General features: G+C 67.2%; 55 protein-coding genes (2 of these 55 cut by a window edge). 25 read left to right on the plus strand and 30 right to left on the minus strand.

Annotated elements, in window-relative coordinates; all coding sequences use genetic code 11:
* Window positions 1-13 carry the 3' portion of a GNAT family N-acetyltransferase gene (locus CFB43_RS30685; RefSeq protein WP_089497843.1) on the plus strand. It extends 578 nt beyond the left edge of the window, so the window shows 13 of its 591 coding nt (coding positions 579-591); the start codon falls outside the window, past its left edge; it ends in the stop codon at window positions 11-13.
* 40 nt (window positions 14-53) lie between these two features.
* Here the strand turns inward: CFB43_RS30685 and tam are convergent, their stop codons facing one another.
* On the minus strand, window positions 54-839 hold the full coding sequence (gene tam, locus CFB43_RS30690) for a trans-aconitate 2-methyltransferase (protein ID WP_089497844.1): 786 nt from the start codon (window positions 837-839) through the stop codon (window positions 54-56).
* Between tam and CFB43_RS39010 the strand changes: the two genes are divergently transcribed.
* The 3 genes from CFB43_RS39010 (at window position 838) to CFB43_RS30700 (ending at window position 3297) form a co-directional block, all read left to right on the plus strand.
* Entirely contained in the window at window positions 838-960 is a 123-nt protein-coding gene (locus CFB43_RS39010; protein WP_256990138.1) for a hypothetical protein, read from the plus strand. The two genes, tam and CFB43_RS39010, sit on opposite strands and share 2 nt — an antisense overlap.
* A 16-nt stretch (window positions 961-976) precedes the next feature.
* A complete protein-coding gene (locus CFB43_RS30695) occupies window positions 977-1867 on the plus strand; it encodes a LysR family transcriptional regulator (protein WP_089428458.1) in 891 nt (296 codons plus the stop codon).
* A 146-nt stretch (window positions 1868-2013) separates the two neighbouring features.
* Complete coding sequence (locus CFB43_RS30700) at window positions 2014-3297, plus strand: cystathionine gamma-synthase family protein (protein ID WP_089497845.1); 1284 nt, start codon at window positions 2014-2016, stop codon at window positions 3295-3297.
* A 224-nt stretch (window positions 3298-3521) separates the two neighbouring features.
* Here CFB43_RS30700 and CFB43_RS30705 read toward each other — a convergent pair whose 3' ends face one another.
* From CFB43_RS30705 to CFB43_RS30735, 7 genes are all read right to left on the minus strand, one after another.
* Window positions 3522-3956, minus strand: a complete 435-nt coding sequence (locus CFB43_RS30705; protein WP_089497846.1) for a GNAT family N-acetyltransferase — start codon at window positions 3954-3956, stop codon at window positions 3522-3524.
* Between the two features lie 172 nt (window positions 3957-4128).
* Window positions 4129-4968 (minus strand): ABC transporter permease subunit, encoded by an 840-nt coding sequence (locus tag CFB43_RS30710; RefSeq protein ID WP_089473679.1) that lies wholly within the window; start codon window positions 4966-4968, stop codon window positions 4129-4131.
* Window positions 4965-5951: an ABC transporter permease subunit gene (locus CFB43_RS30715; protein WP_089495778.1), complete on the minus strand. Its 987-nt coding sequence runs from the start codon at window positions 5949-5951 to the stop codon at window positions 4965-4967. The genes CFB43_RS30710 and CFB43_RS30715 overlap by 4 nt, the downstream gene beginning before the upstream one ends.
* A gap of 10 nt (window positions 5952-5961) precedes the next feature.
* A complete protein-coding gene (locus tag CFB43_RS30720; RefSeq protein WP_226273003.1) occupies window positions 5962-7062 on the minus strand; it encodes an ABC transporter ATP-binding protein in 1101 nt (366 codons plus the stop codon).
* Between the two features lie 524 nt (window positions 7063-7586).
* The gene (locus tag CFB43_RS30725) at window positions 7587-8054 is read right to left on the minus strand and encodes a nucleoside deaminase (RefSeq protein ID WP_089443473.1); all 468 of its coding nucleotides are present in this window, start codon (window positions 8052-8054) and stop codon (window positions 7587-7589) included.
* A 107-nt stretch (window positions 8055-8161) separates the two neighbouring features.
* Window positions 8162-8632 (minus strand): cyanase, encoded by a 471-nt coding sequence (gene cynS, locus CFB43_RS30730; RefSeq protein ID WP_089497848.1) that lies wholly within the window; start codon window positions 8630-8632, stop codon window positions 8162-8164.
* A 36-nt stretch (window positions 8633-8668) separates the two neighbouring features.
* Window positions 8669-9328 carry a carbonic anhydrase gene (locus CFB43_RS30735; RefSeq protein ID WP_089497849.1) on the minus strand — a complete coding sequence of 220 codons (660 nt, stop codon included), beginning with the start codon at window positions 9326-9328 and terminating at the stop codon, window positions 8669-8671.
* Window positions 9329-9441: 113 nt separating this feature from the next.
* Between CFB43_RS30735 and cynR the strand changes: the two genes are divergently transcribed.
* A complete protein-coding gene (cynR, locus tag CFB43_RS30740; RefSeq protein WP_089497850.1) occupies window positions 9442-10371 on the plus strand; it encodes a transcriptional regulator CynR in 930 nt (309 codons plus the stop codon).
* 105 nt (window positions 10372-10476) lie between these two features.
* Here cynR and CFB43_RS30745 read toward each other — a convergent pair whose 3' ends face one another.
* Together CFB43_RS30745 and CFB43_RS30750 are read right to left on the minus strand one after the other, a co-directional pair.
* Window positions 10477-10680: a hypothetical protein gene (locus CFB43_RS30745; RefSeq protein ID WP_089498199.1), complete on the minus strand. Its 204-nt coding sequence runs from the start codon at window positions 10678-10680 to the stop codon at window positions 10477-10479.
* A 34-nt stretch (window positions 10681-10714) separates the two neighbouring features.
* Entirely contained in the window at window positions 10715-12034 is a 1320-nt protein-coding gene (locus CFB43_RS30750; protein ID WP_089497851.1) for a DUF3422 family protein, read from the minus strand.
* 161 nt (window positions 12035-12195) lie between these two features.
* Between CFB43_RS30750 and CFB43_RS30755 the strand changes: the two genes are divergently transcribed.
* Window positions 12196-13071 carry a LysR family transcriptional regulator gene (locus CFB43_RS30755; RefSeq protein ID WP_089428468.1) on the plus strand — a complete coding sequence of 292 codons (876 nt, stop codon included), beginning with the start codon at window positions 12196-12198 and terminating at the stop codon, window positions 13069-13071.
* On the opposite strand, the gene CFB43_RS30760 is transcribed toward CFB43_RS30755, so the two are convergent.
* The 3 genes from CFB43_RS30760 to CFB43_RS30770 form a co-directional block, all read right to left on the minus strand.
* Window positions 13072-13632 carry a hypothetical protein gene (locus CFB43_RS30760; RefSeq protein ID WP_089497852.1) on the minus strand — a complete coding sequence of 187 codons (561 nt, stop codon included), beginning with the start codon at window positions 13630-13632 and terminating at the stop codon, window positions 13072-13074. It abuts the gene before it with no gap.
* Between the two features lie 141 nt (window positions 13633-13773).
* A complete protein-coding gene (locus CFB43_RS30765; RefSeq protein ID WP_089497853.1) occupies window positions 13774-14124 on the minus strand; it encodes a hypothetical protein in 351 nt (116 codons plus the stop codon).
* A gap of 238 nt (window positions 14125-14362) precedes the next feature.
* Window positions 14363-15283: a LysR family transcriptional regulator gene (locus CFB43_RS30770; RefSeq protein WP_089443484.1), complete on the minus strand. Its 921-nt coding sequence runs from the start codon at window positions 15281-15283 to the stop codon at window positions 14363-14365.
* Between the two features lie 325 nt (window positions 15284-15608).
* Here CFB43_RS30770 and fae point away from each other — a divergent pair, with 325 nt between their 5' ends.
* The 4 genes from fae to CFB43_RS30790 all read left to right on the plus strand — a co-directional run bounded on the left by fae (window position 15609) and on the right by CFB43_RS30790 (window position 20211).
* The gene (gene fae, locus CFB43_RS30775) at window positions 15609-16133 is read left to right on the plus strand and encodes a formaldehyde-activating enzyme (RefSeq protein ID WP_011356415.1); all 525 of its coding nucleotides are present in this window, start codon (window positions 15609-15611) and stop codon (window positions 16131-16133) included.
* A gap of 48 nt (window positions 16134-16181) precedes the next feature.
* Window positions 16182-17204, plus strand: a complete 1023-nt coding sequence (locus CFB43_RS30780; protein ID WP_089497854.1) for an aldo/keto reductase — start codon at window positions 16182-16184, stop codon at window positions 17202-17204.
* Between the two features lie 53 nt (window positions 17205-17257).
* Window positions 17258-18709, plus strand: a complete 1452-nt coding sequence (locus CFB43_RS30785) for an NAD-dependent succinate-semialdehyde dehydrogenase (RefSeq protein ID WP_089497855.1) — start codon at window positions 17258-17260, stop codon at window positions 18707-18709.
* 167 nt (window positions 18710-18876) lie between these two features.
* Window positions 18877-20211 carry an MFS transporter gene (locus tag CFB43_RS30790; RefSeq protein WP_256990161.1) on the plus strand — a complete coding sequence of 445 codons (1335 nt, stop codon included), beginning with the start codon at window positions 18877-18879 and terminating at the stop codon, window positions 20209-20211.
* A gap of 156 nt (window positions 20212-20367) precedes the next feature.
* On the opposite strand, the gene CFB43_RS30795 is transcribed toward CFB43_RS30790, so the two are convergent.
* Window positions 20368-20661, minus strand: coding sequence for a type II toxin-antitoxin system RelE/ParE family toxin (locus tag CFB43_RS30795; RefSeq protein WP_089497857.1), 294 nt, complete (start codon window positions 20659-20661; stop codon window positions 20368-20370).
* 2 nt (window positions 20662-20663) lie between these two features.
* Window positions 20664-20921, minus strand: a complete 258-nt coding sequence (locus tag CFB43_RS30800) for a type II toxin-antitoxin system ParD family antitoxin (RefSeq protein WP_089457468.1) — start codon at window positions 20919-20921, stop codon at window positions 20664-20666.
* Window positions 20922-21150: 229 nt separating this feature from the next.
* On the opposite strand from CFB43_RS30800, the gene CFB43_RS30805 reads away from it, so the two are divergent.
* The 3 genes from CFB43_RS30805 (at window position 21151) to CFB43_RS38095 (ending at window position 23042) form a co-directional block, all read left to right on the plus strand.
* A complete protein-coding gene (locus CFB43_RS30805) occupies window positions 21151-21870 on the plus strand; it encodes a hypothetical protein (RefSeq protein WP_089497858.1) in 720 nt (239 codons plus the stop codon).
* A 63-nt stretch (window positions 21871-21933) separates the two neighbouring features.
* Complete coding sequence (locus CFB43_RS30810) at window positions 21934-22704, plus strand: hypothetical protein (RefSeq protein WP_256990139.1); 771 nt, start codon at window positions 21934-21936, stop codon at window positions 22702-22704.
* The gene (locus tag CFB43_RS38095) at window positions 22701-23042 is read left to right on the plus strand and encodes a hypothetical protein (protein ID WP_144023133.1); all 342 of its coding nucleotides are present in this window, start codon (window positions 22701-22703) and stop codon (window positions 23040-23042) included. Before CFB43_RS30810 ends, CFB43_RS38095 begins: the two co-directional genes overlap by 4 nt.
* Before the next feature lie 164 nt (window positions 23043-23206).
* Here the strand turns inward: CFB43_RS38095 and CFB43_RS30815 are convergent, their stop codons facing one another.
* Window positions 23207-24082: a LysR substrate-binding domain-containing protein gene (locus CFB43_RS30815; protein WP_089497860.1), complete on the minus strand. Its 876-nt coding sequence runs from the start codon at window positions 24080-24082 to the stop codon at window positions 23207-23209.
* 212 nt (window positions 24083-24294) lie between these two features.
* Here CFB43_RS30815 and CFB43_RS30820 point away from each other — a divergent pair, with 212 nt between their 5' ends.
* The 6 genes from CFB43_RS30820 (at window position 24295) to CFB43_RS30845 (ending at window position 32987) form a co-directional block, all read left to right on the plus strand.
* Window positions 24295-25233 (plus strand): LysR substrate-binding domain-containing protein, encoded by a 939-nt coding sequence (locus CFB43_RS30820; RefSeq protein WP_011356424.1) that lies wholly within the window; start codon window positions 24295-24297, stop codon window positions 25231-25233.
* A 323-nt stretch (window positions 25234-25556) separates the two neighbouring features.
* Window positions 25557-26981, plus strand: a complete 1425-nt coding sequence (aldA, locus tag CFB43_RS30825) for an aldehyde dehydrogenase (RefSeq protein WP_089497861.1) — start codon at window positions 25557-25559, stop codon at window positions 26979-26981.
* Between the two features lie 133 nt (window positions 26982-27114).
* On the plus strand, window positions 27115-28446 hold the full coding sequence (locus tag CFB43_RS30830) for an MFS transporter (protein WP_179254926.1): 1332 nt from the start codon (window positions 27115-27117) through the stop codon (window positions 28444-28446).
* A complete protein-coding gene (locus tag CFB43_RS30835; RefSeq protein ID WP_089497863.1) occupies window positions 28443-29660 on the plus strand; it encodes a mandelate racemase/muconate lactonizing enzyme family protein in 1218 nt (405 codons plus the stop codon). Before CFB43_RS30830 ends, CFB43_RS30835 begins: the two co-directional genes overlap by 4 nt.
* Window positions 29661-29675: 15 nt before the next feature.
* Entirely contained in the window at window positions 29676-31343 is a 1668-nt protein-coding gene (locus tag CFB43_RS30840; RefSeq protein WP_089497864.1) for a GMC family oxidoreductase, read from the plus strand.
* 279 nt (window positions 31344-31622) lie between these two features.
* Window positions 31623-32987 carry an acetate kinase gene (locus tag CFB43_RS30845; RefSeq protein ID WP_089497865.1) on the plus strand — a complete coding sequence of 455 codons (1365 nt, stop codon included), beginning with the start codon at window positions 31623-31625 and terminating at the stop codon, window positions 32985-32987.
* Between the two features lie 88 nt (window positions 32988-33075).
* Here the strand turns inward: CFB43_RS30845 and CFB43_RS30850 are convergent, their stop codons facing one another.
* From CFB43_RS30850 to CFB43_RS38100, 5 genes are all read right to left on the minus strand, one after another.
* Window positions 33076-33792 carry a hypothetical protein gene (locus CFB43_RS30850; protein WP_089497866.1) on the minus strand — a complete coding sequence of 239 codons (717 nt, stop codon included), beginning with the start codon at window positions 33790-33792 and terminating at the stop codon, window positions 33076-33078.
* 8 nt (window positions 33793-33800) lie between these two features.
* Window positions 33801-34493, minus strand: a complete 693-nt coding sequence (locus CFB43_RS30855) for a C39 family peptidase (protein ID WP_089497867.1) — start codon at window positions 34491-34493, stop codon at window positions 33801-33803.
* 3 nt (window positions 34494-34496) lie between these two features.
* Window positions 34497-35105, minus strand: coding sequence for a hypothetical protein (locus CFB43_RS39015; RefSeq protein WP_226208163.1), 609 nt, complete (start codon window positions 35103-35105; stop codon window positions 34497-34499).
* Window positions 35106-35216: 111 nt separating this feature from the next.
* A complete protein-coding gene (locus CFB43_RS38595) occupies window positions 35217-36461 on the minus strand; it encodes a hypothetical protein (protein WP_179254927.1) in 1245 nt (414 codons plus the stop codon).
* Between the two features lie 64 nt (window positions 36462-36525).
* Window positions 36526-36984 carry a hypothetical protein gene (locus CFB43_RS38100; RefSeq protein WP_144023136.1) on the minus strand — a complete coding sequence of 153 codons (459 nt, stop codon included), beginning with the start codon at window positions 36982-36984 and terminating at the stop codon, window positions 36526-36528.
* Window positions 36985-37635: 651 nt separating this feature from the next.
* Between CFB43_RS38100 and CFB43_RS30880 the strand changes: the two genes are divergently transcribed.
* Window positions 37636-38568 (plus strand): MBL fold metallo-hydrolase, encoded by a 933-nt coding sequence (locus tag CFB43_RS30880; protein WP_089428486.1) that lies wholly within the window; start codon window positions 37636-37638, stop codon window positions 38566-38568.
* A gap of 152 nt (window positions 38569-38720) precedes the next feature.
* Here the strand turns inward: CFB43_RS30880 and CFB43_RS30885 are convergent, their stop codons facing one another.
* The 3 genes from CFB43_RS30885 to CFB43_RS30895 form a co-directional block, all read right to left on the minus strand.
* The gene (locus CFB43_RS30885) at window positions 38721-39542 is read right to left on the minus strand and encodes a quaternary amine ABC transporter ATP-binding protein (RefSeq protein ID WP_089457455.1); all 822 of its coding nucleotides are present in this window, start codon (window positions 39540-39542) and stop codon (window positions 38721-38723) included.
* 14 nt (window positions 39543-39556) lie between these two features.
* Window positions 39557-40522 carry an ABC transporter permease gene (locus CFB43_RS30890; protein WP_089497871.1) on the minus strand — a complete coding sequence of 322 codons (966 nt, stop codon included), beginning with the start codon at window positions 40520-40522 and terminating at the stop codon, window positions 39557-39559.
* Between the two features lie 69 nt (window positions 40523-40591).
* The gene (locus CFB43_RS30895; RefSeq protein ID WP_089497872.1) at window positions 40592-41629 is read right to left on the minus strand and encodes an ABC transporter substrate-binding protein; all 1038 of its coding nucleotides are present in this window, start codon (window positions 41627-41629) and stop codon (window positions 40592-40594) included.
* Window positions 41630-42201: 572 nt separating this feature from the next.
* Between CFB43_RS30895 and CFB43_RS30900 the strand changes: the two genes are divergently transcribed.
* The 3 genes from CFB43_RS30900 to CFB43_RS30910 all read left to right on the plus strand — a co-directional run bounded on the left by CFB43_RS30900 (window position 42202) and on the right by CFB43_RS30910 (window position 45624).
* Window positions 42202-43353 carry a porin gene (locus CFB43_RS30900; RefSeq protein ID WP_089497873.1) on the plus strand — a complete coding sequence of 384 codons (1152 nt, stop codon included), beginning with the start codon at window positions 42202-42204 and terminating at the stop codon, window positions 43351-43353.
* A 325-nt stretch (window positions 43354-43678) separates the two neighbouring features.
* Entirely contained in the window at window positions 43679-44488 is an 810-nt protein-coding gene (gene blaOXA, locus CFB43_RS30905; protein WP_089497874.1) for an OXA-1043 family class D beta-lactamase, read from the plus strand.
* Window positions 44485-45624 carry an acyltransferase family protein gene (locus CFB43_RS30910; RefSeq protein ID WP_089497875.1) on the plus strand — a complete coding sequence of 380 codons (1140 nt, stop codon included), beginning with the start codon at window positions 44485-44487 and terminating at the stop codon, window positions 45622-45624. Before blaOXA ends, CFB43_RS30910 begins: the two co-directional genes overlap by 4 nt.
* Before the next feature lie 121 nt (window positions 45625-45745).
* Here the strand turns inward: CFB43_RS30910 and CFB43_RS30915 are convergent, their stop codons facing one another.
* The 6 genes from CFB43_RS30915 to CFB43_RS30945 form a co-directional block, all read right to left on the minus strand.
* Window positions 45746-46489, minus strand: a complete 744-nt coding sequence (locus CFB43_RS30915; protein WP_089497876.1) for a hypothetical protein — start codon at window positions 46487-46489, stop codon at window positions 45746-45748.
* A 33-nt stretch (window positions 46490-46522) separates the two neighbouring features.
* On the minus strand, window positions 46523-47914 hold the full coding sequence (locus CFB43_RS30920; protein ID WP_089497877.1) for an alkaline phosphatase: 1392 nt from the start codon (window positions 47912-47914) through the stop codon (window positions 46523-46525).
* Window positions 47915-47946: 32 nt separating this feature from the next.
* A complete protein-coding gene (locus tag CFB43_RS30925; RefSeq protein ID WP_089498200.1) occupies window positions 47947-49383 on the minus strand; it encodes an alkaline phosphatase in 1437 nt (478 codons plus the stop codon).
* Between the two features lie 154 nt (window positions 49384-49537).
* A complete protein-coding gene (locus tag CFB43_RS30930; RefSeq protein ID WP_089497878.1) occupies window positions 49538-50128 on the minus strand; it encodes a class I SAM-dependent methyltransferase in 591 nt (196 codons plus the stop codon).
* 508 nt (window positions 50129-50636) lie between these two features.
* The gene (poxB, locus tag CFB43_RS30940; protein WP_089497879.1) at window positions 50637-52358 is read right to left on the minus strand and encodes a ubiquinone-dependent pyruvate dehydrogenase; all 1722 of its coding nucleotides are present in this window, start codon (window positions 52356-52358) and stop codon (window positions 50637-50639) included.
* Between the two features lie 244 nt (window positions 52359-52602).
* Window positions 52603-53103, minus strand: a complete 501-nt coding sequence (locus CFB43_RS30945; protein WP_089497880.1) for an Lrp/AsnC family transcriptional regulator — start codon at window positions 53101-53103, stop codon at window positions 52603-52605.
* A gap of 197 nt (window positions 53104-53300) precedes the next feature.
* Between CFB43_RS30945 and CFB43_RS30950 the strand changes: the two genes are divergently transcribed.
* Together CFB43_RS30950 and CFB43_RS30955 are read left to right on the plus strand one after the other, a co-directional pair.
* Entirely contained in the window at window positions 53301-54317 is a 1017-nt protein-coding gene (locus CFB43_RS30950) for a 1-aminocyclopropane-1-carboxylate deaminase (RefSeq protein ID WP_089497881.1), read from the plus strand.
* A gap of 477 nt (window positions 54318-54794) precedes the next feature.
* Window positions 54795-56306, plus strand: the 5' portion of a protein-coding gene (locus CFB43_RS30955) for a ShlB/FhaC/HecB family hemolysin secretion/activation protein (RefSeq protein ID WP_256990140.1). It continues 132 nt past the right edge of the window; only the first 1512 of its 1644 coding nucleotides appear in the window; its start codon is at window positions 54795-54797; its stop codon lies beyond the right edge, outside the window.

A 56306-nucleotide genomic window follows, 5' to 3' on the forward strand; every position in this document is an offset into this window, starting at 1 on the left:
GCCGGTGCGCTGACGCACGGCCGCCCGCGCGTCATGGCCGAATCATTGCCGCCTTACTTCCGCGTCGCGACGATGAACAGGCGCGGGAACGGCAGCAGCACGGTGCCGTCGGCGAGCGCCGGATAGCCGCCCGGGCCGGCGAGCGCATCGCGATACTGCGCGAGAAACGCCGCGCGCTCGCCGTCGTCGAGCGCCGCGAGGAACGGCCGCAGCGCGCTGCCCTTGAACCACTCCACGACCGCGTCGGCACCGCCGCGCAGCGGGTGGTAGTAAGTCGTGCGCCACACGTCCACCCGCGAGCACAGCGGCGACAGCAGCGCGTGGTAGTGGCGCGCATCGAACCGCTCGGTGCGCGCCGCGCCCTTCAGCTTGTCCGCCCACGGCCCGGCCGTGGCGACCTCGCGCATCAGCCGGTGCGCGGGTTCGTCGAGGTTGTCGGGCATCTGCACCGCAAGATGGCCGCCCGATGCGAGCCGGCCGACGAGTGCCGGAAACAGCGTGTCGTGCGCGGGCACCCATTGCAGCACCGCATTCGCGAGAATCAGGTCGTAGCCGCCCGGATCGTCCCAGGTGGAGATATCCACGACATCGAAACGCAGGCCCGGCAGGCGCGTGCGCGCCGCGTCGATCATGTCCGCCGATGCATCGATCCCATGGACCGTTGCGTCCGGCGCACGGGCGATCAGCGCCTCGGTCGAATTGCCGGGCCCGCAGCCGATGTCGATCGCGGTATGGATCGGCGTGTTCGGCACGGCGGCCAGCAGGTCGCGGATCGGCCGCGTGCGTTCGTCCTCGAATTGCACGTACTGGGCCGCGTATCGATCGAGTGGGGTCGTCATGTCGTTTCTCCTGGTCGGCGTGGTCGGCGTGGCATTCGATGCGAACGGGATGCCGGTGGCCGTCGATGCACCGCATTCTGCGATCGTCACCGAGTTCAGTAAAATGAATTTAATTTCGTGATTGATTCAAATCTCTGATGAAAATCGATACGCTCGGTGTCCAGGCCTTCGTCGCCATCGCCGACGGCGGCAGCTTCCGGCAGGCGGCCGACACGCTGCACGTCACGCAGACAGCCATCACGCAGCGGCTGCGCAAGCTCGAAACCTTCCTCGGCGTCGCGCTCGTCGAGCGCACCACGCGCCGCACCACGCTCACCGAAATCGGCCGGCGCTTCCTGCCGCAAGCGCGCCGGCTACTGAACGAACTGTCCGATGCGCTCACCGAAATTCGCGAAACCGGCCTGAGCCAGCGCGGCGACGTCACGATCGCGTGCGTGCCGACGGTCGGCGTGCAATACCTGCCACGCATCCTGCGCGCGTTCTCCGCGCACCGGCCGCACGATCGCGTGAAGATCCTCGATCATGCGTCGGCGTCGGTGCTGCAGGCCGTGCTGCATCGCGAGGCCGAGTTCGGCATCGGCATCGCGGGCGATCAGCATCCCGAACTGGTCAACGTGCCGCTGACGAGCGATCCGTATGTGCTGGTGTGCCGCGACGATCATCCGCTCGCGAAGCGGCGGCGCATTCGCTGGGCGGCATTGCAGCCGCATCCGCTGATCTTCGCCGGTGAAGTGAGCGGCAATCGCGGGCTGCTCGACGGCGCGCTGAAGACGAGCGGCGTGTCGCTGCATTCGTTCTACGAAGTGCAGCGCAGCTCGACGGCGCTCGGGCTCGTCGCGGAGGGGCTCGGCGCGGCCGTGGTGCCGAAGCTCGCGATCCAGAAGAACGCGTATCCGATGATCCGCACGATCGAGCTCGTCGAGCCGGCGGTGTCGCGCACGCTCGTGCTCGTCACGCGCAAGCGTGCGCAACTGTCGCCGGCCGCCCGTGCGCTGTACGACATGATCGTCGAACAGGCGACACCCTGACGACTGTGTCAGGGGTGCGTCACGAAGCAGCGCCTTCAGGGTAGTATCGCCACACGCGGTCGCAACGGCCGGTGCCTACCCGGCGCCGCGTGCGTCATGCAACCGCTGCAACGGCCGTTCCTCACCACCCCTGCAAGGAGCACTGCATGGCCTATCGCAATTACCACAAGCGCAAGATTGCAGACCGGGAACTTCATCCCGAAACCCAGATGATGTCGTACGGCTACGATCCGTTCCTGTCGGAAGGATCGGTGAAGCCGCCCGTGTTCCTCACGTCGACATTCGCGTTCCGCACGGCCGAGGACGGCGCCGAATTCTTCGACGTCGTGGCCGGGCGCAAGCCTTCACCCGAAGGTGAAGGCGCGGGCCTCGTCTACAGCCGTTTCAATCACCCGAACCTGGAGATCGTCGAGGATCGCCTCGCCCTGCTCGACGATTCCGAAGCGGCCGTCGTGACGTCGAGCGGCATGTCGGCCATCGCCGCGATCCTGCTGACCTTCCTGCGGCCGGGCGACTGCGTCGTCCAGTCCGTGCCGCTGTACGGCGGCACCGAAACGCTGATCTCGAAGTTCCTGCCCGAGTGGGGCATCCGCTCCGAAGTGATCGCCGACGGGCTGTCCACCGACGCGATTCGCGCCGCGCTCGAAGCGGCCGCGCAAAAGGGCACCGTGCGGATGTGCTACATCGAGACGCCCGCGAACCCGACCAACGCGCTGTTCGACCTCGAAGGGCTGCGCAGCGAGATCGACGCGTTCGAGGCACGCCACGGCTATCGCCCGCTGTCGGTCTGCGACAACACGCTGCTCGGCCCGCTTTACCAGAAGCCGTCGCGACAGGGCATCGACCTGAGCGTGTACTCGCTGACGAAATACATCGGCGGGCATAGCGACCTCGTCGCCGGCGGCGTCACGGGCGCTCGCGCGCTGATCACGAAGATCCGCTCGGTCCGCAGCACGCTCGGCTCGCAGCTCGACCCGCATTCGTCGTGGATGATCACGCGCTCGATGGAAACGCTCGTGCTGCGCATGCAGCAGGCCGCCCGCAGCGGCAGCGCCGTCGCCCGCTGGCTCGCCGACAATCCGCATCGGCCGGTGCGCGTGCTGCACCCGGAACTCATCGACGATCCGGCTTACCAGGCCGTCTATCAGCGCCAGTGCAGCGGGCCGGGTTCCACGTTCGCGTTCGTCCTCGACGGCGGCCGTGAGCAGGCGTTCCGGTTCATCAACCACCTGACGCTCTTCAAGTCGGCGGTCAGTCTCGGCGGCACGGAGTCGCTGATCTGCCATCCGGCGTCGACCACGCATTCGGGCGTGCCGGCCGACGCACGTGCGGCGGCGGGGGTGTCGGAAGGGTTGATTCGCGTGTCGGTCGGGCTCGAACATCCGGACGACCTGATCGCCGACCTGTCGTACGCGCTGGAGCATTGCTGAAGTGCGTGGCATGCGCCCCGTGTCGGTTTGCACGGGGCGGCGCCGACTCGCGTGGCCGGCAATCGGTAACGCCTGCTGAGCAGGGATGCTGACGTTCAGATCCGACGAGATGGGCGAAGGGTCCTTCAGAGGCCTGTTCGTCGATCCGGTCGCTCACCACTGCTACGTGCCGAAGGTGATCGCCACGAAGATCCGACCGCGCGACGAGAGGCGGCCGAGCCGGTTCAAAGCACCTTCATCATGAACACGCGCGACGCGCCTTCCGGCTCGCACGGCACTTCGCCGAACGCTTCGTAGCCCTGCTTCCGGTAGAAATCCGGTGCCTGGAACGAGATCGTGTAGAGCACCGCACGCGCGCATCCCCGTCGTTTCGCTTCCGCTTCGGCCTCGCGCAGCAGCCGGCTGCCGAAGCCGCCGCCGCGCAGCGATTCGGGCAGGTAGAACAGGTCGATGAAGAAGAGGCCGAGCGACGTGCGCCCGGTCAGGCCGCCGATGATCTCGCCGGTCGCGGGATCGGTGACGTACACGTCGAGCGTGGCCGCGTCGGCGCGCCCCGTCATCGCGTGATTGAATTCGCCGAGCTTGCGGCTGATGAAGTCGTGTGCGGCCGGCTGTTCGGTGTCGGTGAGCCGGATGGAAACGTCGGGTTGCGTTGTCATGGGGCGGGTTCGGTCGAAGAGAGAGTCCGCCGGGCATGCAACATCCCGGGCGGGAATCGTACGACTATAGCGCGGCGGCGGGCATGCCGTGCCGGCTCACCCGCCGCCTTCGTCACCCGTCGTGACGCATCACGTGGCCGGCCGCGTTCATGCCCGTGCCCCACGCCTGCCCTCACGCCACCGCGAACGCCGCCTTCATGTCGGCGATACGGCGCCGCTCACGCGCGATCATCATCCGGTTCACGACGATCACACCGATCGTCACCGCCGTGATGAACAGCGTCGCCAGCGCGTTCATCTCCGGGTTCAGCCCCAGCCGCACGCGCGAGAACACCACCAGCGGCAGCGTCGTCGAGCCCGGCCCGGACAGGAACGCCGACAGCACCAGGTCGTCGATCGACAGCGTGAACGACAGCAGCCAACCCGACAGCAGCGCCTGCGAGATCAGCGGCAGCGTCACCACGAAGAACACCTTCAGCGGCGTCGCGCCGAGATCCAGCGCGGCCTCTTCCAGCGACTTGTTCATCTCCTTCACGCGCGACTGCACGATGATCGCCACGTACGACACGCACAGCATCACGTGACCGATCCAGATCGTCACCATCCCGCGCCCCTTCGGCCAGCCGAACATCTGCTCCAGCGCAACGAACAGCAACAGCAGCGAGATGCCCTGGATCACTTCCGGGATCACCAGCGGCGCGTTGATCATCCCCGTATAGAGCGTGAAGCCCTTGAAGCGGCCGAAGCGCGCGAGCACGAAGCCCGCCCACGTGCCGATCACGACCGATGCGGTGGCCGTCAGCAAGCCGATCTTCAGCGACAGCCACGCGGCGCTCAGCAGCTCGTCGTCGTCCAGCAGCGCCGAGTACCACTTCAGCGAGAAGCCCGACCACACCGTCACCAGCTTCGACTCGTTGAACGAGTACACGACCAGGCTGATGATCGGGATGTACAGGAACAGGAAGCCGAAGGCGAGGACGCCCGTCGACAGCGGTTTGCTCGGCTTGATCATTTCGCGTCCTCCAGTTCCTTGACCTGGTAGTACTGGAACAGCGCCATCGGCACCAGCAGCAGCAACACCATCGCGACCGTCACCGCGGACGCCATCGGCCAGTCCATGTTGTTGAAGAATTCATCCCACATCACGCGGCCGATCATCAGCGTGTCGGCGCCGCCGAGCAGCTCCGGAATCACGTACTCGCCCACCGCCGGGATGAACACCAGCAGGCTGCCGGCGATGATCCCGTTCTTCGACAGCGGCAGCGTGATGCGCGTGAACGCGACCCACGGCTTGGCGCCGAGGTCGTACGCGGCTTCGAGCAACGTGAGGTCCATCTTCACGAGGTGCGCGTACAGCGGCATCACCATGAACGGCAGGTACGAATAGACCATCCCGATGTAGACGCCCGCGTCGCTGTGATAGAGCCGCAGCGGCGTGTGGATGATGCCGAGCGCGATCAGCGTGTGGTTCAGGAGGCCGTCGTCCTTCAGGATGCCGATCCATGCGTACACGCGGATCAGGAACGACGTCCAGAACGGCAGCATCACGGCCATCATCAGCACGTTGCGGCGGTTCGGTTCCGAGCGCGCGATGTAGTACGCCATCGGGTAACCGATCAGCAGGCACAGCACCGTCGAGACAGCGGCCATCTTCAGCGAGCTGAGGTAGGTCGCGATATACAGGTCGTCCTGCAGCAGGAACGCGTAGTGCGACAGCTGCAGCGCGAAGTGCACGATGCCGTCCTTGATCTCGACGAGCGACGTGTACGGCGGAATGCCCATCACCTGGTCGGCGAAGCTGATCTTCAGCACCAGCACGAACGGCAGCGCGAAGAACACGGCCAGCCACACGAACGGCACGCCGATCGCGACGCTGCGGCCCGACGGCAGGAAGCGCGACAGCGCGGCAAGGCGGCCCGGGCGGGCGCGGGCGGCACCAGTGCTCGCGGCGCCGGTCGGCACCGGCGCGGACGGATTGGAGGCGGAGGTTCTCATCGTGGCGTCCTCACTGCGTCAGCACGACGCCGCTGGCCGGCGACCACGACACGAACACGTCGTCGTTCCACGCCGGTGCGTTGTCGTTCATCAGGTGCGAGCTCGACAGGTTCGACACCACCGTCTTGCCGCTCGGCAGGCGCACGTGGTACAGCGAGTAGCTGCCCATGTACGCGATGTCGGTCACGACGCCGCGCGCCCAGTTGTGTTTCGAGCCCGGCTTCTCGCGCGACACGTGAATGCGTTCCGGGCGCACCGAGATGCCGACCGGCATCCCGAGCGGGCCGGTGATGCCGTGGCTCACGTACATGCGGGCTTCGAGGTCGTCGCTTTCAACGAAGATGTGATCGGGCTCGTCCTCGACCACGCGCCCTTCGAACAGGTTGGTCGAGCCGATGAATTCGGCCGAGAAGCGGCTGTTCGGAAACTCGTACACTTCGCCCGGCGCGCCGATCTGCACGATCTTGCCTTCGCTCATCACCGCGAGGCGGCTGGCCATCGTCATCGCCTCTTCCTGGTCGTGCGTGACCATCACGCAGGTCACGTCGACCTTCTCGATGATGTTCACGAGTTCGAGCTGGGTCTTCTGGCGGATCTTCTTGTCGAGCGCGGACATCGGCTCGTCGAGCAGCAACAGCTTCGGGCGCTTGACCAGCGAGCGGGCCAGCGCGACGCGTTGCTGCTGGCCGCCGGAGAGCTGGTGCGGCTTGCGCTGCGCGTACTTGCTCATCTGCACGAGCGCGAGCGCATCGGCCACGCGCTCCTTGATCTCGTGCTTCGGCGTGCCTTCCTGCTTCAGGCCGAACGCGACGTTCGATTCGACCGTCATGTGCGGGAACAGCGCGTACGACTGGAACATCATGTTCACCGGGCGACGGTACGGCGGCAGCGACGCGAGGTCCTCGCCGTCGACGAAGATCTTGCCGGAGGTGGCCGTCTCGAGCCCGGCGAGCATGCGCAGCAACGTCGACTTGCCGCAGCCCGAGCTGCCGAGCAGCGCGAACAGCTCGTTCTTCGCGATCGTCAGGTTCACGTTGTCGACGGCGGTGCTGTCGCCGAATTTCTTCACGACGTTTTCGATGCGGACGAAGGCGTCGTTCGGCTTGAGCATGTCCGTCGCCGGGCGATGCAGCGCATCAGGTGTACTGAATGAATCCCGTTTCATGATGGTCCATGTTAGGCAGGTAAGCGAATCTCAGGCGTCAGGCGCAACCGGCCGGCCGGTCGCGCGGTGCTGGCGGGGAGGGATCGAGCGATTCCTCGTCCGCAACGAATGGCGCAATGAAACAGGGGGAGGCGGAGCGCACGACGATCGGCGGCTGTCAGTCGCGACCGACCGGACGCGTCGCGTTGGCTGTCATGAAGATTTCATCGGTTTTCATCGGGCTTTCCGCACGTTTCTGTCGTCTCCAGTGCGAATTTTTAAACCCGTCAAAAAGCTTTTGGATCGCGGATTACGGTTCCGGACATTGAACGGGATCGATGTTTGGCGAGGCGGGAAAACGGGGGCACGAGCCGGCCCCGTGCGGCAGCGCGGGTGCCCGGCGGCACGGGCGCCGCCGGGTGAAACGGAGGGTGGGGAAAACGAGCAGCCGGGCGGCCGCCACGCGCGGCCGGTGCGCCGCGCGGGTTACATCACTTCGCGTTCAGTTCCTTCCAGCGCCGGTAGACGTTGATCGCGTCGCCGTGCTTCTGCTGCACCATCGGCAACCGGCGCTCGTCGATCGGCTTCGCATATTCGGCGTAGAACGTGTCGAGCTCGAAATACTTGCGGTCGTCGCGGTAGAACGGCGCGTAGTCCTCGCGCGTCGTGATGTAGATCACGCGTTTGGGGCTGCAGTAGTACAACGAGCCGAGACACATCGGGCACGGGCTCGCGAGAATGTAGATCTCGCAGTCGCTCAGGTGCTCGGTGCCGAGCTTGCGGCACGCATCGCGCACCGCGAGGATCTCGGCGTGCGCGGTCGGGTCGCTGGTTTGCGCGACGAGGTTCGGGCTTTCCGCGACGATCTCGCCGTCGCGGACGATCACCGTCGCGAACGGGCGGCCGCCCTCTTCCACGTTCTTCATCGCAAGGTCGATCGTGCGCTTCACAAAATCCATGGCTGCGTCCTCGTTGAAACGGAGTGGCGGGAACGTGCGCCGGCCGGCGGCCCACGCACGTCGGGCAGGAACCTGCGCGGCACCGCGGCCGCGGCGCCGCGCCGGCATCAGAACGGCTTGGTCGGCAGGTACTTGCCGTCGAGCGTGATCACCGCGCGCGACCCGCCTTCGGGATCGTCGACCTTCTTCACGTCGAGCCGGAAATTGATCGCGCTGATGATGCCGTCGCCGAACTTCTCGTGGACCAGCGCCTTCAGCGTCGTGCCGTACACCTGCAGCATTTCGTAGAACCGGTAAATGGTCGGGTCGGTCGGCACGCGATCGTCGATGCTGCCGCGCAGCGGGATCATCTGCAGCAGCAACACCGCGTCGTCGTCGAGGCCGAGCTTGTCGGCCACGCTGCGTGCGGCGTGCGCCGGCAGCGCGTGCTGGCCGAGCAGCGCGGCCGTCACGAACGCTTCGCTCAGGCCCGTGCCTTCGGTGAGCTGCGCGAACGACAGGTTCTTGCGCGCCTTCGCGAGCACGATGGTTTCGGCAAGCGCGTGGCGGGCGGTCTGGCTGTGCTGGGACTGGATCATGGCAATTCCTCGTGGTGGGGTGGGAGCAATCCGGATTCAGGCCGCGACGGCAAGCGTCGCGGGCGTGGCGCGGACCTCGGGGTGGTCCGCCAGGGAGACGAACCGGCCGGTCGCGCCGTCGTAGGCGTCGATGCAGCCCGATTCGATGTCGTAGACCCAGCCGTGCAGCGCGAGACGCCCTTCTTCGAGCGCGAGCCGCACGGCAGGGTGCGTCTTCAGGTTCGCGAGCTGCGCGACGACGTTCTCGCGCACCATCGAGTCGATCCGCTCGCGTTCGCTGCGATGCGCGCGCGCCTCGTTCACGACGCGCGCCGAATCGGCGTAGCGCAGCCAGTGGCCGACGGCCGGCATGTGATCCATGCACTGGCAGGTGGCGATCGCGGTCATCGCGCCGCAATCGGAATGGCCGCAGATCACGACGTCGGTCACGCGCAGCGCGGCCACCGCGTATTCGACCGACGCCGATACGCCGCCCGGCTCGGGGCCGTATGACGGCACGATGTTGCCGGCATTGCGGATCACGAACAGGTCGCCCGGTTCGCGCTGAGTGACGAGTTCGGGCACGAGCCGGCTGTCCGAGCACGAGATGAACAGCGCCCGCGGGTTCTGGCTGCGCGCGAGATCGCGGAACAGCGCGGCGCGTTCCGGATAGGCGTCGCGCTGGAACTTCAGGAAGCCTTCGATGATGTCCTTCATCGTGTGTTCTCCGGTGCAAGTGGAATCGATGAAGGGCAGGTTACGCCGGACTTCCAATAACGTAAAAGACTGATTTATGATCTTCCCGATAAGCAGGACTTATAGGAACCACCATGCTGCTGCGCCATATCCACTACTTCCTCGCCGTCGCCGAGCACCGCAGCTTCACGCGCGCGGCCGCCGCGCTGCATGTGTCGCAGCCCGCGCTGTCCCAGCAGATCCGCCAGCTCGAGGAGACGCTCGGCGCGCAGCTGTTCGACCGCACCGGGCGCGTGACGCGGCTGACCGACGCCGGCGACGTGTATTTCCGCTATGCGCGTCAGGCGCTGCACGATCTCGCGGAAGGTCGGCGCGCGATTCACGACGTGCAGGACCTGAGCCGCGGCTCGCTGCGGATCGCGGTCACGCCAACTTTCACGAGCTATCTCGTCGGGCCGCTCGTCGAGGCGTTTCACGGCCGCTACCCGGATGTGTCGCTGTCGGTGCGCGAGATGTCGCAGGAACGCATCGAGGCGCTGCTCGCCGACGACGAGCTCGATGTCGGCATCGCGTTCGAGGACGTGCAGACGGCGGATATCGACGCGCAAACGCTGCTGGTCGAAACGCTCGCGCTCGTCGTGAACCGCGCGCATGCGTTCGCCGGGAAACGCAAGGCCGGCCTGCGCGCGCTGCACGATGCGCCGCTCGTGCTGCTCACGGCCGAGTTCGCGACACGCGTGCAGATCGACCGCTATTTCCGCGAGCACGACGTGCGGCCGCGCGTGTTGATGGAGGCAAATTCACTGGGGGCGGTGATCGAGATCGTGCGCCGCACGAATCTCGCGACGTTGCTGCCGGCGACGATCGCGACCGGGCACGACGATCTCGCTGCCGTCGCGCTCGATCCGGCCGTCCTGCGGCGCACGGCCGTGCTGCTGCAGCGCAAGGGGGCGTACCGGAGCGCGGCCGCGCGCGCGTTCGTCGAACTGGCGCTGGCGCAGGGGACAGGGAAATCGAATGGGGAAAGCATCGCGCGTGCGGCGCGCAAACGGATGTCCGGCTGAATGCCCGTCATGCTGAACGGCGGGAAAAGCCGGCGCGCGGGCATTCGACGCTTCACTCGAACGAAACGCCCGCGTTACGTTGAACCGACGCGAAGCGACCGCGCGTCAGTTGTACCCGAGAATCGCCACCGCCGCGACGTCCGGCCGATCGATCGTATTCCCGACGAGCGACGTCATCGGCTCCTGCAGCACGGCTTGATACGACGTCACGCGCGGCTCGTCCGGCGCGCCCGGCTCATCCAATGCCGGTTCGTCGAACGCGGCATCGAAACCACTGTAAAAGCCCGCTTGTGTCTGCGAAAAAGTCATCTCCATTCCTTTCATTGATTGTGTTTTAGATGGTCTAACCAGCCTGCTTCAACGCCGCCGCATGCACCGGCGCGCCGTCATGCGCGGCCTCCGATCGCGCCAGCTGCGCGCGCGTGCGCCGCGTGATGTGAATCACCGCGAACACGACCGGCGCGATCAGCAGGCCTTCCGCCAGCTCGGGATCGACCGGCAGGTTCATCACGTGCAGCGCCTTGAACGCCGCCGTCGCGAGCGACAGCACGTAGTACGAAATGGCCGCCACTGACAGCCCTTCGACGGCGTGCTGCAAGTGAAGCTGATTGCGCGCGGTGCGCTCCATGCCCGCCAGCAGGCGCGTCACGTCCTTCTCCTGCGCAAGGTTCACGCGCGTGCGCAGCAGGTCGACCGCCCGCGCGATCCGCGCGGCGATCTGCTCGTGGCGCGCCCATACGCTGCGGCAGGTTTCCATCGCCGGCGCGAAGCGGCGCTCCATGAATTCGGCGATCGTCGGCATCCCTTCGATGCGCTCCTCGCGCAGCTCGTGGATGCGCGCCAGCACGAGCTTTTCGTACGCCCGCGAGGCGCTGAAACGTGCGCCCGATCCCGACAGCGATTCGACCCGCACCGCGAGATGCGTGAGCTTGACGAGCAGCGCCGTGTCGTCGCCGTCCGCGCCGCTCGCGTCCATCCGCTGCATCAATGCGTGCAGCGCCGCGTGGATCTCGTCGAGCTCGCGGCTCATCCGGCGCGCGACGGGCAGCGCGAGCAGCGCCATCATCCGGTAGGTTTCGATTTCATACAGGCGCTGCAGCAGCCGGCCGCCCTGCTCTTCGCGAAAATCCTCGTCGACCACGAGAAAGCGCATGAAGCCGTCGTCGCGCACGTGCCAGTCGCAGAACACCTTGCCGCCGCCGAGCACGTTGCTGCCGACGAGCGCGGGGCCGTCGATCCAGCGGCGCAGGTCGCCGCACACGCGCCGCGCGGCGTCGCCCGACAGCAGCTCCATGCGCACCGCGACGAAGCGGATGCCGGCCAGCCGCGCGAACCACGCGGCCGGAATGCCTTCGATCGCGAGATCGTCGAAATAGCCGGTGTCGCGACGCGGCGCGACGAACGTGAAGGTCGAGAATTCGGTGTGACGCTCCCACTTCAGGTGCCAGCCTCTCGGCGACTGCACCGCGTAGTGCGTCGCGCCTTCGTGCGGCGCGGCGATGCCGGTGTCGCGGCACAGCGCGTGCAGCAGCGTTTCGTGGATGTCGGGCTGGCCGTCCGCGTAGATCGCGTAATGCGTGAGCGACACGGCTTCGGCGAGCCGCAGGAACGGCCGGGCATGCAATTCCGCGGCCAGTGCGGCGCGCAACGGATGGTCCATCATCGAGACACCACGCTTTCCTGTTCAGTGCTGCACGCCGGCTCGGCCGGCCCGAACGCCGCGCCACCCTCGGGTGAAACGTCAGCGTGATCGCACTATGGCAGACACACAGCAACAATAAAAACGCATAATGCTGATCGTTACGTTCAGTTTTCCTTATACCTATGAAGATGCTCGATCACGACGTGCTGGCCACCGTCGTCGCCGTCGCGGAAACCGGCAACATGACCCGCGCCGCCGAGGCCGTGAACCGCTCGCAGTCGGCCGTGAGCATGCAGATCAAGAGCCTGGAAGACGCGATCGGGCGGCCGCTGTTCGTGCGCAAGCCGCGCAGCATCGTGCTGACGCGCGAAGGCGAGGTGCTGCTGGGATTCGCCAGACGAATGCTGGCGCTGCGCGACGAGGCCTGGGCGGCCGTGGTACGGCCGGAAGTGACCGGCAAGGTCGTGATCGGCGTGCCGGACGACTATGCGTCGTCGCTGCTGCCGTCGGTCCTGAAGAAATTCTCGGCGACCTACCCGAAGGTCGAGATCCAGGTGATGGGGCTGCCGAGCAGCGCGCTCGCGCCGCTGATCAAGGACGGCACCGTCGATCTCGTGTGCGGCACGCGCATCAAGGGGCTGTCCGGCGACTTCATCCGCCACGAGCCGATGGCGTGGGCCGCGATGACGAACGGGCCGCGCGTGTGGGAAGAGCGGCCGCTGCCGATTGCGGTGTTCATGCCGGGCAGCGTCGCGCGCGAGAACGCGATCCGAAGCCTGGAGCGCGCGAAGGTGCCGTACCGCACCTCCTATGAAAGCCCGAGCCTGCTCGGGCTGCTCAGCATGGTCGAGGCCGGCCTGGCCGTCGCGCCGCTCGCGCGCTGCGCGATTCCCGCGCAGCTGTCGATGCTCGGCCGCTCGCACGGGCTGCCCGACCTGCCGCCGCTCGAGCTGATCCTCGCGCGCAGCACGAAATCGAAGCGGCCGCCGTGCGACTTTCTCGCGGAACAGCTGATGGAAGACCTGCAGCGGCAGACCGGGCAGACCGGCGAAGCCTGATCAGCGCGTCGCGCCGAACCCGGCCGCGCCCAGCGCCGCGTTGACGTTCGCGGCGACCGTATCGACGAGCGCCTCGAGCGTCTCGCCGCGCACGTGCCGGTGTTCCGGCGCGACGTGCTCCTTGCGTTGCCAGCCCCACTGCGCGCCCGACGCGACCGACAGCGTCGCGCCGAACGCGTTGCCGTGGCGGAGACCGAAGGTGCTCACGCGCCGCCCGGCCACATAGTCCTGTTCGGGCAAATAGAGCCGGATCTCGACCGCGACCTGGTCGCGATCGTTGACGCGCGCGGCCGGGCTGACCGTCGACGCGAACACTTTGCCGATCCGCCAGGTCACGCAGGTTTCCCACGCCGCGAGCGGCCCGCCGGCCGCGTCGACCCGTTCGGTGTCGACCGACCACTGATGCCGGTCGGGCAGGACGATCGCCTGGTGCAGCAGCACTTCGGCCACGCGCACCGTCGTCACGAGCTGACGCGCGAGCTGCTGGCCCGACGGCAGCGACGCCGTCCTTACGCGACGGCTTTCCGGCCGCGCGACAGGTACTGCTTCCATGAGGCCCATGACCCCTCCGTATTCAGGATCGGCGCCGCGCATGCTGTGTCGCGCGCCTGTCCGCCGCCTGCGGGCGGACGGCACAGCGACCGGCACTCGGGCGGCGGATCGGACAAACCATTCAGGAACGAGCAACAACCGTTCCTCGACTTACCGCGCGTTCGGCCCGAGGCGCAAGCGGCGGGCGACCGGCCCGATCACCGCATCGGCCTGCTGCGAGATCAGCATGTGCAGCGTGAAATCCAGGTCTTCCGGCGCGATGTCGAAGTGCACGTGAACCACGTCGCGCACGGCGCGCGCGCTGACGACGTACACGCCGAGCGGGGAATGCAGCAGCGCCGCGAGGCGGGCGTGCGCGGCTTCGCCGGAGGCGGCCGTCAGCGTGACGGGCAACTGCAGGCGCGGGCGCGGCGGCGGGAACGGAATGACGTTGTCGGGTGCGCCGGCGCGTAACGGGCGGCCGGCGACGTGGAAGGCTGGAACGGGACGAATGAAGGTCATGGAGCGGACGGAAGCCGTCTCGGCTGTTCGACACGTCCCCAGCTTAGAAGAGACGACATAAACGTCGTGCAAAAAAACGTGCCGCCGATGCAAAAAACGGCATGGGGGGACACATCACATCACCGGGCGATGACCGGTGACCGGCGGCCGGCGGTGCGCCGTCGTCCGCGCCCCGTGGTCACGCGCCGCGGCGCGCGTCGACTTCACCTGCGCCGCGGTCGCCTTGGCGTTGCTCCCGTTACGCGGCAAACGCCTCGAGCGACGCGCGCCGCCGCTCGTCGACCATCGATTCGATCAGCGACACCAGATCGTCGGTCAGCGGATCGCAGATGCCCGGCGAGCGATGCAGTTCGAGGTCGGCCGCCGGCAGCGACGGAAAGCCGTCCGCCTCGTCGAGCACGCGCCAGTTCTCGGGCAGCGTGCAGCGGTCGATCATCGTCACGGCCGCGCCGTGGTTCACCGCGATCTTGATGCCGGTCGGGCTCTGGCTCGTGTAGACGACATGAAACGACCGGTCGGCCGTCGCGAGCGCCTGCAGCCCGCGCTGCCGGTAGCAGCACGTTTCCGGGAACAGCGCGAGCGGCACCGACGCATGGCGGTCGAGCGCGAAATCGCGGTGCGCGGCCCACACGACGTCGTGCCGGCCGAGCACGCGCCCGCCCGCGCCGGGCCCGTGCCGCACGACGAGCGCCACGTCGAGCTCGCCGGCCTGCAGCCGGTCGAGCAGTTCGAGCGACATCCGGCAATGCACGTGCAGGCGCGCGCCCGGCCGCATCGCATAGAACGACTTCAGCAGGTCGGGCAGCCACAGCTCCGCGTAGTCCTCGGGCAGCCCGAAGCGCACGACGCCGCGGTCGCTGCTCGCCTGCTTCAGCGCGAGGATCGCGTCGTTCTGCACCTGGATGATCCGGCGCGCATGGATCAGGAAATTCTCGCCGTCGCGCGACAGCTCGAGCCGCCGGCTGTTGCGCATGAACAGGTGCGTGTCGAGCCGTTCCTCGAGCGTGCGGATGCGCAGGCTGATCGTCGACTGCGTGCGATGCAGTTGCCGGGCCGCCGCGGTGAAACCACCGCTTTCGACGACCGCGACGAATGCCCGGATCAGTTCCGGATCGAGCGAACTGAGCTTCGACCAATCGGGCTTTTGAATGGCAGCCATCGAAATTACTCGCTTTCGAAAAAAGTAGGGAAGACGAAAGATACGGCTCGGAGTACGCCGATTGTTGTCCGGATGCGCTCGGCCCTCCAACCCCTGCCCGGGTATGACAAACCCGGAGCCGGTACGCGCATGCCCACCCGCCGATCCCGCCCCGCCCGCCGTCACGACCACGGCCGAGGGCCGCCCGGCGGGCATGCGCGGGCCGGCTTCAGGGCTTTCCCGGAGACGACGAAAACTCATGGCCCGATCAGAAAACATCGATTCACCGGCCGCCTCACGGCCCACCACAATCGCCTCACCCCCACCTCATCGACGAGACACCGCAATGACCGCATCCCAACCCAGGCAGCTTTACATCGGCGAAGGCTTCGAAGGCCCCGGCGTCAACCTCGCACACATCAACGTGCTGGTCGGCCCGCGCAACGGCCCGGCGGGCCAGGCGTTCGCCACCGCGCTCGCGACGCCGTCGGCCGGCCATGCGCCGTTCGTCGTGATCGCGCAGCCGGGCGTGCCGACCAAGCCGCTCACGCTGTACGTGAACAAGGCGCAGATCGCCAGCGATTTCCACGGCAATGCCACGTGGGGCGCGTCGCAGGCCGGCATCGCGAAGGCCGTGGCCGAAGCGCTCGAGAACGGCACGCTGCCGCCCGAAGCGGAGAACGACTGGGTCGTCGTGTCGGCGAACTGGGTGAACCCGCAGACCGACGATCTCGACGCCGTATTCGAGAACAACTACCGCGCGTGCCGCAACGCGATCGTCGCCGCGATGGAAGGGCTGCCGCATCGCGACGCGGTGTTCGCCGCCGCCCGCGACGTGTCGAACCCGTTCTACACCCCGAAGAAAAACTGACGACGACAAGCGGCCGACGCGCGACGGACGGCCGCATCTGGAGGAAACATGGAATACGTCCGCCTCGGCCAGTCCGGCCTGAAGGTGTCCCGCCTGTGTCTCGGCACGATGAACATGGGCACCCCCGAATGGAAACCCTGGATCTTCGACGAAGCGCAGAGCGAGCCGATCGTGCGCCGCGCGCTCGACGCCGGCGTGAACTTCATCGATCTCGCGGATTTCTATTCGACGGGCGTCGGCGAGGAAGTGGTCGGCCGCATCCTGAAGCGCAACGCGCGCCGCGAAGAGCTCGTCGTGACGACCAAGGTCGGCTACGACATGGGCAGCTATCCGAACGCGGGCGGCCATTCGCGCAAGCACGTGCTCGACGGTATCGACGGCTCGCTGAAGCGCCTCGGGATGGATTACGTCGACATCTTCATGCTGCACTTCTTCGACGTGAACACGCCCGTCGAGGAAACGATGAGCACGCTGCACGACATCGTGCGTGCAGGCAAGGCGCGCTATATCGGCGTGTCGACGATGTACACGTGGCAGTTCGCGAAGATCATGCAGGCCTGCGAACGAAACGGCTGGGACAAGCCGATCAACATGCAGCTGCAGCTGAACCTCGCGTATCGCGAGGAAGAGCGCGAGATGGTGCCGTACTGCATCGATCAGGGCGTCGGCGTATCGGTGTTCAGCCCGCTCGCGCGCGGCCTGCTCACCTGCGAGCCGCAATCGACGCGCAACCAGACCGACTTCTTCACCGCGCAGATGTACGGCGACGCGTCGTCGCTCGCGATCGCGGCATCGGTCGCGAAGGTCGCGAAGCACCGCGGCGTGCCGCCCGCGCAGATCGCGCAGGCATGGGTGCTGAGCCGCCCCGGCATCGCGAGCATGCTGGTCGGCGCGGATTCCGTCGCGCAGTTCGACAGCGCGCTCGGCGCGCTCGAAACGCAGCTCACCGACGAAGAGCTGCACGAGCTGGAACGCAACTACACGCCGTGCGACCTGATCAACGACTACACGGCCGGCAAGCGCATCGCGCGCGAATCGCGTCCGGCGCAGGGCAGCTTCGCGACGGACTGAAGCACTGATGCACTGATGCACGAAGCTCCGAGGCACTGAAGGAACGATACACAATGAACGAATTTCTGAGGACCGGCCATTTCATCGGCGGTGAATGGCACGAATCGCATGGCGCGAGCGATGCAACCTATCCGGTGCTGAACCCGGCGACCGGCGAGACGATCGCGAAGGTCGCGAAAGGCGGCGCCGACGACACGCAACGCGCAATCGATGCGGCAGCACACGCATTTCCCGCCTGGCGCGCATTGACCGCAAAGGAGCGCGGCGCCCGCGTGAAGCGCTGGGGCGAGCTGATGCTCGACAACCGCGACGCGCTCGCCGAGCTGCTGACGCGCGAACAAGGCAAGCCGCTCGCGGAAGCGCGTGGCGAAGTCGCGTATGCGGCGAGCTTTCTCGAATGGTTCGCGGAAGAAGCGAAGCGCATGTACGGCGACGTGATCCCGAGCCCGAAACCGAATGCGCAGATCGTCGTCACGCGCGAGCCGGTCGGTGTCGTCGCGGCGATCACGCCGTGGAATTTCCCGCTGGCGATGATCACGCGCAAGGCCGGCCCCGCGCTCGCGGCCGGCTGCACGATGGTGCTGAAGCCGTCCGAGGAAACACCGCTGTCGGCGTTCGCGCTCGCGGTGCTCGCCGAGCGCGCGGGCGTGCCGGCCGGCGTGTTCAACGTGGTGTCGGGCGATGCGGTCGCGATCGGCGAGACGCTGACGAGTTCGTCCGTCGTGCGCAAGCTGTCGTTCACGGGTTCGACACGGGTCGGCAAGCTGCTCGCGAAGCAGTCGGCCGACACGCTGAAGAAGCTGTCGCTCGAACTCGGCGGCAACGCGCCGTTCATCGTGTTCGACGATGCCGATCTCGATGCGGCGGTCGAAGGCGCGATCGCGTCGAAGTTCCGCAACACGGGCCAGACCTGCGTGTGCGTGAACCGCTTTCTCGTGCAGGACGGCGTGTACGACGCGTTCACGCACAAGCTCGCGGATGCCGTGCGCAAGCTGCGTGTCGGCAACGCGCTCGCGAGTGAAGTCGACCAGGGGCCGCTGATCAACGAGGCGGCGCTCGGCAAGGTCGAGCGGCACGTGGCCGACGCCACCGCGAAGGGCGCGCACGCGCTCACCGGCGGCAAGCGCCATGCGCTCGGCGGCACGTTCTACGAGCCGACCGTGCTGACCGGCATGACGGCCGACATGCTGATCGCCGAAGAGGAAACCTTCGGCCCCGTCGCCGGCTGCTTCCGCTTCGCGACCGAGGAAGACGCGGTGGCCGCGGCCAACGACACGCCGTTCGGGTTGTCCGCGTACTTCTACACGCGCGACCTCGGCCGTGCGTGGCGCGTGTCGGGGGCGCTGGAGAGCGGGATGGTCGGCGTCAACGACGGGATCATCTCGACCGAAGTCGCGCCGTTCGGCGGCGTCAAGCAATCGGGGCTCGGCCGCGAAGGCTCGAAGTACGGCCTCGACGAGTACGTGGAACTCAAGTACACGCTGATGGCCGGCCTCGGCCGCTGACCGCCGGCCGCTCCCCGCGGTCGACCCGCGCCGCGCGCCGTCCGGCCGCGCGGCGCCCTGCACGGCACGCGCGGCGGCGCTCCGCCTGCGCGCGCTGCTGCGCGCCCGATAACAATCCAGGAGGCAGCTTGACTCAAGCCAACGTTCAATCCGGTACCGCACGCGCGTTGCCGCTGTCGCGTGACGCCGATGCGCCGCACCGCCCCGTCGCGCTCGACGACGTGCCGCTCAACCGCTTCCACGTGAAGATCGCCGGCCTGACGTTCGGCGCGCATTTCACCGAGGGCTACACGCTCGGCACGATCGGCTATGCGCTCGCCGCGCTCGGCAGGCAGATGCCGATCGACGCGTTCTGGATGGGGATGATCGGCAGCTCCGCGCTGATCGGCATCTTCTTCGGCAGCCTCGTGTTCGGCTGGCTGTCCGACCGGATGGGCCGGCAGAAGATCTTCCTGACGAGCTTCGTGATCATCACGGCGGCCGCGTTCGCGCAATGCTTCGTCACGTCGCCCCTCGAACTGTGTGTGCTGCGCGTGCTGATCGGCTTCGGGATGGGCGGCGACTTCACGGTCGGTCACGCGATCCTCGCCGAATTCTCGCCGCGCAAGCATCGCGGCGCGCTGCTCGGTTCGTTCAGCGTGATCTGGACGATCGGCTATGTCGCCGCGAACGTGCTCGGCCTCGCGTACAGCGACGCCACGCCGGATGCATGGCGCTGGCTGCTCGCGTCGGCGGCGTTGCCCGCGCTGATCGTGCTGGTGCTGCGGATCGGCACGCCCGAATCGCCGCGCTGGCTGCTCGGCAAGGGCCGGGAGAAGGAAGCACGTGCGATCGTCGCGAAGCATTTCGGGCCGCACGTGATGCTCGACGGTTCGACCGAGCCGCATGCGCATGGCGGCTTCGCGCGGCTGTTCCAGCGTGACCTGATCCGCCGCACGATGTTCAACTGCGCGTTTTTCGTGTGCCTCGTGATTCCGTATTTCGCGATCTACACGTTCCTGCCGACGATCCTGAAGACGATCGGCCTCGCCGAAGGTTTCGGCGCGGACCTGCTGCTGAACGGCTTCCTGGTGCTCGGCGCGCTGATCGGCATCTGGCTGACGATCCGGCTGTCGCGGCGCGGCTTCCTGATCGGCTCGTTCGCGGTGACGTGCGCGTCGCTCGTCGCGCTGGCGGTGCTGCCGTCGTCGGCGGCCGTCGCGATGATCGTCGCGTTCGCGATCTTCACGCTGACGATGTCGGCGTTCAGCAACCTCGTCGGCGTGTTCCCGCCCGAGTGCTTCCCGACCGAAGTGCGCACGAGCGGCGTGGGGCTCGCGATCGCGTGCAGCCGGCTCGGTTCGGCGATCGGCACGTTCCTGCTGCCGGTCGGCATCGCGACGCTCGGCTTTCACGCGACGATGTTCGCGCTCGCGGGCGTGCTGCTGGTGGGGATGATCGTGTCGATCGCGTGGGCGCCGGAGACGAAGCACCTGACGCTGGAGGAGGCGTCGGGGCATTGATGAGGGCGGCAGGTTGTGTGGCCGCCTGCTTCATCGTGCTCGATCGAGGCTTTCGTGTCGACAAGCCGCTGATACGCCGCGGCGATGCTGCGCTCGATTCGAACGAACCCGGCCGCGGCCGGGTTCGCTCATTTCGGATGCGATGCGCACGTTCGCTCAGAACAGGATCGATGCGTAGTCCCGCGCACCGTGCAGGACGTGAAGAATGTCGATCCGCGCAGGCGGATCGCCGACGACCCGATAGAAGATCTGGTAGTTGCCGTACACGCGGTGCCGCACGCCGTGACGCTCGTAGCGCGGCACCAGCGGAAACGCCAGCGGCATCGCGGCCAGGCTCAGGCATTGATCGCGAATCTCCCGCACGAACGTCACGGCGCGTTGCGGGTTGTCGCGTGCAATGTAATCGGCGACAGCTTCGAGTTCGGCAATCGCAAAATCGGACAGGCGCACGGTCAGGCCTGCCGATCCGCCTGGGCCCGATACTTCGCCTCGAGACGATCGAAGACTTCCGCTGCGTCGGCGCTGTGTCCGGCTTCCGCATCGGACAGGCTGCGCGCGATCACCGCGTCCAGCGCGTTCAGCTGTGCCTCGCGATCCTGGATGAGGCGTACACCTTCCCGAAGCACTTCGCTCTTGGATCCGTAGCGCCCCGATTCGACCAGCTTCGCGACGTAAGCCTCCAGTTGCTGCCCGAGTTCTGCACTGATCATGTCGACCTCCCGACCGGATTGAATTCGATCCGTCGAGCGTATCCAGTTTATCAACAGTTATCAAGAAGAGGGTCTCCAAAAGATCGGCACGAATGCTTTAGTGGTGCCGATCGTGGCGGATGAACGGAACGGGACGCGCTTCAGGCAGGCTGCTCTGGCGCCGGACCTTCATCCGGTTTTCGTGCGCACTCGTGTAGCCTTACCGGACCTCACCGTGCGAGCAGCGATCATGATTGAAGACATCGTCACGCCACAACCTGGCCTGAAGGTCTACCCGCCAGACGCCGACGTCTTTGCCGAGTCCAACGCCGCACTCGCGCGCCACCTGCATCCGCTGATATCGATCGACCTGTCGACGGTCAATCCGTCGTGGGAGGGCTGGATCCACCTGCTCAGCCCCGTCGAGCCGTACGACGGGCTCGTCGGGCAGGACACGGCCGCGTATCACAATGACTATCTGCGCGCGAACTGGATCGGGTTCCGGCTCGACGAGAACAACCGCTACACGCTGCTCGGCGACCCGCGCTACTTCTATCTGGAAAACCCGCCCGGCGCGCACGACGCGGGCTATCGCGCGGAACTGGAGGCGCACTACGCCGAGCAGCAGGCCAGCATCGAAACCGCGCGCAAGCGGTTCGCCGAATACGGCGTGCTTTACTCGTCCAACCAGTACGCGCCGGACGAGCGCGATTTCAGCCAGGAAAAGCCGTGCAACCTGATCGACCAGCTCGGCGGATCGGTCGGCTGGGGCAACTGGTCGGGCGCGTCGGATTTTCCGGTCGACGACCGCAATCCCGACGACATCCGGCCGATTGGCCCCGACGGTGCGCGCTTTCGCTTCGTCGCCCGCGTCACCGGCTGGGAATACCGCGCGATGGGCGCGGACTCGATTCTCCTGTTTTACGAGCCGGCCAGCCGCGTGGCACTGCTGACGTTCGACTGGTCGTAGGGCGGGCGGGACGGGCGGTCGCGCCGCTTCGTGATTGGCCGTTTGGCGGACTCTGCCCGCCGGATGAGCGCCGATATGCTGGGGGCTTTCCATTCATTGCCGGAAGCCATGCCCGCTCAAACTGTCGATCTCGGTCACGTCCTGCCGTACGAGACGACGTACTTCGATGATCGGCTCTCGGTCGATCGAAACGACCTCGATATTTCCGCGTTGCTCGGGGTGAGCGGCAGCGTCCCCGACGAACTGCTCGTTGCGTTGTGCGGCGCGCCGGCCGGATCGGAAATCCAGGCCTATCTCGACAGCGCGGACAGGCTGACGTTCGCCGTCACGCACCCGACATTGATCCGATCGGAGAATCGCATCGCCGTCTTTCGAGAATCGGACACGTTCGCAATCGAACTCAAGACAATCGATCTGGCTGATAGCGCTATCGCCGGCCTCGGAGCAGCCATGCTGTGGCGGATCGTCAGAGCGTGCGATACGCTGGGAATCACCCGCATCAACGCATTGGCAGCGGGTGGCCGCAAGGCAGCGCCAAAACCCGGCGGACGTCGACTGTTTGGGTACTACGCCTGGCCTCGGCTCGGTTTCGATGCGCCCATTCCCGACCAGCAAAGCGACGAAGCAGCCCTGTTCCAGTATTTCCAGAGCGACCCGGTCGGTCTGGCCGACGGGTCGCTTCGATCGCTGCACGCACTCTACGCAACGCGATTCGGGCGAGATTTCTGGCGCATCGCAGGATCACATCGCTGGATGACTTTCGACGTTACGCCGCACGGAAGATCCGTGCAGACGTTGCAGAATTACTTGATCGAAAAGGGGATTTACGAATGAACGCAAAGCACACGCCGATCGCAGGGTTCCGGATCACGCGCCGTGGTCGCCCGACGAGTGAACATCGTCCCGTTCGCCTCTCGGAAGCCCGCCGCCTCCTTGATGCAGTCGTCACGCGCGAACTCAATCACAGCCTGGCTCGGGTCATGCGCAAATCTGCCATTGAACACGACGCACGGGCCGCCGTCACATCCGCGTCCCCGCCGAAACGAGCCGTCTTCAACGTGGGGCGCATCGATCCCTCGAAGTGCCAGTTGCCGATCATCTCGGATGCCGAAGCAGAAGCCATGGCACGCAGGGAAACACTCATGCATTTCGGACACGCACCCGATCTGTGATCGGCTGAACACAACCACACATCCCGCGCCCACAACGATCGTACCGATCTCCCCCTTGGTAACGATCTTTGACACAGACGGAAGGCAGAAACACGACACGACCGGCGCGGACTGATCCGATTGTTTCCACAGAAAGATCAGCCGCGTCTCAGCAACGAGGCCCCCTACCCCCTTCTCCCCGCCTGCTCCCGCAACCACGCGGCAAACGCGACCACCGGCTCGACCGCCACGCTCTCCGGCTCGACATCGAGCCAGTACCCGAACGGCCCGATCGGCTGCACCGGCGACAGCCGCACGAGGCTGCCCTCGCCGATCTCCTCCTCGATCATGTTGAGGTCGACCACCGCGAGCCCCGCGCCCTTGCGCGCCGCGCGGATCGCCTGTTCGAGCGTCGAAAACTCGATGCCGTCGCCGATTCGCGCCGGCGGCACGCCCGCCTGCGCGCACCAGTCGGCCCACAGCGTCAGGCGCTTGCCTTCGTGCAGCACATGCAGCGACGGCAACCGGCCGAGCAGCACGTCGAGCGCATCGCCGCGATAGCGCGGCGCGCCGACGAGCGCGTGCCGCTCCATCATCAGCAGCTCCGACTGCATCCCGGCGCGCGCCGCGCGCCCGAAGCGGATGTGGCAATGGCAATCGTCATCCGGCTCCGTGCGGATCGACAGCTCGACGTCGGGCAGCGCCTCCGCGAGCGTGCCGAGCCGCGGCGAAAACCACTGCGTCGCGAACGTCGGCGGCAGCGACACCGTCAGCCGCCGCTTCGCGCCCGGCCGCGTGGCGGCGATTTCGCCGACGCCCCGTTCGATCGTGTCGAACGCCTGCCCGATGAACGGCAGCAACCGCTGGCCGGCATCGGTCAGGCGCACACCCTTGTGATCGCGCTCGAACAGCCGCGCGCCGAGCGCTTCCTCGAGCAGCCGGATCTGCCGGCTCACCGCCCCCTGCGTCACGCACAGCGAAACCGCCGCGCGGTTGAAGCTCAGGTGACGCGCGGTCTCCTCGAAAAATCGCAGTGCGATCAACGATGGCAGGCGTCGCATGATGTGTGTCCCCTTCGTTCGTATCGTTCGTATCGTTGCCGGCCGGCACCGCCGGCCCGCCTGCGGGCAGCCTTGTCACGACAAGGCACGCGAGCCGCCATCCCATAAACCCCCGCGCCCGCGGTCGCCGCCATTCAGCGTCGCCGCGCCCGCGCCACCCGCCTACAATAAGCATCCCGCACCCAACACGACACCGCCCCGTGAGACGCAAGATGCCGGCGCTGAATGCGCTGAAAGCCTTCGAGATGGCCGGCCGCACCGGCAGCTTCACGCGCGCGGCCGAGCTGCTCAACGTGACGCAGAGCGCGGTGAGCCGCCAGGTTCGCCAGCTCGAGGGCCAGCTCGGCGAAACCCTGCTCGAGCGCCGCCATCACCAGCTCGAACTGACCGCGGCCGGCCGCGTGCTGCTGCGCGCGCTGCAGCAGTCGTTCGACAAGATCGAGCTGACCGTGCGCAGCCTGCAGGAAAAAACCCACCTGAACCGCCTGCGCGCGAACGTGCCGCCCACCTTCGCCGCGCGCTGGCTGATGCCGCGCCTCGGCCGGCTGCGCGACGCGCATCCCGAATTCGAGCTGAGCCTCACGACCCGCATCCACGACAGCCTCGGCGAATCGCGCGTGCTCGACTGCGCGATCCGGTTCGGCGACGGCGAATGGGACGGCTTCGACAACGCACTGCTGATGCAGGAGCAGCATATCGCCGTCTGCGCGCCCGCGCTGTATGCGCGGCTGCGACAGGACGGCGCGCCGATCGACCTGAACCGCTTCACGCTGCTGCACGTGCTCGCCACCGACGACCAGCGCTACCTGACCTGGCAGCACTGGCTGAAAGCGGCCGGCATCGCCGACGTCGACACGCGCGGCGGCTACGAATTCGACCTGCTCGACCATGCGATCCGCGCGGCGATCGACGGCCTCGGCATCACGATCGCGGACCGCCACATGGTCGCGCGCGAACTCGCGACCGGGCAGCTGATGCAGGTGCTCAACGTGCACGTCGACGGCCACCAGTCGTACTGGTTCGTCACGCGGCCCGAGCAGACGAACCTGCCGCACATCGTCCAGTTCCGCGACTGGCTGCAGCAGGAAGTGTGGCTCGCGAAGCGCCATCTCGAACCGTCGTCGCCGCTGCCGCAAGTGCCGCTGGCCTAGCGCGCGACCCGCCCCAACCACGCTCGACAGCTCTCGACCCTCCACCGCGGGCGACACCTTACCGCCTCCCGCGTCAGTCCGCACTCGGACCAGTCGGAAAATACGACAGCCCTCCGCCCGCTCCATTCCAGGCCCACGCCACGGCAGCCTTGCCGGACGGGCGACTCCGGCCGATTCGCCGAGTAACGTGCGCTTTTCTCATGCTCGACGCGAAAATAAGTCGTTTGTCGTGCGCTAAACGCATGAACAGAATGGCCGCTATCCCGTGCCACGCGTGTCGCCACTCGAAGCGATCCGCCTGCATTCATCGGAGGAGTCACTTCATGCGCACCGAACGCAACTACGTGAACGGCCGTTTCGTCGCCCCGGAAAGCGACACGTTCATCGTCGTCCACAATCCCGCCACCGAAGCGCCGTTCGCGCGCGTGCCGGCCGCGACACCCGCCGACGCGCTCGCCGCCGTCGACGCCGCGGCCGCCGCGCAGAAGGCGTGGCGCACGCTGCCGAGCGCCGAACGCGCCGCGTACCTGCACCGCTTCGCCGACGCACTGACCGCACGCGCGCCCGAGATCGGCGCGGCGCTCGCGCAGGAATCCGGCAAGAGCGTCGAGGATGCGTCGAACGAAGCCGTCTACGCGGGCCAGATCACGCGCTACCACGCCGAGTGGGCGCGCCGGATCGAGGGCGAGATCATCCCGAGCGACACGCCCGACGAGAACCTGTTCCTGCAGCGCGAGCCGATCGGCGTCGTCGCGTGCCTGATCCCGTTCAACTACCCGGTCTACACGCTGCTGCGCAAGGTCGCGCCCGCGCTGATCGCCGGCAACACCGTGGTCGTGCGGCCGAGCAACCACACGCCGGTGTCCGCGTTCGAGATCGCGAAAGCCGCCGACGATGCGGGCTTCCCGCCGGGCGTCGTCAACATCCTGACGATGGATCACGCGACGGCCGAAGCGCTGTGCACGCATCCGGCCGTCGGCATGATCACGCTGACCGGCAGCGTGAACGCGGGCCGCAAGGTGCTCGACTACTGCAAGGCGAACATCGCGAAGCCGTCGCTCGAACTCGGCGGCAAGACGCCCGCGATCATCGAGCCCGACGCCGACCTCGAACGCGCCGCCGCCGCACTCGTCGCATCGAAGACGACCCATTGCGGCCAGCTCTGCACGGCGATCGAGCGCGTGTACGTGCACGACAGCGTGCACGACCGCTTCGTCGCGCTGCTGAAGGAGAAGATGGCGGCCGTGCGCATCGGCGACCGTGCGGAAGACGCGTCGCGGATGGGCCCGCTCGTCAGCGCATCGGCGCGCGCGCACATCCACGGGATGGTCGAACGCGCGATCGCAGCCGGCGCGACGCTCGAAACCGGCGGTGCGATTCCGGCCGGCCCCGGCTTCTTCTACCCGGCCACGCTGCTCACCGGCGTGCGGCAGGACATGGAGATCGTGCAGGAGGAAACCTTCGGCCCGATCATGCCCGTGCTGCGCTACACGACGATCGACGAAGCGATCGGGTTCGCGAACGACCACCAGTTCGGCCTGTCGTCGGTGCTCTACACCGAGCGCTACCGCACCGCGATGACCGTCGCGAACGCGATCGAAGCCGGCGAGCTGTACGTGAACCGCACGCCGGCCGATCCGTACCAGGGCTTCCACGCCGGCTGGAAGCGCTCGGGCCTCGGCGGCGACGACGGCAAGCACGGCATGCTCGAATTCACGCAGACGCGCCTCGTCGTCATGAAGTACTGACGTCGCCACGCCAAACGCACCGTTGCCGGCGCGCGCCCCCAGACACCACGTCGCGCGCGCCGCCCCTGACCCAACCAGAACATAAAAAATCTGCAGGCCTCCGCCTTAAGGACGCCTGATGGAGGAAGACATCATGCCGACCCAACCGTCGACACCCGCTGCGTCGCTCGCGTTGCAGGACCAAGCGCTCGACGCCCACGCGTCGCAGCATTCCCGCGCGCAACGCTACCTGCAACTGCTGCTGCTCGTGATCGCCGCGGGCGCGATCTACCCGATGCTGTATCTGCGGCAGGTGTACCAGCCGACGATGCTGCAGTTCTTCCGTATCGACGACGTCCAGCTCGGCTACCTGTATTCGTCGCTCGGCACGATCTTCCTGATCAGCTATTTGCCGAGCGGCTGGCTGGCCGACCGCCTGTCGCCGCGCTGGCTGATCTGCTTCTCGCTGCTCGCCACCGGCACGCTCGGGCTCGTCTACGCGACCGGGCCGTCGTTCGACCTGCTGGTGCTGATCTTCGGCGGCTGGGGGCTGACCACCGGCCTCACGTTCTGGGCGGCCGTGATCAAGCGCGTGAACATGATCGCGGGCCCCGACGAACAGGGCCGCTTCTTCGGCCTGCTCGACGGCGGCCGCGGCCTCGTCGAGGCACTGCTCGCCACGATCGCGATCACGCTGTTCGCGTACGTCACGCAGGCACGCGGCGGCACCGACGCTGCCGGCTTCAAGCTCGTCGTTCACCTGTACGCGTTCTTCTGCATCGCGCTCGGCGTGTTGCTCGCGCTGGTGAAGGATCCGTCGAACACGCGCGACCGTGCCGCGGCCGCGAAGCGCCCCCGGGGCAACGTGCTGACCGACCTGAAGACGCTCGCGGCGATCCCCGAACTGTGGCTCGTCGCCGCGATCGTGTTCTGCGGCTACCAGGTGTTCTGGGCAACCTACAGCTTCTCGGCGTACCTGCACGAAGGCAACTTCGGGCTCAGCGCGACGGCGGCCGGCTTCATCACGACGCTCAAGCTGTGGATGCGCCCCATCGGCGGCATCGGCGGCGGCTTCCTCGGCGACCGCGTATCGAAGGTGTCCGTGCTGTTCTGGGCGCTGGTGCTCGCCGCGCTGTCGCTCGTCGGGCTGATCGCCGCACCGGCACACAGCCCGCAGGCGATGCTCGTCGTGCTCGTGCTGTTCATCGGCATCCTCACCTACGCGATCCGCGGCCTGTACTGGTCGCTGCTCGACGACTGCAAGGTGCCGACGCATTGCGCGGGCCTCGCGATCGGCCTGATCTCGGTGCTCGGCTATTCGCCCGACGTGTTCGTGCCGCTGATCAACGGCTACGTGACGCAGACCTACCCGGGCGCGCACGGCTACCAGCTCTATTTCGGCTATATCGCGACCATCGCGCTCTGCGGCGCGGGCGCCGCCGCATTCCTCAAGTACCGCCTCAATCGCATCCAGGAGTCCGCATGAAGATCGTTTCGCTCGAAACCCATATCGTCGCCGTGCCGCCGCCGCATGTCGGCGGGATGTACTGGATCTTCGTGAAGCTGAAGACGGACGACGGCATCGAAGGCGTCGGCGAGATCTATTCGGCGACGTTCGGCCCGAAGGCGATGGCCCCGATCATCGACGACGTGTTCGAACGCCATCTGCTCAACCGCGATCCGCACCACGTCGAACGGCTGTTCCGCCAGGCTTACTCGAGCGGCTTCACGCAGCGGCCCGATCTCACGATGATGGGCGTCGTCAGCGGCCTCGAGATGGCATGTTGGGACATCATCGGCAAGGCCGCCGGCAAGCCCGTGTACGAACTGCTCGGCGGGAAAATCCACGAGCGGCTGCGCTCGTACACGTACCTGTACCCGAAGAACGCGAAGGGCGAATACGACTACGACGATCCCGATCTCGCCGCCGAATGCGCGGCGGAGAACGTGAAGCTCGGCTTCACGGCCGTCAAGTTCGACCCGGCCGGCCCGTACACGGCTTACTCGGGCCATCAACTGTCGCTGGAAGTACTCGATCGCTGCGAACTGTTCTGCCGCCGCGTGCGCGAAGCCGTCGGCAGCAAGGCCGATCTGCTGTTCGGCACGCACGGGCAGATGGTGCCGTCGTCGGCGATCCGGCTCGCGAAGCGGCTCGAGAAATACGACCCGCTGTGGTTCGAGGAGCCGGTCCCTCCCGGCCAGGAAGAAGCGATCGCGCAAGTCGCGAAGCACACGTCGATTCCGATCGCGACCGGCGAGCGCCTGACGACCAAGTACGAATTCCACAAGCTGCTGCAGGCGGGCGGCGCGTCGATCCTGCAATTGAACGTCGCGCGCGTGGGCGGCCTGCTCGAGGCGAAGAAAATCGCGACGCTCGCCGAAGTGCACTACGCGCAGATCGCGCCGCACCTGTACAACGGCCCGGTGGGCGCGGCCGCGAGCATCCAGCTCGCGACCTGCACGCCGAACTTCCTGATCCAGGAAAGCATCATGACGTGGGGCGGTTTCCACGCGGAAGTCGTGAAGACGCCGATCCGCTGGGAAGACGGCTACATCATCCCGTCGAGCGAACCGGGCCTCGGCATCGAGCTCGACATGGACGTCGTGAAGCGCCACATGCCGTACACCGGCGAACGGCTTCACCTGCAGATGGGCGAGCACCCGGTCGACGTGAAGGATCTCGCGCCCGCGAAGGGCTGAGCGCAAAGGACACACATGAGCTACGACTACATCATCGTCGGCGCGGGCTCGGCCGGCTGCATCCTCGCGAACCGCCTGAGCGAATCGGGCCGGCACTCGGTGCTGCTGCTCGAAGCGGGCGAGCGCGACGCGTCGTTCTGGTTCAAGGTGCCGGTCGGCTTCACGAAGACCTACTACAACCGCCGCTACAACTGGATGTACTACAGCGAGCCCGAGGCACAGCTCGCCGACCGCAAGCTGTACTGCCCGCGCGGCAAGGTGGTCGGCGGATCGGGCTCGATCAACGCGATGGTCTACGTGCGCGGCCAGCGCAGCGACTACGACGACTGGGCGAACGCCGGCAACCCGGGCTGGGCGTACGACGACGTGCTGCCGTACTTCCGCAAGCTCGAAACCCACGCGGCCGGCGCGACCGATCCACAGCATCATGGCGCGACCGGGCCGATCCACATCACGTCGATGAAGGCCGACGTGCATCCGATCGTCCACGAATTCCTGAAGGGCTGCGGGCAACTGAACCTGCCGCGCACCGACGATTTCAACGGCGCGCGGTTCGAAGGCGCGGGCATCTACGACCTGAACACGAAAAACGGCGAGCGCTGCTCCAGCAGCTTCGCGTACCTGCGCCCCGCGCTGGGCCGCGCGAACCTCACGCTGCGCTCGGGCGTGCTCGTGCGGCGCGTGACGTTCGACGGCACGCGCGCGACCGGCGTGGTCGTCGCGGGCGAACACGGCGACGAGACGCTCGTCGCCGCGCGCGAGGTGATCCTCGCGGCCGGCGCGGTCGATACGCCGAAGCTGCTGCAACTGTCGGGCGTCGGCGATCCGTCGCTGCTCGCGCGCCGGCGCGTGCCGCTCGTGCATGCACTGCCGGCCGTCGGCCGCAACCTGCAGGACCACCTGTGCGTGAGCTTCTACTTCAAGGCGAACCGGCCGACGCTGAACGACGAGATGGGCACGCTCATCGGCAAGATGAAGATCGGCTTGCGCTACCTGCTGACGAAGCGCGGCCCGCTCGCGATGAGCGTGAACCAGGCGGGCGGCTTCTTCCGCGGCACGGACGATACGCCGGAGCCGAACCTCCAGCTCTACTTCAACCCGTTGTCGTACCGGATCCCGAAGAGCGATCGCGCGAGCATCAAGCCCGAGCCTTATTCGGGTTTCCTGATCGCGTTCAACCCGTGCCGGCCGACGAGCCGCGGCACGATCGAGATCGCGTCGAACCGCGCGGAAGATGCCGCGAAGATCCACATCAACGCGCTCACCACGCAGAAGGATCTCGACGAGGCCGTGCAGGGCAGCAAGGTGATCCGTGCGCTGATGCGCGCACCGGCGCTGAAGTCGATGACCGTCGAGGAAATCTCGCCGGGGCCGCAGGTCGATTCCGACGAAGCGATGCTGCAGTACTTCCGCGAGCAGTCGGGTTCGATCTATCACCTGTGCGGCTCGTGCGCGATGGGGCCGGACGCGGCGACGTCGGTGGTCGATGCATCGCTGCGCGTGCACGGGCTGCAGGCGCTGCGGATCGTCGATGCGTCGGTGTTCCCGAACATCACGTCGGGCAACATCAACGCGCCGACGATGATGGTCGCGGAGAAAGGCGCGGACCTGATCCTGGCCGACGCGCAACGCACGGAAACCGCCGGCGCGCCGGCGCACACCCGCGAAACCGTCCCGCACTGACGCGCCGCCCCCTGCCTCGTCCGCTCGGGACAACGCCCGCCGGCACACGGGAAAACACTGCCATGAACAGGCCGCGCGGCCCGTGTGCACAGGCGCGAAACGTGCATTCGGTTTTGACGAAAGTCCCCGAGAAACGGGTGGCTCGCGTGCGATGTGACGCGCGTTCGGCAAACGCGTAGCCTGACGCGACGCGAAGCGATCCAGGGCAACGCACGCGCCGGCCTGCCGGCGATGTGCCCCGGGGGGGGGGAACCGCAGGCCCGATGGGGGAGACGCGCCGTGAAACGCATGCCATTTCGCTGCATCCGTGCCATCACGTATGCAAGCGTGCTGCTCTTTCAGGCCCAGGCGCAGGCGCAGTCGCTGGACGCCCAGTCGACCCAGGAGAACATTTCCGCACTGCGCCACGAAGTCGATCGTCATCTGCAGGAACTGAGCGCGCTCAAGCGCCAACTGGCCGACGAAGAAGCCCATCTGTCGCGCCTGAGCCGGGCGCTGGACGACCGCGAACTCGCGGCCCGGCGCGGTGCGGGCCCCGGTGAGGCCGGCGGCTCCGGCGACGCGGCGCCGCCGGCCGATACCGGCGCCCCGGGCGGCGCACCCGGCACGGCAGGCAACGTGCCATCCGCGGCCGGATCCGCCGCGCCACCAAGCCAGCCGATCGGCCAGGCGCCGGTGGCGGAAACCGCACCGCCGCCCGTCGCGCCGATCTTCGATCAGCCCGGCGTGCTGACGCCGAAGCACAAGTTCGTCGTCGAGCCGTCGTTCCAGTTCAACTATTCGTCGTCGAACCGCGTCGCACTCGTCGGCTACACGATCATCCCCGCGCTGCTGATCGGCCTGGTCGACGTGCGCGAAGTCAAGACGACCACACTGACCGGCGCGGTCGCGGTGCGCTACGGGATCACCAACCGGATGGAAGTCGAAGTCCGCGTCCCCTACGTGTACTCGACGAACGACACGATCAGCCGCGAGATCTTCACCGGTTCCGCCCAGGACAACGCATTCAACAGCCACGGCAAAGGACTCGGCGACGTCGAAATGACGCTGCGCTACCAGTTCAATACCGGCGGCCCCGACAAGTTCTATTACATCGGCTGGCTGCGCTTCAAGACCGCCACCGGCAAGAGCCCGTTCGACGTCGTCACCGACTGCGTCACGCGCTGCGTCGGCAATGCCACCGGCACCGGCCTGCCGCTCGAGCAGCCGACGGGCTCGGGCTTCTACGCGATCCAGCCGGGCCTCACCTGGCTCTTTCCGTCCGACCCGGTGGTGTTCTTCGGCAACCTGAGCTATCTGCACAGCTTCAGCCGCGACAATCTCAGCCTCACGATTCGCGACGGGCAGAAGGATTTCATCGGAAAATTGCAACCCGGCGACATCTGGGGTTTCAACATCGGCATGGGCCTCGCGCTGAACGAGAAAGCGTCGGTGAGCCTCGGCTACGACCAGAGCATCGTGCTGCCCACGAAACAGAACGGCCAGACGATTCCAAGCTCGGTGCGCGTGATCCTCGGTTCACTGCTCCTCGGTTACTCGTACCGTCTGTCGCCGAAGACCACGCTGAATCTTTCGATCGGCGCGGGCCTCACGCGCGACACGCCGGACGTGGTCATGACGCTGCGCGTGCCGATTGCATTCTGATCGCCGACATGCACCGACGGCGGGCCGCACGCCGGCCCCCGCGTGCCATGACCCGCTCCTCCGCCGATCATCAAGCGCTCGCCGAACCTCATCGTCCCGGCAACGCGCCGAGCAGCGCATGGTTCAGCGTCGACATCACGTTCAGGTTCTTGAACGTCGCCAGTGTGTTGACGGTCGTGTTGATCGTCGTCAGCGCCTGGATTTGCTGGTTGCTCAACGTGTTCTGGATCACCGCGCCGGTCAGCGCCGGCAGCGCGGCGGGCTGCGCGGCGTTGCCCGCGCCCACCTGGATCAACGCGCCCGCGTTCGCGGCCGCCAGCGCCTGCGCCTGTTGCGCGGTGATATGACTGATGTCCGGGATGTTGAAGCTGGTCGTCGTCACCAGCGTGCCGTTCACGAACGCGACACGCGACACGCCGAACGAAATCTTCAGGCCGCTGGGCATATCGAAGCCGCCGCGCATCGCATCGAGGCGCGCGTCGCCGAGCGCGATCGCACCGGTTGCCGCCCAGTTTCGTTGTTGCGCGCCGCCCGACTCCGGTTCCGGGGCCGGTGGCCCGGCCGCGCACTCCGCCATCGCGAGCGGCCCGGCACGCAGGATCGGCATGCCCCCGGCCCCCGACTCGGCAGGCGCCGTATCGACGCCCGCGTTCGCGGCGGCTGCCGACACGACGCTGCTCGCCTGCGCGACAGGCTCGACCGTCGCGGTCGGCGCGCCGTCCTGCACCGCCGCCGCACTCACGCACGTCGCCCCGCCGCACACCATCGCGGCGATGCCGGCGATCTTCCTGGTCTCGGATCTCATGACGATCCTCAAAAGTCGCTCGGGCCGTGCTTCGGCATCACGACGTTGTACAGGCCGTCGCGGGCAATGCCGGTGTAGAGCGGCGCGCTCGGCGCAACGCGCCAGTCCCGCGGATCGTTGAACACCGCCCGCTCGGGCCGGTTGTGGATCACGAAAATCACATGGTCTTCCCACTTCTGCTCGAAACTCGCCAGCGACATCGGCCGCGTGCCGGTGGCCGGATCGCCGACGAGCACACGCCCGTCACGCAGCCCCTTCACGACCACGAAATGGTGATAGCCGTGTTCGGTGATCAACACGATCGCCGGCGTGTGCGTCTTCGCAAGCGTCTGCAACGGCAACTCGAAGCCATCCGCGACGAAGCCGTGCGCGTCCAGAAAACGCCGGATGTCGAGCAGCGAGAAGCCCTGCTGGCGGATCTTCTCCTGATTGCCGTTCTCCCACATCTGGGCGAAGGCGGTCTGCTCGGTCATCGGATAGTCATACTGATAAGTCAGCAGCGTCGCGACAGCGGCCGACCCGCAGCTGAAATCGAACTGCTGCTTGACGGTGCGCTTGAACCGCGCTTCCTTGAGACTCGTGACGTGCATCGCATAACCGGCGCCCGCCGGATCGACGATCGTCATCTCGTCCGCCGATGCAGCCGTGCCGGATAGCGCGTACGCGAGCGCCACGATGCACGCGGCGGCAACCTGTCTCATCGCTCAATTCCCGAAGCGCACGTTGAGCACCGTCGCGTTCTGGATCAGCACGTTCGCGCCGGTATTCTGGATGACCGTCGGCAGGCCGCTCGCATTGGCGAACGAGCCGTCGGTGATCGCATTCGAGCCGGTCGACACCCGGTTCGCGACGTTGTCGGCCACCGTGCCGGTCAGATAGTTCTGGCCGATCAGCGCATCGCCGCCCCGATGCTCGTCGAGCTGGTCGGGCGTCATCGCGACGCCGAAGCTGGCCGCTGGCGCGGCCGCGGCGCCCGTCGCGGAGGGTGTCGCCGCCGCCGGGGGTGAGACGGTCGCGGCCGGATCAGCCTGATCCGTGCGTGCGGCGGATGGGGAAGGGGCAGCGCCCGGCGCAACGCCGGCGGCGGACTCCACCGCGACAGTTCGCGCCTCATCGGCCATGGCATGGGCCGTCAGGCCCGGCAGCAGCGCTGCGGGCAATATCACCTGCGAAAGTGCCGTTCGGATTCGCATGGCTGTCTCCTTGGTCCCTGCGCGAACCGGCACGAACCGGGCGCACGGGGAGCCGAATCCGCGTGACCGTCGATCGACGGAAATCGGCCCGGCCTGCGCCGACGAGAGCGAGACGGCCATTCGGCCATCCCGCCCTTGCCGGCGCGCCAGTCCCTTGGCGATGGAACGCGAGCCGCGGGAACGCCTGCGCCCGCGTCGACGCATCCGGCTCGCCGGGACCAGCCGGCCGTTCTAACGTCCGACCGACAGGTTCGCCTGCACAGTCACGGCCTGCTGAACGAGCGACGCCATGCCGCTGTTCTGGTTGGCGACCATGATGCCCGCCGCGGTCTGGCCAACGCTCGCCATTGCGTTGGACATGTTGAATGTCCCCGCGTTGACCGTATTGGCCCCGCCTGCGCCACCCGCGCCGCCGACCGCGCCGTTACCGACGCCGCCGTTGCCCGCGCCGCCTGCGCCGCCGGCTCCGCCCATCGCGCCCACCGCGCCGCTACCCGCGGTCGCGCTGCCGTTGCTGGCCGTCGTCGTCGCGCCGCCGTTCGCCGCGCCGCCGCCCGTGCCCGCGCCGCCGGCTCCGCCGTTGCCCGCCGCGGCCGTCGCCGCGCCGCCGGTGCCGCCCGCGGCCGCACCACTGCCGCCGGTACCCGAGCCCGATCCGCCCGAAGCCGTCGACGTGCCTGCCGACCCTGCGCCGCCCGTGCCGCTACCCGAACCGCTGCCGGTGCCCGTGCCCGTACCGGTGCCGCTGCCGGCCGATGCCGACGCGCTTCCGCTGCCATGATTCTTGGCCCATGCGGAACCGGCATCGGCCGTGCCGGTGCCGCCGCCCCAGCCGGTGCCGGCGCCCGTGCCGGAGCCGCCTACGCCGACCGAAGCCGCGATGGCGCCGCCGCCCTTGCCGGAGCCATAGCCGCCGCTCGCCGTGGCCTTGCCGCCGGCCCCGCCGCTGGCGTCGGGCGAACCGCCGGTTCCGCCGCCACCGCCGTTGCCGGTGCCGGCCGTCGCGCTGCCGTTGCTGGCGTTGCCTGCCGTGGCGCTGCCGTTATGCGCGCTGCCGCCTTTCCCGCCGCCGCCGCCCGCACCGCCGCCGCCGCCGTTACCGCCCGCGCCGCCGTAGCCGTAGCCATTGCCGCCCTTGCCACCGCTTCCGCCGGCCGCGCTGCCCGAATTGGTCGCGTTGTTGCCAATGCCCCAGACCTGGACATTGCTCACGTACCCGTCGAGTTTGCTGATCGCGACGATCTTGGTGCTGTTGTAGGAATCCTGATAGACGCTCGCGCCAGGCGAGACTTCATTTGCATTGGACCCGGTGGTGCTGGTCTGGCTTGAGCTGACCGAATTGCTGAGCGTGTTCGATCCGTCATCCGCTTTCTGGCTGCACGTCGAACTGGCATTGCTGCTGCATGGATTCGCCATCGCGTAGCCGCTGCATCCCAGGGCGAGAAGCGCAGCGGACGCCAATAAAGTCTTACGCATGAAATCCTCCTGAAGTAACGAGGAACGGCTTGGCCGACCGCACCAATCCGGACGACATCACGCATCAGCGATGCCACGCCGCCAGGCGGCCCGAATACAAACAGACCGTGGGATTTTTCACGCGACATGGCCAGCCCCGCGCGACTTCGGCACGCCACGCGTGTTTCAACGCTGAAACGTGCGGAGCCGCACGATACCGCGGCGTCCGCGATGCGCAGATGCCTTTCCCGTTTGCATTCAAGGGCTTGCCGATCAGGCCGGCGCGGGCACGGCAAATGCGCGATGTTTCATTTTTGAGATTGCCGTTGGGGCCGCATTCGGGTTGGCCTGTCGTGCCGGATATTCGATCTCGATCGCAAACCCTCGCCCCGGCAAGGACGCGCGCGAATTCATTCCGCCGAGGCGTTAAAAACCCCGATAAAGCGCCATTCAGAAATGTTTCGAATGTGATAGGTCGCCTTTTTTCTTCGGCGCCCGTCAGCGGGTAGCGCCGGCACGCGCGGATCGGGTGATCGATTGGCATGAGGATTCCGGCCGGCGGACGCGAAGGAATGGCGATGCACGTCCCGCTGCGGTGCAGCGCACGGAACCCAACGGCCTGGGCGAACTGCGTCGCGTCGTCAGACGCAGTGGCATCGCCGCGATTACCGGACGCGACATCGAGCGCGCGCCGTACGATGCGCACCTGCCCGACACGCTGGCTCGCCTCATGACCGACGCCGGGCGTCGGCTGCCGTCCATCGCAACGGCGTACCGTCGCATCCGCTCGCTTGCGTGCTCGGCACGAAGTAGCGGCCGCGGGTCGGCAGGCCGCTTCACGTTTCACAGGGACGTCCCGGTCGCAAGCGCATGCGCGTCCGGCCGAATTACCTCATACACGGCGTGCAGCCACCACGCAACCGTCTGCGGAAATGAAGCGTCTCGGTCGATGAACGGCACGTCGACCCATCCGCCCGTCGCCTTGCCCATCGCTTCCCGCCCGTCGTCGATTGTTGCCGGTCGAACAACATGATGTGTGCGCTCGCGGTGCTTCCGCCTTTCATCCCCCTGACTACAATCCTTCTCACGCCCGGTTGAAAGGCGAGCGAAGCGAAACGCGCGAAATTCGTGGTCGTGCTCGTGAACCGCACCCTGCAGTGCGACTTACCCCACTTGATGAATAGGACTATTGATGATGAGCGAAACCACCCGCAATGTTCAGCCGGTTATCTCCGACCTCGGCAAGCCAGGTTCCGGCGAACTCGTGCCGTCCCGCTACGCCGTCCGCGTGGGTGACGTCGACGTCGTGCTGATCAGCGACGGCATTCTGCCGCTGCCGACCTCCACCATGTCCACCAACGTGAGCGAAGCGGACCGCAATGCCTGGTTCGACGGCCGTTTCCTGCAACGCGACATGTTCGACTGGGCGCTGAACATCGCGCTCGTGCGCAGCGGCGAACGCCTGATCCTGATCGACTCCGGCGTGGGCGACGGCTTCGAGTACTTCACGCGCGCCGGGAAGTCGGTGATGCGTCTGGAATCGGCCGGCATCGATTTGTCCGCGCTCACCGATATCGTGATTACCCATATGCACATGGATCACGTCGGCGGGCTGAACGTCGACGGCGTCAAGGCCAAGCTGCGGCCGGACGTGCGCATTCACGTATCGGCCGCGGAAGTGGCGTTCTGGAAAAATCCGGACTTCAGCAAGACGGTGATGCCCGAAACGGTGCCGCCGGCCCTGCGCAAGGCAGCCGAGAAGTTCGTGACGCTCTACGGCGAAAACATCGTCCAGTTCGACCAGACCGTGGAAGTCGCCGCAGGCGTGTCGGCGCGCGTGACGGGCGGGCACACGCCCGGGCACTGCGTCGTGGACATCGCATCGAACGGCGAGAAGCTGACGTTCGCGGGCGATGCGATCTTCGAAGTCAACTTCGATCATCCCGAGTGGCAAAACGGCTTCGAGCACGATCCTGAAACGGCTGCCGCCGTGCGTATCGCGCTGTTCAATGAAGCCGCCGAGACCGGCGCGCTGCTGGCCGCCGCGCACGTCGCGTTTCCGTCCATCGGTCATATCGCCAGGAACGGCGACGGATTCCGGTTCGTGCCGGTTCTGTGGGATTACTGATTACTGGTCAAGGATCGGCGCTCGACGATCACGACGCAACCGCCGCGTGTCCACGAGACTCGCGGCGGCTTTTCGTGGACGATCACGTGTCGTCGCCGTGGCGCCGAAAAAAACACGCTGCCCGTCGCGGCGTGCCGTTCTTCATGCTCCCGTCAATTCACGCTCGTGCGCTTCTCCACGAACCGCCGGACATAATCATCCGCCGGCCGCGACAGGATGTCGTCCGGCGTCCCGACCTGCACGAGCGTGCCGTCGCGCAAAATCGCGATCCGGTCGCCGATGCGCAGCGCTTCGTCCAGATCGTGCGTGATGAACACGATCGTCTTCGCAAGCGTCGCCTGCAGCTCGAGCAGCTGATCCTGCATCTCGGTACGAATCAGCGGATCGAGCGCGGAAAACGCCTCGTCCATCAGCAGCACGTCGGTATCGGCCGCCAGCGCGCGCGCGAGCCCGACACGCTGCCGCATCCCGCCCGACAGCTCGTCCGGGTAATGATCGCCATAGCCGTCGAGCCCGACCTTCGTCAGCCAGTTGCGCGCGGCCTCGGCCGCATCGTGCCGCTTCTCGCCGCGCGTGCGCAGCGCATACGCGGCGTTGTCGAGCACGGTCTGGTGCGGCAGCAGCCCGAAGTTCTGGAACACCATGCTGACCTTGAAGCGGCGCAGCTCGCGCAGCCCGTGTGCGTCGAGCTTGATCACGTCGCGGCCGTCGATCACGATCTCGCCGGCCGTCGGCTCGATCAGCCGGTTGAAGTGCCGCACGAGCGTCGATTTCCCCGAGCCCGACAGCCCCATGATCACGAAGATCTCGCCCGACTCGATGCCGAGGCTCACGTCGTTGAGCCCGACGTTGCAGCCCGTTTCGGCCAGCACGTCGGCCTTGCGCTTGCCCGCGCGCAGCAGGTCGAGCACGCGCGCATGCGCGGCCTGCGGCCCGAACAGCTTGTACACGTGTTTGACGTCGATGGTCGCCATGTCTGTCTCCGTTCCTATGCCCGCGACGACTGCGTCGCCTGATTCGAATCGACGCCCGCCGACTGCGCCTTGCGCGGCAGCCGGTACGGCACGCGCGACGCACCCTTCTGCCGGCGCTGCCGCGCGAGCCGCCGCCGGGCGCGGCGCTCCTGGCCGAAGCCCTGGCTGATCCGGTCGATCACGATCGCGAGAATCACGATCGCGAGGCCGGCCTGCGTGCCCTTGCCGACGTCGAGCGTCTGGATGCCCGCGAGCACGTCCTCGCCAAGCCCGCGCGAGCCGATCATCGACGCGATCACGACCATCGACAGCGCCATCATCGTCGTCTGGTTGATGCCGGCCATGATGCTCGGCCGGGCGAGCGGCAACTGCACGTTGACGAGCAGTTGCCAGCGCGTCGTGCCGAATGCGCGCGCGGCTTCCGTCACGTCCGGATCGACCTGGCGGATGCCGAGATCGGTCAGGCGGATCAGCGGCGGCAGCGCATAGATGATCGTCGCGAGGATCGCGGGCACCTTGCCGAGGCCGAACAGCATCAGCACCGGGATCAGGTACACGAAGCTCGGCAGCGTCTGCATCACGTCGAGCACCGGCAGCAGCATCCGCCGCAGCCACGCGCTGCGCGACGCGAGGATGCCGACCGGCACGCCGATCGCGACCGACAGCACCGTCGCGACGAGCATCAGCGCGAGCGTCTGCATCAGCTTGTCCCACAGGCCGAAGCAGCCGATCGCGTAAAGCAGCAGCATGAAGAGCGCGCCGAGGCCGATGCGGCGCGTCGCGTTCCACGCGATCGCGCCGACCACCAGCAGCACGAGCCACGGCGGCGCCACGCGCAGCGCGCCTTCGAGCGGCACGAGCAGGTAGCGCAGCACCAGCACGCTGAAGTGATGGAAGCCGTCGCCGTATTGCGCGACGAACGTCTCGAGCGCGCTGTTCACCCAGTCGGCGATCGACAGGTGCGGAAAGAAGCCGTTCATTTGATTCTCCGTCGCGCCGCGAAGGCGCGTGACGGCGGCGGCGGGCGCGGGCCCGCCGCCGCGCGCAGGTTACGCGCCCTTCAGGCTGCCGGCGATCTTCTGCGCGACGTCGGCCGGCACCCACTGCTTCCACATGTCCTGGCGGGTCTTCAGGAACTGCGTGGCCATCGCCGCGCCGTCGATCTTCTTCGTGGTCATCTCGAGGATCGTCTGGTTCAGGAAGTCCATCGGGAAACGCACCTTGCCGAACACGCCGACGAGATCGGGGTTCGCCTCGGCGAACGGCTTCGACACGCCGACCGTCAGCCGCGACACCATGTACGACGACGCGCACTGGTGCGTGCTGCTCTCGTCGCGCAACGTCTTCCAGCAGGCTTCGTTATAGGCCGGCATCTTCAGCGCGGTGAACTTGTATTTCGCCATCAGCGCGGCCGGGCCCCAGTAATAGAACACGATCGGCGCGCCGCGCTGGTACGCGGACGCGATCGCCGCGTCGAGCGCAGCACCCGTGCCCGGGTGGAAGTTCGTGTACGACTGGTCGAGCTTCAGCACGCGCAAGAGGCGCGTGTTCACGCGCTCGCAGTCCCAGCCCGTCGGGCAGTTCAGGAAGCGGCCCTTGTCCGGCTCCTCCTCGTCGGCGAACACCTGCTTGTACTTCGGCAGATCGTCGACCGACACGAGCCCCGGCGCGACCGGCTTGATGTTGCGCGCCGGATCGCCCTTCACCACGTAGTCGGGCACGAACCAGCCTTCCGTCGTGCCGCCCGGCAGCGTGTCGCCGATCAGCTTCACGGCGCCCGACGAGACGGCCTTCGCGGTGATCTCGCTGCGGCCCGTCCACTGCTCGGCCCAGATCTGCAGGTCGTTGCGCGCGAGCGCCGTTTCGGTGGCGGCCGTGCTGCCCGGCACGACGTCCGTCTTGCAGCCATAGCCCTTCTCCATGATCTGCCGCAGCACCTCGGTCGCGAACGACCCGCTTTCCCACGTGATGCCCGCGAAATGGACCGTCTTGCCGTCGGTGCACGCGCCGCCGGCCGCATGGGCGGCAGGCGCGGACAGGATCGCCGCGGCGGCGAGAAGGACCGTTTTCAGTCGTCGAATCTGCATGGTGGGTCGTCTCCAAATCGAATCTGTTGTTTGTGCGTCGCGGCGTGCGCGGCGACCGGCGAAGCGTGAACGCATCCACGTCCGGTCAGCCTGCATGTTTCAGCCGCCAATTTGTTTAGGGAAACGAGTAATTCCGATCATTGCAATCGGCGGCGTCAATCGATCTTCCGGCACCCCTGCCAGGCCCGCCGGACGGGCCTCTCGGCCGATTCTCCGAGCCCGTGAAAGGCCCGGCGCGGGCCGCGCCGCCCCCGCGTTCGGCCGTTGCGCGGCCGGCGTTGCAGCGCGGCACGCCGCGCCCCGTTTCGACTGTCGAAACGGGCGGTCGCGACCCCATTGGCGAACCCGATCCCATCCATCGAAATTACTCGCTTTCGGTTCCGTGCCGGCTTGGGAAGAATGCGCGGTGTCATCGGAGGAGACACGACCCGACGCTGCCGGTTGCCGCGCCGCCGCGCGTTGCGCGACCCGGCGCCGCGCGCGCTGCATCGGGTCGCCCCGGATGACGGGGCGCGCCACGCCGGGCGCGCTCACGACAACCGATACCAGCTGGATATCCCGGAGATCTCTCAATGAAAAAGACCCTGACGGCGCTCGCCGTAACGGCAACCTTCGCGGCCCCCGTGTTCGCGCAAAGCAGCGTCACGCTGTACGGCGTGATCGACGAAGGCCTGAACTACACGAACAACGTCGGCACCGGCCACGTCTACGAGATGGCGAGCGGCTACGCGCAGGGCAGCCGCTGGGGCCTGAAGGGCAGCGAGGATCTCGGCGGCGGCATGAAGGCGATCTTCCAGCTCGAGAACGGCTTCGACGTGAACAGCGGCCGGCTCAACCAGGGCGGCCGCATGTTCGGCCGCCAGGCGTACGTCGGCCTGAGCCAGGCGCAGTACGGCACGCTGACGTTCGGCCGCCAGTACGACTCCGTCGTCGACTATCTCGCGCCGACCACGGCCAACGGCAACTGGGGCGGCTACCTGCTCGCGCACCCGTTCGACAACGACAACACCGACAACTCGTTCCGCCTCGACAACACGGTGAAGTACGCGAGCCCGAACTTCGGCGGCTTCCAGTTCGGCGGCGCATACAGCTTCAGCAACAGCACGAGCTTCTCGGACAACCGCGCGTACAGCTTCGGCGCGCAGTACCAGAACAACGGCCTGCTGATCGGCGCCGCGTACCTGCAGGCGAACCATCCGGGCAACGGCTCGGCCGGCGCGATCACCGCGAACGACGCGAGCTACATCGCCGAGCGCATGCGCGTGTTCGGCGCGGGCATCAACTACACGTTCGGCCCGGCGACGGTCGGCTTCGCGTACACGAACTCGAACTACAAGAACCCGACCGGCAACGGCTACCTCGGCACGCCGGGCGCGATCATCGCCCCGGGCGCGACGGTCAGCGCGATCAAGTACCAGAACTTCGAGGTGAACGGTTCGTACCAGGTCACGCCGGCGTTCATGGTCGGCGCGCAGTACGTGCTGTCGCTCGAGAAGTACGACGCGTCGACCGGCAACGCGAAGCCGAAGATCCACTCGGCCGGGCTGATGGCCGACTACAACCTGTCGAAGCGCACTGACGTGTACGTGCAGGCCGCGTACCAGCACATCGCCGGCGACAAGACGAACTCGATCCTCGACAACGCGTTCATCCCCGGTACCGACGCGCCGTCGTCGACGTCGAACCAGGTGGCCGTGCGCGTCGCGCTGCGCCACAAGTTCTGATGTAACCCGGTTCTCCGTTCTTCACGCGACACCCGCGCGGGTCTGCCCGAGGTGTCTTTGCCCGCCCGCAAGCGCCAGCCTGCCGGCGGGTTTTTTCGTGGTTCGTCGCAACGCGCGACCGGCCGATGTCGCCGGCATTGGTAGAAAGCGTGCGCTTGTCCCGTCAACCGTGACAGGTCAACGAACGACCATACGCCGATACACTGTGTGCTTCCGCGACGGCCGCCATCCCCACGATCCCCGATGCCGGCCGCCTTCCTTGCGCACGGCCCGCCGCTGTCCGCCCGCACCGCGCGCTTGCCGCCCATCCCCGAAGGAGTGTCACTTGAAGCACTGGCGCCGCGCGCTGTTCACCTTCGCCGCCGGCCTCCTGGCCGCCGCGACTTCCGATGCCCGCCCGATCTGCACCGTCGTCGCCGATGCCGCCACCGGCCGGATGCTCGTGCAGCAAGGCGACTGCGCGACCCGCGTGACGCCGGCGTCGACGTTCAAGGTCGCCATCAGCCTGATGGGCTTCGATGCGGGTGTGTTGAAAGACGCACACTCCCCGACGCTCGACTTCCACGCCGGCTACCCCGACTGGGGCGGCGCACCGTGGCGCGCGCCGACCGATCCGGCGCGCTGGATGAAGCTGTCGATCTTCTGGTACTCGCAGCAGGTCACGCAGGCGCTCGGGCAGGCGCGCTTCCAGCAGTACACGACCGCCTTCGGCTACGGCAACGAAGACGCGACCAGTCCAGCGGGCGAACTGAACGGCGTGATGGGCGCATGGGTCAACGCGTCGCTGCGCATCTCGCCGCTCGAGCAGGTCGCCTTCATGCGCAAGATCGCGAACCGGACGCTGCCTGTCAGCGCACACGCGTTCGACATGACCGAGCGCATCACGCTGATCGATACGCAGCCCGGCGGCTGGATCGTGCATGGCAAGACGGGCACCGGGTCGCCGGGGCGCAAGTACGATGCGTCGCACGCGTACGGCTGGTTCGTCGGCTGGGCGGCCAAGGGGCCGCGCAAGGTCGCGTTCGCGTACCTGATCCAGGACGACGAGCGGCAGACGCCGAACGCCGGTCTGCGCGCACGCGATACGTTCCTGGCAACATTGCCGGCCCTCGCCGAACCGGGCAGGCCGCAATGAGCACCGGCCCGCGCAACGCGCGGATCGACCTGCTGCGCGGCGTGTCGATCATGCTCGTCCTGCTGCACCACTTCAACATCCCCTACTCGCTGCGCGACACGTCGCTCTCACGCGTATTCGGTTGGGATGCCGTGCATGCGATCGCGCGCAACGGCAACTACGGCGTGACGATGTTCTTCGTGATCTCCGGCTATCTGATCACGTCGAATGCGCGCCGCCGCTGGGGTAGCCTCGGCGCGGTCGACGTGCGTGCGTTCTACGTGTCGCGTCTCGCGCGCATCGTCCCGTGCCTGCTCCTGCTGCTCGCGCTCGTCAACGGTCTCGCGGCGGCCGGCGTGCCGATCTTCCAGAACCATGCGCCGGAGGGCATCGCCGTGTCGTTCTGGCTCGTGAACCTCGCGTCGCTGACGTTCTGGATGAACGTGCTGATCGGCGCATACGGGTGGGTCAACTACGCGCTCGGTGTGCTGTGGTCGCTGTCGGTCGAAGAGGTGTTCTATCTGTCGTTCCCGCTGCTGTGCATCGCGCTGCGCCGCGATGCACGGCTGGTCGCGTTCTGGGTGGTCATCGCCGCGATCGGACCCGTGTACCGCTTCACGCATGCCGGCGACGAAGGCGGGTTCCTCTATGCGTACTTCGCGTCGTTCGACGGGATCGCGATCGGCTGCTGCACCGCGTTGCTGGCCGAACGCGTGAACGGGCAGCGGCTGGCCGCGCCGTTCGTGCAATGGCCCGTCGCGGCGGCGATGGCCGCGCTCTATCTCGCCTGGCCGATTGCGGAAAGCCATGTCGCCGGCGTCACCGCGATGGCGCTCGGCACGGCCGTGCTGCTGATCGGTGCGCACGTCAGCGGCGAGCGCGTGCACGGCCGCCTGCTCGCGCCGCTGGGCCGCGCCGGCAAGCTGAGCTACGAGCTGTACCTGTTCCACCTGATCGTGCTCGGCGGGCTGCGCACGGTCTGGCCGCCGTCGGCCACGCACGGCGACACGAAGCTGCTGTTGCTGATTGCGTATCTGGTGTTGTCGGCGGCACTGAGCGCGGCGATCGCGCGCGGCTATGCGACACCGCTCGACCGTTTCATCAAGCGCGTCGCGTCGCGGCCTTCAACGCGCGTGCCGGACGGTGCGCGCTTCTAGCGTGTCATCGGCAATGGCTGCCGGCCAGCCGCAAAAAAATCGGCCAGGGCCCGGCCGCATCGCTTGACGATACCGGCTGGCCTGACCGCAAGCCCCGCGTACAGATGGTCGAATTCGCCGATCAGTCGAGATAATCTGCGTATTCCTTGCGCGTATAGCTGGCGAGCGTTTGCCACGGCAACGTCTCGCGCCGCGCGGCCGGCGCCGGTGTCAGCGTCAGCTTGCGCACCACGCGCCCGTCGGCGCTCCGGTATTCGACCGACAGCGGCGCCTGCAGCGTCTCGCTCCACAGGATCCGGTTCACGCCGCGCGCGCCGGGCGTGTCGACCGCCTGTTCGTACCAGCGGGTGCCGGGCGCGTCGCCGCGCTTCGCCGCCGCGAGCCGCTTCAACTGCGACGGCGGCGTGACGTAGTACGCGTTGTCCCACGAGCCGTCGAAGCCCGTGGTTTCGTACTCGGCCGGCGGCACGCTGACGACCGTCCGGTGCGCCGCGTCCACGTACTCGATGCGCGCCGTCTTGCCGTCGTACGTCACATGCCGCGCGGCTGCCTGGAAGTTGAAATGCTTGTGGCCCGCGTGGCCCGCGTGGGCGGCGGCCGGCTGCACGCCGGTGCGACCGCTCGCGTCGTGATCATGGTCGTGATCGTCGCCATGACCGCCGGCCGCCGCGACGGGCAGCACGCGTTCGACCCACACATGCCCGTCGCGCCGCACCATCCGTTCGCGATACATCGTCGTGCGCGTCACGCCATCGGCCGTCACCGTGCGGCTCTCGTGCAGCAGCACGGCGTCGAGATCGGCCGCTGCAAGGGCCGGCAGCGCAACCCACCCGCAAGCGAGCGCGCAGAGAAGCTGACGTTTCATCGGGCGTTCCCGTTCCTCATGAAGTCAACGGATTCAGAAACCGAACGCCGAGCGCACGAGACCGAACACCTTCGTGTTGTCGATCGTGCCCTTGAACGCCTTCGCGTCCGCGCCGTCGGCGAACAGCATCACGTCGCCGCCGCCGTGCGTCTCCGAGCCCGCGCTGCCCATCCGCACGCCGACTTCCTGCAGATACGCTTCGTTCGTCGCGGTGGCCGAATCGACCGACGCGCGCACGTTCGGCCGGTTTGCGCCGTTGCCGAACACGAGCGTCGTGTAGGTGTTGCCGTCGGCGTCCTTGCTCGGCTGGCCGTCGCGATAGTTGCGGCTGATGTCGAGAATCGGGTTGCCGCGCTTCGAATAGCCGTTGATCGTCATCGTGTGGTCGTGGTCGGCCGTCACGACGATCAGCGTGTTCGACAGGTCGACCTTCGACAGCGCGACGCGGATCGCTTCGTCGAACGCCGCCGTGTCCTCCAGCGCGCGCTTCGCGTTGGTGCCGTGCAGCGCGTGATCGATCCGGCCGCCCTCGACCATCAGGAAATAGCCGTTCGAATTCTTAGACAGCACGTCGATCGCCTTCGACGTCATCTCGGCGAGGCTCGGCTGCGTCGGCCCTTCGCCCTTGCCCGCGACACGGTCGAGTTCGTACTCGAGATGGCTCGTCGAACTGAAGAGACCGACCAGCTTGCCGTTGCCGGCCTGCGCGAGCTGATCGCGGGTCGCGACGACCGTGTAGCCCTTCGCCTTCATCTCGCCCAGCAGGTTGCGCCCGTCCGCGCGGCCGCGCTTGTTCGCCACCGGATCGAACGGCGTCCAGTGGTTGCGGCCGCCGCCCATCAGCACGTCGACGCCGTCGCCGAGCGCCGCGTTGTAGCCCGCGCCGCCCGGCGCCGCCTGCGCGGCGATGTCGTACTGCGCATCGCGATGGCAGATGTGCGAATAGGTCGCGGCGGGCGTCGCGTGCGTGAGTTCGGTCGTCGTGATCGCACCCACCGCCTTGCCGCGCGCCTTCGCGAGCTCCAGCAGCGTCGCGACCGGCTGGCCGTTGCCCGGCGCGCAGTTGTTGACCGTCTTGTTGCCGTTGGCGTCGCTGCCCGGCGCGACCGCGCGCGTGTCGGACGACATCGACAGCACTTCGTTGTTCATCTTCACGCCGGTCATGTACGCGGCCATCGACGGTGCGCTGTCGGTCGTCTGCGCGTCGTTCGAGAAGGTCTTGACACGCGCGGTGCGGGCCAGCTTCTCCATCGTCAGTTGTCCCGACTCACCGACCTTGTAGATCCGGCTCGCCGTCACGGTCGTCGGCCCCATGCCGTCGCCGAGAAAGAAAATCACGTTCTTCGCCTGGCCGGCGGCCTGCGCCGCGCCGCACGCGAAACCCGCGACGGCCAGCGCCGCCGCGATGCACTTGATGGTCGACATCCTGTATTCCCCTGTACCCGTATGGTCGGCGCTCACAGCTGCACCGCGTTGCGCACCAGCTCGAACACCTTGTTGTTCTCGATCACGCCGTGGAACGCATCCGCGCCGCGGCCGATCGCACCGAGGAACACATCGGTGCCGCCGTGCGTCTCGTTGCCCTTGTCCATGCGCACGACCGCCTCCTGGCGATAGTCGTCGGCGCCCGTCACCGCGTCGGTGAGCGTGGTGCCCGCTCGGCTGCCCTGCACGCGGTTCTCGCCGTTGCCGAAGCCGATGATCGTGTACGGCGCGCCGTCCGCATCCTTCGCGACCGCGCCGGTCTGGTAGCTGCGCAGCACGCCGAGCACGCCGGGCTTGCCCGCCTCGGTCTTGCCGGTGCGCGCCGCATAGCCGTTCAGCACCAGCGTGTGGTCGTGGTCGGCCGTGACGACGATCAGCGTGTTCTTCAGGTCGGGATCGGTCTTGCGCACCTTGTCGATCGTGGCCTTGATCGCGTTGTCGAACGCGACCGTATCCTGCAGCGCGCGCTTCGCATTGGTGTCGTGCAGCGCGTGGTCGATCCGGCCGCCTTCGACCATCAGGAAATAGCCGTTCGGGTTCTTCTGCAGCACGTCGAGCGCGCGCGTCGCCATGTCGGCGAGGCTCGGCTCCTTCGTCGCGCCGCGATCGAGGTCGTAGCTCAGGTGGCTCGACGCGAACAGGCCGACCAGCTTGCCGCCCTTCGTCGCATCCGCGGCCAGCAGGTCGTCGCGGTTTTGCGCGACCGCATAGCCCTTCGCCTTCAGCTCGTTGACCAGGTTGCGCCCGTCGGTACGCTTGCCGCCGCCGTCCTTCGGCACGAAGAATTGCGTGCCGCCGCCGAGCACGACGTCGACGCCGTCGCCCAGCGCGCCGTTGTAGCCCGCGCCGCCCGGCACGAGCTGCGCGGCGATGTCGTTCTCGGCGTCGCGATGGCACACGTGCGCATACGTTGCCGCCGGCGTGGCATGCGTGACGCGCGTGGTCGTCACGACACCGGTGGCCAGCCCCTGCGCCTTCGCGATCTCGAGCAGCGTCGTCGCCGATTTGCCGTTGTTCGCACCGCAGTTGCCGGTGAGGCTCGCGGTCGGCTCGATCGCCTTCGTGTCGGGCGACATCGAGATCACTTCGTTGTTGGTCTTGACGCCGGTCATGTACGCCGACATCGAGGGCGCGCTGTCCGTCACCTGCGCATCGTTGGAATAGGTCTTCACGAACGCGGTTTCGGGCAGCGTATCGATCGTGAGCGCGCCGTCTTCACCGACCGCGTAGATGCGTGCGGCCGTCAACGTCGTGATCCCCATGCCGTCGCCGAGGAAGAAGATCACGTTGCGCGCCGCCGCCTGCACGGGCGCGGGCGACGTGCTGCCGGTCGGGCCGTCGTCGCTGCCGCATCCGGCCAGTGCAAAGGCGCCCGCGCACAGCAGCGCCGCCAGTTTGATTCGATTCATGTTGCCGGTTCCCCCCGCCATTGATGCTTTCGAAATGAAAGGCGATGGTAGGAACCTGATGTGACGGCAATATGAATGGAAATTGGAAGGATCAGAAGGATTTATGAAAGGCTAGAGCGAGGCGCCACGATCGAGCGCCCCTTGGGAGGCGACGTCATTCCGCGTGTTCGGCGGTGAGGCTGCGCACGGTCACGATGCGCGCAGGCGGTATGTTTGCCCACACGATCCGGCTGCCGCAGGCAACGAATGCCGAATCGCCGAGCGGATGACGGCCGGGCGGCCGCAGGTCGTACGTGAACTGGATCATCACGCCGTCGGCGGACAGCACGCGATGGCACTGGTCGATGATGGCCGTCACGTCCTGACGCGGCAGCGTGCGCAGCGGCAGGCACGACACGATCGCGTCGACGCGTGCATCGGGCGGCAGCAGCCGCTCGAGCTGCCGCGCGTCGCCCGACACGATCGAGATGCCCGGAAAGCGTCGCCGCAGATGCTGGACGAACGCCGGCGAACGCTCGACCACCACGAGCCGCCGCGGCGCGACACCGCGTTCGAGCAACGCCGCGGTGATCGCGCCGGTGCCGCCGCCGAGCTCGACGACCAGCCCGTCGCCGTCCGGCACCGCGTCGGCCATTTCGCGCGCCAGCTGCCGCGAACTCGGGCACAACGCGCCCACCGCGGCCGGACGGCCGACCCACTCGCGCACGAACAGTGCCGAGACACGCCACGCGTTCGGCCACATCATCGGCGGGCCTCCGGCGCTTGCGCGGCCAGCGGCGGCGTGCCGATGACCGCGCGGAACGGGGCTACGGCGACACGGGTTGGGTTCATGCGCATCCTCCTCCTAAGCGAATCGGTCCGTCGCTGTACACGCGACGTGTCAATCGATTCTAGGAAACGCAAACTTAAGCTGACGTGAAGATTGACCCTGATTTGCCTGATCAATTCGTGCCGGATCAGCTGGCGCGCCCGGTCAGCGGTCCATGCGCTGCTGGAAGTGCGCCGGATAGCGCTCGCCGACGATCCCGATTTGCTGCAGTGCGGTCTCGATCGCGGCGAGGTCGTCGGCGGTCGACATGCCCGCTCGTTCAACGCGTCGAGCGCGTCAGGACGTCCGCGAACGGCAAGCCTTCGTCGTCCTCGTCGCGCCGCGAAACTTCGGCGAAGCCGAGCCGCGTGTGACGAACGCCCCCGCACGCTCATCGATGCGTTACGCCGCGCGCGCTGCCTGCAGCATCGCGCGCGGCACAGCATTACCGCAGGTTGGTTCTCGCCAGCTCGACGATCTCGTCGCCGCGCCCACTGAGGATCGCGCGCAGCATGAACAGGCTGAAGCCCTTCGCATGCGCGAGTTCGATCTTCGGCGGCATCGCGAGCTCATACTTCGACGTGACGACGTCGACGACCGCCGGCCCGTCATGCGCGAACGCCATGCGCAGCGCTTCTTCGACGTTTTCCGAATGCTCGACGCGCACGCTGAAGATGCCCGCGCCCTTCGCGATCGCCGCGAAGTCGGTCGGGCTCAGGTCGACGTTCGTGTCGAGATAGCCGGCCGCCTTCAGCTCCATCGACACGAAGCCGAGCAGGCTGTTGTTGTACACGACGATCTTGATCGGCAGCTTGAGCTGGCGCGCGGTCAGCAGATCGCCGAGCAGCATCGACAGCCCGCCGTCGCCCGACAGCGACACCACCTGCCGCCCCGGATGCGCGCCCTGCGCGCCGAGCGCCTGCGGCATCGCGTTCGCCATCGAGCCGTGATTGAACGAGCCGTGCAGCTGCCGCTTGCCGTTCATCGTCAGGTAGCGCGCGGCCCACAGCGTCGGCGTGCCGACGTCGGCCGTGAAGATCGCGTCGTCCGCCGCGACTTCGTCGACGATCTTCGTCAGATATTGCGGATGGATCGCGCGGCCCGGCGGCTCGGCCACCGCGAGATCGTCGAGGCCCTTGCGCGCCGCCGCGTAGTGCTTCAGCGCGTTCTCGAGAAAACGCCGCTGCGTCTTGCGCGTGAGGCGCGGCAGCAGCGCCGCGATCGTTTCCTTCACGGTGCCGACGAGGCCGAGCGCGAGCGGCGCGCGATGGCCGAGCTGCGAGCCCTTCCAGTCGATCTGCGCAATCTTCGCGTTTGACGGATAGAACGGCCGGTACGGGAAATCCGTGCCGAGCATCAGCAGCGTGTCGCACGATTCCATCGCGTGATAGCCCGAGCTGAAGCCGATCAGCCCGGTCATCCCGACGTCGAACGGGTTGTCCCATTCGACGAACTGCTTGCCGCGCAGCGCATGCACGACCGGCGCCCCGAGCGTGTCGGCCAGCGCGACCACCTCGTCATGCGCGCCTTGCGTGCCGCTGCCGCACAGTAGCGTGACCGCGTCGGACGCGTTGAGCAGCGCCGCGAGCCGGTCGAGATCGGCATCGGCCGGCAGGATCGACGGCGGTGACGATTCGCTCCACGCCGGCGCCTCTTCCGGGCCGTCGCCCAGCGCGATGTCGCCCGGCAGCACGACCACCGCGACGCCCCGCTCGTCGATCGCGGTACGCATCGCGCGGGCGAGCACGCGCGGGAACTGCGACGCGTTCGTCACGAGCTCCGCGAAATGGCTGCATTCGCGGAACAGCTCCTGCGGATGGGTTTCCTGGAAATAGCCGAGCCCGATCTCGGTCGACGGAATGTGCGCGGCGATCGCGAGCACCGGCTGGTGATTGCGGTGGCAGTCGTAGAGCCCGTTGATCAGGTGCAGGTTGCCTGGGCCGCAACTGCCCGCGCACACCGCGAGCCGCCCGGCCGACGCGGCATCCGCGCCGGCCGCGAACGCGGCGCTTTCCTCGTGCCGCGTATGCATCCAGCGGATCGAGCCGATCTGGCTCAGGCTGAACGACAGGCCGTTCAGGCTGTCGCCCGTCACGCCCCAGATGCGCTCGACGCCCGCTGCCGCCAGCGTCTTCGCCAGATATTCCGCCATCGTCTGTTTGGCCATGCTGTCCTCGCTCGTTGATGGGTCGTCACACGAATGAATCGGCTCAGGTGGCCGCCTTCGCCACCGAACGCGACGAGCATACGCGATCGCTTCGCGCGGCGTCGTGAAGGTGCAATGCGCTTGCGCGCGTTTCGTTCGGTCCCTTTCGGCGGTGTCGGGCGACTGTCGCCGGTTCGTCGGCAAATGGACGGGTTGACGGGGATACCAGGCGCCAGTCCGGCGCGCACTCGTCGAACACGCGTACTTACAACGGCAGCGCATGCGTCGACAGAATCTCCTTGAGCACCATGAACGAGCGCACCTGCCGCACGCCCGGCAGATACAGCAGTTGTTCGGCGTGCAGCCGGTTGAAGCTGTCGTTGTCGCGCGTGCGCACCAGCATGAAGTAGTCGAATTCGCCGGTCACGACGTGGCACTCGACGCACCCCGACACTTTCTGCGCGGCCTTCTCGAACGCGGCGAACGCTTCGGGCGTCGAGCGATCGAGCACGAAGCCGATCACGACCAGCATCCCTGCACCGAGCGGCTTCGGGTCGAGCAACGCGACGATGCCGCGGATCAGCCCCATTTCCTTCAACCGCTCGACGCGCCGCAGGCACGCCGGCGCGCTCAGCTTCACCTTCGCCGCGAGGCTCACGTTGGAGATCGACGCGTCCTGCTGCAGTTGCCGCAGGATCGCGCGGTCGATGCGATCGAGCGCCGGTGCGGCGTCGGCGGGCGATGCGCCGCCTCGATCTAATTTCATTGCGCCATCCTCCTTTTCAACGAATCAAAATTGCTTATTACGTTCTCGTATCGTCGATAACGTAGGCCACCGCAATTGATTTCGCAAGCTCATTTCTCGCGCTTCTGCCTATCATTTTTCTGGTCGAAACACGGCCTCCCGGCCGCGCCCGAACGATTCCGTTTCCCGCCCCGTCCACCGCTTTCCGGAGCCCGCCGATGAACCTGCAACGTTTCCCCCGTTATCCGCTCACGTTCGGCCCGACGCCGATCCAGCCGCTCAAGCGCCTGAGCGAGCACCTCGGCGGCAAGGTCGAGCTGTATGCGAAGCGCGAGGACTGCAACAGCGGCCTCGCGTTCGGCGGCAACAAGACGCGCAAGCTTGAATACCTCGTCCCCGACGCGCTCGCACAAGGCGCGGATACGCTCGTGTCGATCGGCGGCGTGCAGTCGAACCAGACCCGCCAGGTCGCGGCCGTCGCCGCGCATCTCGGGATGAAATGCGTGCTCGTGCAGGAACACTGGGTCAACTACGAAGATCCGGTGTACGACCGCGTCGGCAACATCCAGCTGTCGCGCATGATGGGCGCGGACGTGCGGCTCGTGTCCGACGGCTTCGACATCGGCATTCGCCGCAGCTGGGAAGAAGCGATGGAGAGCGTGCGGCAGGCGGGCGGCAAGCCCTACCCGATTCCGGCCGGTTGCTCCGAGCATCCGCTCGGCGGGCTCGGCTTCGTCGGTTTCGCGGAAGAAGTGCGTGCGCAGGAGGCGCAACTCGGCTTCAAGTTCGACTACATCGTCGTGTGCTCGGTCACGGGCAGCACGCAGGCGGGGATGGTCGTCGGCTTCGCGGCCGACGGTCGCGCCGACCGCGTGATCGGGATCGATGCGTCGGCCACGCCCGAGCGCACACACGAGCAGATCACGCGCATCGCGCGGCACACCGCCGAACTCGTCGATCTCGGCCGGCCAATCACTGAAGCGGACGTGGTGCTCGACACGCGCTACGCCGGCCCCGAATACGGGCTGCCGAACGACGGCACGCTCGACGCGATTCGCCTGTGTGCGCGGCTCGAAGGCATGCTGACCGATCCAGTCTACGAAGGGAAGTCGATGCACGGGATGATCGACAAGGTACGGCTTGGCGAATTCGAACCGGGGTCGAAGGTGCTGTATGCGCATCTCGGCGGCGTGCCGGCATTGAGCGCATATAGCGAGATTTTCCGGAACGGGTGACACCGTCGCGATGACCCGCCGGCACGACAGGCGATGCCTGTCCGCCGCCGGTCGGCAGCTTGCGAACCATCCGGCCCGCTCGCCGGACCACCAGGACGTGTGCGCACGCCGGTCGTCCTCATGCCGGACGCCGGCACCCGGTTTTCCCGCATCGGCACATTCCGATCAGAAAAATCCGACAAGACAGATCACTTATCCACGACCACTCGTACTTGTTCAATATTCAACCGTGAACGCGTTTCGTACCATCAGCCGGCCTCCTGATTAACCGGTTCGACCATCGACGTGCCGGGGCAGGTGTCCACACGCTCGAGGTCAGAAATTCGGTCCATTCGCTGTTTCTCCTGCCTGTCTGCCGGCCGCGATTCGGCTCGCCAGGCGATCCCCCCACCCGGCGGCAAACCGGCGGCCGCTCGCCGTGCCAGCGCCGTACCCGGCTCCGGCCCCCCACTTCGTTCCGTCCTGCGTTGTGCGTGCATGCTCGGCATCGCGCTGTCGCAATCCGGTCTCGCGCACGCACAAGTGCCGAATGCCGGGCAGTCGCTGCGCGACGTTGAAACCGTGCGTCCGGCGCTCCCTGCACCCGCATCGCCCGATATCGCGATGCCACCGTCGAGCAACGCTGCCGCGCCGGCCGTGCCGTCGGATGCGGAAGCCGGCTCGCGCGTGTCCGTTCGCGCATTCCACATCGAAGGCAACCAGGTTCTCGACACGGCGCGGTTGCAGGCGCTGCTCGCCGATCTCGTCGGCCGCGATCTCGGCTTCGACGAACTCCGTTCCGCGGCCGACCGGATCACCATCGCTTATCGCGAACGCGGCTACGTCTTCGCGCGTGCCTACCTTCCGCCGCAGGACATCGAAGACGGCGTCGTGCGCATCGCGATCGTCGAGGGTCGCTACGGCAGGATCGAACTCCGCAACGACTCGCGCGTGCTCGACGGCGTGCTGCGCCAGCCACTCGGCACACTGCGGCCCGGCGACGTCGTGCGCGGCGCCGATCTCGAACGCAGCCTCACGCTGCTCGGCGAGCTGCCGGGCGTCACGGCCAGCGGCACGCTGCGCGCGGGCGAGACACCCGGCACCACCGACCTGATCGTCGATGCGGCGCGCGCACCGTTCGCCACCGGCTCGCTCGAACTCGACAACTACGGCGATCCGGTCACGGGCCGCTACCGCGCCACCGGGGCCGTCACCGTCAACTCGCCACTGCGGCTCGGCGATCAATTCTCGCTACGCGGCCTCACCAGCAATACGAACCAGCAGTACTACCGCGCGATGTACCAGGTGCCGGTCGGCCCCGCGTCCACACGGATCGGCGTCGCCTTTTCCGACATGGGCTACCGGCTCGGCAAGGAGATGCGCCCGCTCGGCTATCACGGCCGCGCGAGCGTGCGCAGCGCGTTCGTCACGCAGCCGCTGCTGCGCAGCCGGCGCGCGAGCGCCAGCGCGCAGGTCCTCTACGAGAACAAGCACCTGCGCGACGACTACGGCGTGTTCGACCTCGTCAGCGACAAGCGCGTCGACCTGTGGTCGTTTTCCGTCACCGGCAACAGCAATGACGACCGGTTCGGAGGCGGCCGCAACGCGTTCTCGGCCACGCTCGGCCTCGGCCGGATGAGCAGCAACGATCCGCTCGGCATGAACCGGTTCTCGCACACGCAAGGCAGTTTCGCGAAGCTCAACGTGAATGCGATGCGGCTGCAGGCGCTCGGCTCGCGGCTGCAGTTCTACACGCAATTCAGCGCGCAGCTCGCGTCGCGCAATCTCGACTCGTCGGAAAAATTCAGCCTCGGCGGCCCGTACGGCGTGCGCGCCTACGCGCTCGGCGCAGGCAGCGGCGACCAGGGCTGGCAGGCCAGCGCCGAGCTGCGCTATCTCGCCACGCCGGGCTGGCAGGTCAGCACCTTCGTCGACACGGGCCGGATGCAGATCAACAAGCAGCCGTGGGTGCGCAACGAGCTCAACACGCTGCAACTGTCCGGCACGGGT

The organism is Burkholderia sp. AU15512, assembly GCF_002223325.1.
In the GTDB taxonomy this organism is placed as follows: Bacteria; Pseudomonadota; Gammaproteobacteria; order Burkholderiales; family Burkholderiaceae; genus Burkholderia.

Excerpts from the sequence above, each read along its gene's own strand:
- CFB43_RS39010 (WP_256990138.1), top strand. The coding sequence starts at position 838 with ATGTCGTTTCTCCTGGTCGGCGTGGTCGGCGTGGCATTCGATGCGAAC.
- tam (WP_089497844.1), bottom strand. The coding sequence starts at position 839 with ATGACGACCCCACTCGATCGATACGCGGCCCAGTACGTGCAATTCGAG.
- CFB43_RS30695 (WP_089428458.1), top strand. The coding sequence starts at position 977 with ATGAAAATCGATACGCTCGGTGTCCAGGCCTTCGTCGCCATCGCCGAC.
- CFB43_RS30700 (WP_089497845.1), top strand. The coding sequence starts at position 2,014 with ATGGCCTATCGCAATTACCACAAGCGCAAGATTGCAGACCGGGAACTT.
- CFB43_RS30705 (WP_089497846.1), bottom strand. The coding sequence starts at position 3,956 with ATGACAACGCAACCCGACGTTTCCATCCGGCTCACCGACACCGAACAG.
- CFB43_RS30710 (WP_089473679.1), bottom strand. The coding sequence starts at position 4,968 with ATGATCAAGCCGAGCAAACCGCTGTCGACGGGCGTCCTCGCCTTCGGC.
- CFB43_RS30715 (WP_089495778.1), bottom strand. The coding sequence starts at position 5,951 with ATGAGAACCTCCGCCTCCAATCCGTCCGCGCCGGTGCCGACCGGCGCC.
- CFB43_RS30720 (WP_226273003.1), bottom strand. The coding sequence starts at position 7,062 with ATGCTCAAGCCGAACGACGCCTTCGTCCGCATCGAAAACGTCGTGAAG.
- CFB43_RS30725 (WP_089443473.1), bottom strand. The coding sequence starts at position 8,054 with ATGGATTTTGTGAAGCGCACGATCGACCTTGCGATGAAGAACGTGGAA.
- cynS (WP_089497848.1), bottom strand. The coding sequence starts at position 8,632 with ATGATCCAGTCCCAGCACAGCCAGACCGCCCGCCACGCGCTTGCCGAA.
- CFB43_RS30735 (WP_089497849.1), bottom strand. The coding sequence starts at position 9,328 with ATGAAGGACATCATCGAAGGCTTCCTGAAGTTCCAGCGCGACGCCTAT.
- cynR (WP_089497850.1), top strand. The coding sequence starts at position 9,442 with ATGCTGCTGCGCCATATCCACTACTTCCTCGCCGTCGCCGAGCACCGC.
- CFB43_RS30745 (WP_089498199.1), bottom strand. The coding sequence starts at position 10,680 with ATGACTTTTTCGCAGACACAAGCGGGCTTTTACAGTGGTTTCGATGCC.
- CFB43_RS30750 (WP_089497851.1), bottom strand. The coding sequence starts at position 12,034 with ATGATGGACCATCCGTTGCGCGCCGCACTGGCCGCGGAATTGCATGCC.
- CFB43_RS30755 (WP_089428468.1), top strand. The coding sequence starts at position 12,196 with ATGAAGATGCTCGATCACGACGTGCTGGCCACCGTCGTCGCCGTCGCG.
- CFB43_RS30760 (WP_089497852.1), bottom strand. The coding sequence starts at position 13,632 with ATGGGCCTCATGGAAGCAGTACCTGTCGCGCGGCCGGAAAGCCGTCGC.
- CFB43_RS30765 (WP_089497853.1), bottom strand. The coding sequence starts at position 14,124 with ATGACCTTCATTCGTCCCGTTCCAGCCTTCCACGTCGCCGGCCGCCCG.
- CFB43_RS30770 (WP_089443484.1), bottom strand. The coding sequence starts at position 15,283 with ATGGCTGCCATTCAAAAGCCCGATTGGTCGAAGCTCAGTTCGCTCGAT.
- fae (WP_011356415.1), top strand. The coding sequence starts at position 15,609 with ATGACCGCATCCCAACCCAGGCAGCTTTACATCGGCGAAGGCTTCGAA.
- CFB43_RS30780 (WP_089497854.1), top strand. The coding sequence starts at position 16,182 with ATGGAATACGTCCGCCTCGGCCAGTCCGGCCTGAAGGTGTCCCGCCTG.
- CFB43_RS30785 (WP_089497855.1), top strand. The coding sequence starts at position 17,258 with ATGAACGAATTTCTGAGGACCGGCCATTTCATCGGCGGTGAATGGCAC.
- CFB43_RS30800 (WP_089457468.1), bottom strand. The coding sequence starts at position 20,921 with ATGATCAGTGCAGAACTCGGGCAGCAACTGGAGGCTTACGTCGCGAAG.
- CFB43_RS30805 (WP_089497858.1), top strand. The coding sequence starts at position 21,151 with ATGATTGAAGACATCGTCACGCCACAACCTGGCCTGAAGGTCTACCCG.
- CFB43_RS30810 (WP_256990139.1), top strand. The coding sequence starts at position 21,934 with ATGAGCGCCGATATGCTGGGGGCTTTCCATTCATTGCCGGAAGCCATG.
- CFB43_RS38095 (WP_144023133.1), top strand. The coding sequence starts at position 22,701 with ATGAACGCAAAGCACACGCCGATCGCAGGGTTCCGGATCACGCGCCGT.
- CFB43_RS30815 (WP_089497860.1), bottom strand. The coding sequence starts at position 24,082 with ATGCGACGCCTGCCATCGTTGATCGCACTGCGATTTTTCGAGGAGACC.
- CFB43_RS30820 (WP_011356424.1), top strand. The coding sequence starts at position 24,295 with ATGCCGGCGCTGAATGCGCTGAAAGCCTTCGAGATGGCCGGCCGCACC.
- aldA (WP_089497861.1), top strand. The coding sequence starts at position 25,557 with ATGCGCACCGAACGCAACTACGTGAACGGCCGTTTCGTCGCCCCGGAA.
- CFB43_RS30830 (WP_179254926.1), top strand. The coding sequence starts at position 27,115 with ATGCCGACCCAACCGTCGACACCCGCTGCGTCGCTCGCGTTGCAGGAC.
- CFB43_RS30835 (WP_089497863.1), top strand. The coding sequence starts at position 28,443 with ATGAAGATCGTTTCGCTCGAAACCCATATCGTCGCCGTGCCGCCGCCG.
- CFB43_RS30840 (WP_089497864.1), top strand. The coding sequence starts at position 29,676 with ATGAGCTACGACTACATCATCGTCGGCGCGGGCTCGGCCGGCTGCATC.
- CFB43_RS30850 (WP_089497866.1), bottom strand. The coding sequence starts at position 33,792 with ATGAGATCCGAGACCAGGAAGATCGCCGGCATCGCCGCGATGGTGTGC.
- CFB43_RS30855 (WP_089497867.1), bottom strand. The coding sequence starts at position 34,493 with ATGAGACAGGTTGCCGCCGCGTGCATCGTGGCGCTCGCGTACGCGCTA.
- CFB43_RS39015 (WP_226208163.1), bottom strand. The coding sequence starts at position 35,105 with ATGGCCGTCTCGCTCTCGTCGGCGCAGGCCGGGCCGATTTCCGTCGAT.
- CFB43_RS38595 (WP_179254927.1), bottom strand. The coding sequence starts at position 36,461 with ATGCGTAAGACTTTATTGGCGTCCGCTGCGCTTCTCGCCCTGGGATGC.
- CFB43_RS38100 (WP_144023136.1), bottom strand. The coding sequence starts at position 36,984 with ATGCCAATCGATCACCCGATCCGCGCGTGCCGGCGCTACCCGCTGACG.
- CFB43_RS30880 (WP_089428486.1), top strand. The coding sequence starts at position 37,636 with ATGAGCGAAACCACCCGCAATGTTCAGCCGGTTATCTCCGACCTCGGC.
- CFB43_RS30885 (WP_089457455.1), bottom strand. The coding sequence starts at position 39,542 with ATGGCGACCATCGACGTCAAACACGTGTACAAGCTGTTCGGGCCGCAG.
- CFB43_RS30890 (WP_089497871.1), bottom strand. The coding sequence starts at position 40,522 with ATGAACGGCTTCTTTCCGCACCTGTCGATCGCCGACTGGGTGAACAGC.
- CFB43_RS30895 (WP_089497872.1), bottom strand. The coding sequence starts at position 41,629 with ATGCAGATTCGACGACTGAAAACGGTCCTTCTCGCCGCCGCGGCGATC.
- CFB43_RS30900 (WP_089497873.1), top strand. The coding sequence starts at position 42,202 with ATGAAAAAGACCCTGACGGCGCTCGCCGTAACGGCAACCTTCGCGGCC.
- CFB43_RS30910 (WP_089497875.1), top strand. The coding sequence starts at position 44,485 with ATGAGCACCGGCCCGCGCAACGCGCGGATCGACCTGCTGCGCGGCGTG.
- CFB43_RS30915 (WP_089497876.1), bottom strand. The coding sequence starts at position 46,489 with ATGAAACGTCAGCTTCTCTGCGCGCTCGCTTGCGGGTGGGTTGCGCTG.
- CFB43_RS30920 (WP_089497877.1), bottom strand. The coding sequence starts at position 47,914 with ATGTCGACCATCAAGTGCATCGCGGCGGCGCTGGCCGTCGCGGGTTTC.
- CFB43_RS30925 (WP_089498200.1), bottom strand. The coding sequence starts at position 49,383 with ATGAATCGAATCAAACTGGCGGCGCTGCTGTGCGCGGGCGCCTTTGCA.
- CFB43_RS30930 (WP_089497878.1), bottom strand. The coding sequence starts at position 50,128 with ATGATGTGGCCGAACGCGTGGCGTGTCTCGGCACTGTTCGTGCGCGAG.
- poxB (WP_089497879.1), bottom strand. The coding sequence starts at position 52,358 with ATGGCCAAACAGACGATGGCGGAATATCTGGCGAAGACGCTGGCGGCA.
- CFB43_RS30945 (WP_089497880.1), bottom strand. The coding sequence starts at position 53,103 with ATGAAATTAGATCGAGGCGGCGCATCGCCCGCCGACGCCGCACCGGCG.
- CFB43_RS30950 (WP_089497881.1), top strand. The coding sequence starts at position 53,301 with ATGAACCTGCAACGTTTCCCCCGTTATCCGCTCACGTTCGGCCCGACG.